This window comes from Pseudomonas sp. H2_D02 (assembly GCF_054677635.1).
Genome location: NZ_CP162816.1, coordinates 930,921 through 986,230, shown reverse-complemented (window position 1 = coordinate 986,230; position 55,310 = coordinate 930,921). Strand labels below are relative to the sequence as shown.

The following is a 55,310-nucleotide window of genomic DNA, read 5'->3' as shown; positions in this document are numbered from 1 at the left end:
GAGCATCGCCAGGTCTTGATCCATTTATTGGCATCGATCGGCGTGTCATCCAGGCGAAACTCGAACGGCGCCACGACGCGTACTTGGGCGGAATGTTCGTCATCCGCCGTCCAAGGCTGGAAACGCCATTCAACCAGCGCCCCTCGAACCGCTTCGGTAAACTCCGGATGGTCGCTGTGCAGGATCGTGATCTCATCCACACGACCATCGGTGTGTACGGTGAAACTGGCCTTGACCGCGCCCATGATCCCGGCCCGGTTCAGAGCTGTCGGATACTCCGGCTTGGGATTGTTCTCCGGCACCAGCACCCTTTCCCCCGCCCAACTCGCGCCAGCCAGACACAGCCACAACGTCACAGCGCACCACCTCATACCCGACCCCTTGTTTGAATGCCTGAACCGACAAACGTAAAGGGTAAGGGCGGTGTCTCGTGGATTGAATGGCGACGCTTCCCATTCGATTGAAGGACGTTTCCCTGTTTCTTGTCATGTAAAGCTGCCGGGAGATGCCACTGCGACGATTCCTACAGCGCCGTCAGTTTATGCGCACGCGACATGTTCACTTAAGAACATGGCCTATCGAAATTTCCGCTTTTTATGCGACAACGAGCGATGCTATTTTCGGTAACGAAACTGTAACATTCGCATCCGCCACCACAATAAAAACCTGGAGCTCTTGAATGTTTGCTTTCTTTCGACCTGCCGCACATCAGGCCGCCCTGCCTGAAGAAAAAATAGACAGCACTTACCGACGCCTGCGCTGGCAGATCTTCGCCGGGATTTTCATCGGCTATGCCGGTTATTACCTGCTGCGCAAGAACTTCTCCCTGGCGATGCCGTATCTCATCGACGAGGGCTACACCCGTGGCCAGCTTGGCTTGGCCATGTCGGCCATCGCCATCGCCTATGGCTTGTCGAAGTTCTTGATGGGCCTGGTGTCCGACCGCTCCAACCCGCGCTACTTCCTGCCGTTCGGCTTGCTGGTATCAGCCGGGGTGATGTTCATTTTCGGTTTCGCACCCTGGGCGACCTCCAGCGTGACGATCATGTTCATCCTGCTGTTCATCAACGGCTGGGCCCAAGGCATGGGCTGGCCGCCAAGCGGGCGGACCATGGTGCACTGGTGGTCGCAGAAGGAACGCGGTGGCGTGGTTTCGGTGTGGAACGTGGCGCACAACGTGGGCGGCGGCCTGATCGGCCCGCTGTTCCTGCTGGGCATGGCCTGGTTCAACGACTGGCACGCGGCTTTCTATGTACCCGCTACCGTAGCGCTCGCCGTTGCGGTGTTTGCCTTCGCAACCATGCGCGATACCCCACAATCGGTTGGCCTGCCACCGATCGAGAAATACAAGAACGACTACCCGGAAGGTTACGACGCCAGTCACGAGAACGAATTCAGCGCCAAGGAAATCTTCGTCAAGTACGTGCTGCGCAACAAGATGCTCTGGTACATCGCCATGGCCAACGTCTTCGTCTACCTGCTGCGCTACGGCGTGCTGGACTGGGCGCCGACCTACCTCAAGGAAGCCAAGGGCTTCACCGTGGACAAAAGCTCCTGGGCCTACTTCTTCTATGAGTGGGCCGGCATCCCGGGCACGCTGTTGTGTGGCTGGATGTCCGACAAGATCTTCCGCGGCAACCGTGGCTTGACCGGCATGGTGTTCATGGCCCTGGTGACCGTGGCAACCCTGGTGTACTGGCTGAACCCGGCCGGCAACCCGACCGTCGACATGATCGCCCTGGTTTCCATCGGCTTCCTGATCTACGGCCCGGTGATGCTGATCGGTTTGCAGGCATTGGAACTGGCGCCGAAAAAAGCCGCGGGTACCGCTGCGGGCTTCACCGGCCTGTTCGGGTATTTGGGTGGTTCAGTCGCGGCCAGTGCGGCCATGGGCTACACCGTGGACCACTTTGGTTGGAACGGCGGCTTTGTGCTGCTGATCGGCGCCTGCCTGCTGGCGATGGCGTTCCTCGCGCCAACCCTGTGGCACAAGCAGATCGCCAGTCAGAGCCGCGAAGCGGTCGCCTGATCCAGCGCTGATCGACAGCGCTTGAGCCGCGCCTCCAGGTTCCGGTCTGGCATGGCGTGGCTGCGCAGGGCGTGGATGGTCTGCTCGACATAATCGCGAGTCGTGCCATAACGCCCGCAAGCGCTTTCAAACACCTGGCTCAGCACATGGTCCGGCAGGTTGCCGGCATAGCTGGGCAGGTGTCGCTCCAGCACGAAGCCCAAGGCTTGTACCCGATTGCCATCCTCGAGACGGCACGTCAGCCAGTGCGGACGATAGGACGGGACCGGCATCTCGCGCTGCCACAACGCGAACAGCGAATCCTCGAGGTTCTCCTCCGGCAACCGGTAGGCGAATCCGCTGCAGGACCCGCCGCGATCCAACCCAAACACCAACCCTGGCAATTCCGGGGTGCCCCGGTGTTCGTGGGACCATAGATACAAGCCGCGATGATAACCATGGACCCGGCCACGCATCCGCTCCACCGCCGTGCATTCCGGACGCCAGATCAACGAACCGTAGGCGAACAGCCAGACCGGGCCGCCCTGGTGAAGGCTCATGGTCGATCGCATCGAGGCGAGCAATTGTTCACGGGTCAATTGGGCACCCAGCTCGAGCCGGGGCGGGTACAGGGCGCAGGTTATGGCGGATTCGATAGCGGTCATGGCCGGTAGCGGATGGCTCCTCGCGGAAAATAGAGCGTCATGGCGTTGACGTTTGTGAGGATCAAGGCAAGTTAAATGCCATTACGTCCGCATATACGTTATCGGTATCTGGCCCGCCAGCTAAATACCGAAACGCAATATGGGAAGTTATATCGATGGGTAACGTGGCATCCGCTTTGGTGGCGAGGGGATTTATCCCCGCTGGGCTGAGCAGCAGCCCCAAACAAGGCACTGAGTGGGCCAGGAAGATTGAGTTCACTGCATTAGGGCTGCTGCGCAGCCCAACGGGGATAAATCCCCTCGCCACAAAAAGCTCAACTGAGCCTGGGCTGATAAGTACAGCTCAAGCCCGCGGCGCATACGCGAACACATCGGCGCGCATCTGATGAGCGTCCATGCCGGCTTCCACCAGCGCATCGAGCGTGGCGTAGATCATGGCCGGCGAGCCGCTGGCGTAGACGTAGACACCGGAGAGATCGCTGATGTCCTCGCACACTGCCTCGTGGAGCATGCCGCAGCGCCCCTCCCAACCACAAAGATCGCTGACGACTTTGTGCAGATACAGGTTTGGCAGCTTCTTCCACTCGTCCCAGTGTTCGATTTCATAGAAATCTTCCGGCCGCCGCACACCCCAATACAGATGCACCGGGTGCTTGAAGCCTTGGGCGCGGCAGTGCTCGATCAGGCTGTGCATCTGCGCCATTCCGGTGCCGGCGGCAATCAAAACCAGCGGGCCATCCGGGAGTTCGGACAAATGGGTGTCGCCGAATGGCATCTCGATACGCACATTGGGGTTGCGCTGCAGTTGCTCCAAAAGCGTTTGCGCACTGTTTTCGCGCACCAGCACATGCAATTGCAGGTCGCGCCCCGAGTGCGGCGCCGAGGCCAGGGAGAACGCCGACTTCTCACCGTTCTCCCGCTCGATCATCAAGTATTGCCCGGCGTGATAGCGCGGAGGCTTACCCGCCGGCGCACGCAAGCGCACCCGCCAGACATCGCCACCAACATCGGCGCACTCGATCACCTGGCATGCGAGAGTGCGCACCGGCAGCTCACCCGGCGACAGCACGCCATCCCACAGCAGCACGCAGTCCTCCAGAGGTTCGGCGATGCAGGTAAAGACCTCACCGTGGTCACGCACTTCACCGGCCTGCTCCACGCGACCTTCCACCAACAACGCGCCACAAACGTGACAGTTGCCGTTGCGGCAGCTCTGTGGGCATTCGTAGCCCAGGCGCCGCGCGCCATCGAGTATCCGCTCGGCCGACTCTATCTCCAGCACCGCACCGGAAGGCTGCAAGGTTACACGCATCAATCTATTCCTAACTGATTCCAGATGGCATCGATCCGTTGGGTAACGGCTTCATCCTTGACGATAACCCGGCCCCATTCGCGTGTGGTTTCACCGGGCCATTTATGCGTGGCATCGAGGCCCATCTTCGACCCCAGGCCAGACACCGGCGAGGCGAAGTCGAGGTAGTCGATCGGCGTGTTCTCGATCATCACCGTGTCGCGCTTGGGGTCCATGCGCGTGGTGATGGCCCAGATCACGTCATTCCAGTCCCGTGCGTTGATATCGTCGTCAGTGACAATAACGAACTTGGTGTACATGAATTGTCGTAAAAACGACCAGACGCCCAACATGACCCGCTTGGCGTGCCCCGGATACGACTTCTTCATGGTCACCACGGCCATGCGGTACGAGCAACCTTCGGGCGGCAGGTAGAAATCGGTGATTTCCGGGAATTGCTTTTGCAGGATCGGCACGAACACTTCGTTCAGCGCGACACCGAGAATCGCCGGCTCGTCAGGCGGACGACCGGTGTAGGTGCTGTGGTAGATCGGCTTGATGCGATGGGTGATGCGCTCGACGGTGAACACCGGGAAGCTGTCCACCTCGTTGTAGTAACCGGTGTGGTCGCCGTACGGCCCTTCATCGGCCATTTCGCCGGGGTGGATCACGCCTTCAAGGATGATCTCGGCAGTGGCCGGCACTTGCAGGTCATTGCCGCGGCATTTCACCAATTCGGTACGGTTGCCGCGCAGCAGGCCGGCAAACGCATATTCGGAAAGGCTATCGGGCACCGGCGTGACCGCGCCGAGGATCGTGGCGGGGTCCGCGCCCAGGGCGACGGACACCGGGAATGGCTGGCCAGGGTGTTTTTCACACCACTCACGGTAATCCAGCGCGCCGCCCCGATGGCTCAGCCAGCGCATGATGACCTTGTTACGGCCGATCACCTGCTGGCGATAGATGCCCAGGTTCTGGCGGTCTTTGTTCGGGCCTTTGGTGACGGTCAGGCCCCAGGTAATCAGCGGCCCTACGTCGCCTGGCCAGCAGGTCTGCACGGGCAGCATGGCCAGGTCGACATCGTCGTCCTCGATCACCACTTCCTGGCAGATCGCGTCCTTGACGACCTTCGGCGCCATGGAAATGATCTTGCGGAAAATCGGCAGTTTGGACCAGGCGTCCTTCAGGCCCTTCGGCGGCTCGGGTTCCTTGAGGAACGCCAGCAGCTTGCCGATTTCGCGCAGCTCGCTGACGGCTTCCGCGCCCATGCCCAAGGCCACGCGCTCCGGCGTGCCAAACAGGTTGCCCAGCACCGGAATGTCATAACCCGTCGGGTTTTCAAACAGCAACGCCGGGCCTTTGGCCCGAAGCGTGCGGTCGCAGATTTCCGTCATCTCCAGCACTGGAGAGACAGGAACCTGAATGCGTTTCAACTCGCCGCGCTGTTCAAGCTGCTGCACGAAATCCCGAAGATCCTTGAATTTCATTGAGATGCCACCCCGAAAATAGGCGTACATCCTACCTGCTCTAACGCCCAAACAGCAGCCCGTGCGTGCGCGGCGGCGATCAATTGCCGGTTGCCCCCAGCAACACCGGGGCAAACAGCGGGCTCAGCCGGGCACTACCGAGATCAGACAGATGGTCCTCGTCCTTGTACTGCGAGTAACCGTTGACCTCAATGCTGCAGACCTGCCCCGCACACATCAACGGGGTCGGGTCAATGACATGCACACCGGGATCGGCGCTACTCATTGAGTCAAACAAGGCACTGAGGAAATGTTGACGGGCCAAGTGCTCCTCAAGTGGGCGACCCAACCCTTCAGCTGAACGCCCAGCCCGCGCCAGGCTCGTCAATCTGCTGATAGCGCCCTTGCGCTGCAGCGGCACTTCCTTGAACAACCAAACCTGTACGCCCGCCGCCCTCAACATCGCGACCCGAGCCTTGAGCGCCGCAGCCATACGCGCCTCGGCTTCGGCCGTATTGTCGGAGGCGTTGAGCAATACCTTCTTGTCGCCGTCCTCACGGCCGTATACGTACAGACTCCAATTGGAAGCCAGCACCACATCCTTGATCTGCAGGTGACGAACCTGTTCCATGGTCTTTTCGTTGAAGTCCCTGCAGCGCTGGCGCAGGTCATCGCTGACGATTGGCGGACAGGCGCTCATGCTGTAAAGCCAAACCGGGCGCCCCTCACGCGTGGCATTGTCTTCAATCGCCGGCAACAGCGCAGCGGCGTGGCTATCGCCCCAAAACAGTTGGGTCGCCAGCGCCTCTTTGCGTTCGCCAACCAGGCAGGCCTTGTCCAGGTTCTTGTCAGAAGTCACGAGCATGCATTCCATCTGCCCAGCCTTCCAATCCCGCGCTTGCGCATACGCCAACGCCTTGCCGGTAAGGCGCTGGGGAAAGCCATCCGCTGAACGCACCACCGAACCTGTCACCGCCAGGGCGACCATGGCCAACAAACCGCCCACCAACACCGGCTTGCGCCCGGGCAACACGCGTTTTTCACGAAACGGAAGCTCTACGAAGCGCCAGCTCAACCAGGCAAGACCCAACGCCAACAGGATCCAGCCCACGGCTTCCAAATGCCCGATACCGTCGATGGAAACGGCATTGGCGTAGACGTAGACCGGCCAATGCCACAAGTAAAGGGAATAGGAAATCAAGCCAATCCAGACGAGCACCCTGGTACCGAGCAGTCGGGCGACCCAGCTCGAACCCTGCCCCCCAGACCATATCAGCGCAGTGGCGCCGAGGACCGGCAGTAAAGCAGCCCAACCTGGAAACGTCGTGGCCCTGTCAAAAGTGAACACCGCCGCCAGCACCGCTGCCAACCCGGCCACGCCCGCCAAGTGACAGACCCACGGCTTCGTGATGTGTCTCGGCTTTGGCAATACCGCAAGCATCGCACCGCACAACAGCTCCCAAGCGCGTGTCGGCAACGAGAAGAAAGCGACATCAGGTTTGCGGTCGATATAAGCGACGTTGAGCCCGAAGGAAATCAGCAATACGGCAAACAGCATCCAGCGCCAATGACGAACATGGCGCATCAACAACACCATCAGCAACGGGAAGAAAATGTAGTACTGCTCTTCGACGGCCAAGGACCAGGTATGAAGCAGCGGTTTCAGATCCGACGCTGGCTCGAAGTAACCGTCCTCACGCATGAACAAGATGTTCGAAATGAACAGCGACTGGTAACGAACCGTTCGGCCAAGCTCCGAAAAATCCTTGGCGGTCAGCAACAACCAGCCCAAGGCTAACGTCACCAACAGCACCAGGCTCAAGGCTGGGAGGATGCGGCGCGCACGTCGAGCCCAGAAGTCGACGAAACTGAAGCGCTGCGCACTGATCTCGCGAAACAGGATACCGGTGATCAAGAATCCGGAGATGACAAAGAAAACATCGACCCCGACAAAGCCGCCACTGAACGTGCTGAAGCCGAAGTGAAACAGTACCACCGGAATAACGGCCAGGGCCCTCAAGCCATCGATGTCACGGCGATTGCCAAACGTGTGCATAACGCTCCTTGTCGTTTGAAGTACAGACGTCAACAGCAAGGACACTGCTGGTCTTGGAAAGTTGTCCATTTTGATACATTCAGCCGAAAAAAAGGGCGCCCTGTGTGGGGCGCCCTTTTATGCGTAGCTTCGTGTTACTTGCGCTTCATCGACAGGAAGAACTCATCGTTGGTCTTGGTCGTTTTCAGCTTGTCGACCAGGAACTCGATGGCAGCGACTTCATCCATTGGATGCAGCAGCTTGCGCAGGATCCACATGCGCTGCAACTCGTCATCGGCGGTCAGCAATTCTTCGCGACGGGTGCCGGAACGGTTGATGTTGATGGCCGGGAATACACGCTTCTCGGCGATGCGACGGTCCAGGGGCAGTTCCATGTTGCCGGTACCCTTGAACTCTTCGTAGATCACTTCGTCCATCTTCGAGCCGGTCTCGACCAGCGCGGTGGCAATGATAGTCAGCGAACCGCCCTCCTCGATGTTCCGTGCGGCGCCGAAGAAACGCTTCGGTTTCTCCAGGGCATGGGCATCGACACCACCGGTCAGCACCTTGCCGGAGCTCGGGATCACGGTGTTGTAGGCACGGGCCAGGCGGGTGATGGAGTCCAGCAGGATCACCACGTCTTTCTTGTGCTCGACCAGGCGCTTGGCCTTCTCGATCACCATTTCGGCAACCTGCACGTGACGGGTCGGCGGCTCGTCGAACGTCGAGGCGACCACTTCGCCGCGCACGGTGCGCTGCATCTCGGTCACTTCTTCCGGGCGTTCGTCGATCAGCAGTACGATCAGGTGAACTTCAGGATTGTTACGGGCGATGTTGGCCGCGATGTTCTGCAGCATGATCGTCTTGCCCGCTTTCGGCGGTGCCACGATCAAGCCACGCTGGCCTTTGCCGATGGGTGCGCACAGGTCGATGACACGACCGGTGAGGTCTTCGGTGGAACCGTTGCCGGCTTCCATCTTCATGCGCACGGTCGGGAACAGCGGGGTCAGGTTCTCGAAGAGAATCTTGTTCTTCGCGTTTTCCGGACGGTCGAAGTTGATCGTGTCGACCTTGAGCAGCGCGAAGTAACGCTCGCCTTCCTTCGGAGGGCGGATCTTGCCAACGATGGTGTCACCGGTGCGCAAGTTGAAGCGACGGATCTGGCTCGGCGAGACGTAGATATCGTCTGGGCCGGCGAGATAGGAAGCGTCTGCGGAGCGAAGGAAGCCGAAGCCGTCCTGGAGAATCTCCAGCACGCCATCACCGGAGATTTCCTCGCCGCTTTTCGCGTGCTTCTTGAGCAGGGAGAAAATCACGTCCTGCTTGCGCGAACGGGCCATATTTTCTATGCCCATCTGTTCGGCCAATTCGAGCAGTTCGGTAATCGGCTTTTGCTTGAGTTCAGTCAGATTCATATAGGAATGACGTAATCATTTATGGAGGGGGGAAATTAAGCTTTTGGCTTAATGAGGCCGCGCCGCGGAGAAGGCGACAGGATCGCGTACTTGTTCGAAAGGAGAGCGTCGGCGACGGCTTGCAGGGGGCAATGGAGAAACCAGTGCGGGGCCGAATGTAACACCTCGATTTGCGAGCGTCTAGCCCCGAATAACGAAAAAGCCCCGCGATTTGCGGGGCTTTTGGCAGGACATTCGACGCTTAGATGTTGGCGTCGAGGAATGCCGCCAGTTGCGACTTCGACAGCGCGCCGACCTTGGTGGCCTCGACGTTGCCGTTCTTGAACAGCATCAGGGTCGGGATACCGCGCACGCCGTGCTTGGCCGGGGTTTCCTGGTTTTCGTCGATGTTCAGCTTGGCAACGGTCAGCTTGCCCTTGTAGGTCTCGGCAATTTCGTCCAGGACCGGAGCGATCATTTTGCAAGGACCGCACCACTCAGCCCAATAGTCGACCAGCACTGCGCCTTCGGCCTTGAGTACGTCAGCTTCGAAGCTAGCGTCGCTAACGTGTTTGATCAGATCGCTGCTCATGGAAATCTCCGGGGTAATCAGCAAAAAAACGTGGCCCATCATAGCTGCCCTTCCCAGGTTCAGGAAGCCGCAGTTGATTGAGTCTCGCTATGACGAACGATGGCTTTGGATATCGCCGAGGTCATGGGGCAGCGGGCGTGACAAAGGAAATACCGGTACGCAGCGCAGCGTTACGTACATGTTCCTGCATGGCTTTTTGCGCCGAGGCCGAGGCTCGGCGGGCCAATGCACGAAGGATCTTGCGGTGTTCCTGCCAAGTCTCCATCGCCCGCTCCGCCCTGATGAACGGTAGCTTCTGGCTTTCCAGGAAGATGTCGGCGCTGGCGGTGAGGATGCTCAGCATGGCCTGGTTGCCGCTGGCCAGCAGGATGCGTCGATGAAACTCGAAATCCAGCTGGGCGGCCGCGTCGAAGTCCCCGGCCTTCAGTTCCCGGCGCATGGCCTCGACGTTGTCGTCCAACGCATCGAGTTCATCGGCGCTCAAGGTCACGGCAGCCAATCCCGCCGCGAAACCCTCGAGGGCATAGCGTAATTGAAAGATATCCACAGGCGAGGCCTGGGCCGCGAAGGGCCAACCCGGTGTCGAGTCGCTGCGCGGTTCTTGCGCGGCCGATTGCACGAATACTCCCCGGCCCGGCTGCACGCTGATCATCCCCAGGGCACTCAACGATGAAAGCGCCTCGCGCAGGGACGCCCGGCTCACACCCAGTTGAACCGCCAGATCACGCTGCGAGGGCAGCGCGTCCCCCGGGCCGAAGCCCTCGTCGGCGATCAGTTTACGGATGGCTTGCAATGCCACTTCAGGAACGGCACGAGCGATGGAATTCATGATTTTTTCAGACAAACCGGGCCAGTGAGCGACTAGTTGTAATGCTATTCGCCGTGCCCGGCAAGTCGTGCCCCAGCAGGGTTCGGTGGCAAATGCCAACGCCCGATAAAGGTGCGAAACGCGGCCCAACTGTTCAGACCAGTAAGACCGCATCCCACCAGCAAAACCGTGGCTTTGACCCGATAAAACCCGCCTTGGCATGGCCTGTGCTCTGTCCGATCGCAGAAACCACACCATCGACTGCGGAGATTCACCATGATCCAGCGTTGCAGCGTCCTGCTCACTGCCCTGTTTGCCAGCCTGATGCTTTGCCAGGTGCCCGCCCACGCCGATGGCCTGGAGGATGTGGTCAAGCGCGGCACGCTCAAGGTTGCTGTGCCACAGGATTTCCCGCCGTTCGGTTCGGTCGGTCCGGACATGAAGCCGCGCGGCCTGGACATCGACACGGCGAAGCTGCTGGCCGACCAGCTCAAGGTCAAGCTGGAACTGACACCGGTCAACAGCACCAACCGCATCCCTTTCCTGACCACCGGCAAGGTTGACCTGGTGATTTCCAGCCTGGGCAAGAACCCCGAGCGCGAAAAGGTCATCGATTTTTCCAGCGCCTACGCGCCGTTCTACCTGGCGGTGTTCGGTCCGCCTGATGCCGCCATCAACACCCTGGACGACCTCAAGGGCAAGACCATCAGCGTCACCCGTGGCGCCATCGAAGACATCGAGCTAACCAAGGTCGCCCCCGAAGGCGTCACCATCAAGCGCTTCGAAGACAACAATTCGACGATTGCCGCTTACCTGGCCGGCCAGGTGGACCTGATCGCCAGCGGCAACGTGGTGATGGTCGCCATCAGCGAACGCAACCCCAAGCGCGTCCCCGCGTTGAAAGTGAAACTCAAGGACTCGCCGGTCTACGTCGGCGTGAACAAGAACGAGCCGGCATTGCTCGACAAGGTCAACCAGATCCTCGCCACCGCCAAGACCGATGGCAGCCTGGAAAAGAATTCGCAGACCTGGCTCAAGCAGCCGCTGCCGGCCGATCTCTGACCGTCGCTTGAGAGGCTGAGCATGGCTTATCAGTTCGATTTCCTGCCGGTGGTGCAAAACACCGAGCTGCTGTTGCGCGGTGCGCTGTTCACCCTCGAGCTGACGGCCATTGGCGCGTTGCTCGGGGTCGGCGTTGGCATCGTCGGGGCCGTGGTCCGGGCCTGGAATATCCGTCCGTTCGCGGCGATCTTTGGCGTGTACGTGGAGTTGATCCGCAACACGCCGTTCCTGGTGCAGTTGTTTTTCATCTTCTTCGGCCTGCCGTCCCTGGGCTTGCAGATTTCCGAGTGGCAGGCGGCGGTGCTGGCGATGGTGATCAACCTGGGTGCGTATTCCACCGAGATCATCCGCGCCGGCATCCAGGCGATCCCGCGAGGGCAACTGGAAGCAGCAGCGGCGTTGGCAATGAGCCGCTTCGAAGCGTTCCGCCACGTGGTGCTGTTGCCAGCGCTGGGCAAGGTCTGGCCGGCCCTGAGCAGCCAGATCATCATCGTGATGCTCGGCTCGGCGGTCTGTTCGCAGATCGCCACCGAAGAGCTGAGCTTTGCGGCCAACTTCATCCAGTCGCGCAACTTCCGCGCCTTTGAAACCTACGCACTGACGACGCTGATCTATCTGTGCATGGCGCTGTTGATCCGCCAGTTCCTGAATTGGATCGGGCGTCGCTATATCGCCAGGAGCAGCCAATGAGCGATTTCACCTTCTGGGACGTGGTGCGCAACCTGCTCACCGGCTTGCAATGGACCCTGGCGCTGTCGCTGGTGGCGTTTATCGGTGGCGGCGTGATCGGCCTGCTGGTGATGGTCCTGCGCATTTCAAAAAGCGCCCTGCCCCGCAACATCGCCCGCACCTATATCGAGCTGTTCCAAGGCACCCCACTGTTGATGCAGCTGTTCCTGGTGTTCTTCGGCGTAGCGCTGGCCGGGGTGGAGATTTCTCCCTGGATGGCCGCGGCGATTGCCCTGACGCTGTTTACCAGCGCCTATCTGGCGGAGATCTGGCGCGGTTGCGTCGATTCGATTGCCCATGGCCAGTGGGAAGCCTCCGCGAGCTTGGCCCTCAACCCATTGGAGCAATTGCGCTACGTGATCCTGCCCCAGGCCCTGCGCATTGCCGTGGCGCCGACGGTGGGGTTTTCCGTGCAAGTGGTCAAGGGCACGGCCGTGACGTCGATCATCGGCTTTACCGAACTGACCAAGACCGGCGGCATGCTCGCCAACGCTACCTTCGAACCCTTCATGGTGTATGGCCTGGTCGCCCTCGGCTACTTCCTGCTCTGCTACCCCCTGTCCCTCAGTGCGCGCTACCTGGAAAGGAGACTGCATGCCTCTGCTTAGAATCACCGCCCTGCATAAATACTATGGCGATCACCACGTGCTCAAAGGTATCGACCTGAGCGTCGAGGAAGGCCAGGTGGTGGCGATCATCGGCCGCAGCGGCTCGGGCAAATCCACCCTGCTGCGCACCCTCAACGGCCTGGAATCGATCAACGATGGCGTGATCGAAGTCGACGGCGAATACCTCGATGCCGCCCGCGCCGACCTGCGTAGCCTGCGCCAGAAAGTCGGAATGGTATTCCAGCAGTTCAACCTGTTCCCGCACCTGACAGTCGGCGAGAACGTGATGCTGGCGCCGCAAGTTGTGCAAAAAGTGCCCAAGGCCAAGGCGGCCGAACTGGCGCGGCAGATGCTGGAACGAGTCGGGCTCGGCGAGAAATTCGATGCTTTCCCTGACCGCTTGTCCGGTGGCCAGCAGCAACGGGTAGCAATTGCCCGCGCCCTGGCGATGTCGCCGAAAGTGTTGCTGTGCGATGAAATCACCTCGGCGCTGGACCCGGAACTGGTTAACGAAGTGCTCAGCGTGGTGCGTCAACTGGCCAAGGAAGGCATGACGCTGATCATGGTCACCCATGAAATGCGCTTTGCCCGGGAGGTCGGCGACAAGCTGGTGTTCATGCACCAGGGCAAGGTGCACGAGGTGGGCGATCCCAAGGTGTTGTTTGCCGACCCGCAGACGGCGGAACTGGCGAATTTTATCGGGACGGTCGAGCCCGCCTGATTTTTACTGCCAAGGCACACTCTGTGGCGAGGGGATGTATCCCCGCTGGGCTGCGCAGCAGCCCTAAAGCTGTGAACTCAACCTTCCTGGCACACCGAGTCGCCTGGTTTGGGGGCCGCTTCGCAGCCCAGCGGGGCGGTGCGACGTTTCGCTAAATCCCCTCGCCACGAAGGCGCGTTGCAGCCTGCTCTGGCTCAAGGGTTTGGTTCAGGCGCGTTGGCGTAAGCGGTCGATCGTGGCAGGATGGCAAGGTTATCGACCGAGACTTTTTGACCATGCCGCCATCCCAAGCCAAGAATCTGTCCCTGATCGCTGCCATTGACCTGGGCTCCAACAGCTTCCACATGGTCGTCGCCAAGGCCCAGAACGGGGAAATCCGCATTCTTGAGCGGCTCGGCGAGAAGGTCCAACTGGCCGCCGGCATCGACGAAGAGCGCAAGCTCAGCGAAGAATCGATGCAACGCGGGCTCGATTGCCTGAAGCGCTTTGCCCAACTGATCAACGGCATGCCCCTGGGGGCGGTGCGGATCGTCGGCACCAACGCCCTGCGCGAGGCGCGCAACCGTGGCGAGTTCATTCACCGCGCCGAAGAGATCCTCGGCCATCCGGTGGAAGTCATCTCCGGCCGTGAAGAAGCGCGCCTGATCTACCTCGGTGTTTCCCACACCCTGGCCGACACCCCCGGCAAGCGCCTGGTGGCGGACATCGGAGGCGGCAGTACCGAGTTCATCATCGGCCAGCGCTTCGAACCGCTGCTGCGCGAAAGCCTGCAAATGGGCTGTGTCAGCTACACCCAGCGTTATTTCCGCGACGGCAAGATCACCCCGGCCCGCTACGCCCAGGCGTACACGGCGGCGCGCCTGGAAATCATGAGCATCGAACATGCCCTGCATCGCCTGACCTGGGATGAGGCCATCGGCTCCTCGGGAACCATCCGCGCCATCGGCCTGGCACTCAAGGCTGGCGGCCACGGCAGCGGTGAAGTCAACGCCGAAGGCCTGGCCTGGCTCAAGCGCAAGGTGTTCAAGCTCGGCGAATCGGACAAGATCGACTTCGACGGCATCAAGCCTGATCGCCGGGCGATTTTCCCGGCGGGCCTGGCGATCCTCGAGGCGATTTTCGACGCCCTCGAACTGCAACGCATGGATCACTGCGAAGGCGCCCTGCGCGAAGGCGTGCTGTATGACCTGCTGGGTCGTCATCATCACGAAGACGTCCGCGAGCGCACCCTGGGCTCGCTCATGGAGCGTTATCACGTCGACCAGGAACAAGCCGTACGGGTCGAGCGCAAGGCGCTGCATGCCTTCGACCAGGTGGCCGACGATTGGGACCTGAACGACGGTGTCTGGCGTGAACTGCTGGGCTGGGCGGCCAAGGTCCATGAAGTGGGCCTGGACATTGCCCACTATCATTATCACAAGCACGGCGCCTACCTGATCGAGCACTCGGACCTGGCGGGCTTCTCCCGCGAAGACCAGCAAATGCTCGCGCTACTGGTACGCGGCCATCGACGCAATATTCCCAAGGATAAATTCGCCGAGTTCGGCGACGACGGCATCAAGCTGATTCGCCTGTGCGTGCTACTGCGCTTTGCGATCCTGTTCCACCACATCCGTGGCACCCAGGAAATGCCGCAAGTGGCCCTGCGTGCCGACGGCGATCAGTTGGATGTGATGTTTCCTGACGGTTGGTTGGAAGAGAACCAACTGACCCAGGCCGACTTCGCCCAGGAAGCCGAATGGCTGACTCGGGTGGGGATTTTGCTGAACATTCACTGAGTCCAGCGACAACACAGATATCTGTTTGGTCCGGGGACATGGTGGACACATGTTCGGAGACATGGTGGACAGTTAACGAAGCCGTTTACCTGATATTACGGATCGGACGTTCATGTCAATTTGTGCAACACGATGCCTACCCCAATAGACATCGTGCTTGCCGTCCTCCAAGGTCCTGCGCAAGCCCACACGCTCACCTGTAAAGGCCCGGCCCAGCTTTAACTCCCAGCCGCGCCAGTTGAGTTCTCCGTTAGCCTGGACGGTCCGAACTTCGTCATCGTCGCCGTATTCCAGTTCCGGTAACGCCTCTTGATAGCACAGCTCGCTCTGTCGGTACCGGGAGGCCGGAACGTTGTGATTCAGCGCTTGGTGAGGGCGTTGGTGGTTATAGACTTCCCGCCAGTGGTCAAAGGTTTGCTGAGCTGCGTCGAGGTCAATCAGTGTTCTGTCGGTGAGTAGTTCCGCCTTTAGGCTTCGATGAAAACGTTCGAGCTTACCCTGGGTTTGGGGGTGATAAGGCCGCGAGTGCGACACCTCGATACCTTGGCGCATCAGCCATAGCTCAAGGCCTGTGTAGGCATCTCCCTCGTGTCCCCAAGGTGGCCCATTGTCCATTGTCATGCGACGGGGCAGCCCGTAACGCCGAAAAGCACTGACCAAGTGGCCTTGCACCGTTTCCCTTTTTTCGTTTGCGCAGGCGGCAATTATCAGCGAAAAACGCGAATGATCATCCAGCAAGGTCAATGGATGACAACGCCCTGCACGCATGCCGACATGGCCTTTGAAGTCCATTTGCCAGAGATCGTTTGGTTGAGGATGCTCGAACCGAATGAAAGGTTTAATCAGAGATGCAGCGGGATCAATTCGATCGTTGCGCTTGAGGATGGCGTGCACGGTGCTGGGCGCCGAGCATGACATGGCCTTTTTCTTCAAAGTACCGCTTGATCTTCCGGGCCCCCCAGGCAGTGTGTTCCAGGTTCAACTCCAGAATCTGTTTTTCAGGAGTGGCAGTAGTTTTTCCAGGTGAGGACAGCGGCCGTCGGGACTGGTCAATCAAGCCGGCAGCGCCTTTTTCCTCGAAACGTTTGAGCCACTTGTAGCCAGTCGTTCGGCTAATGCTGTAACGGCGACAAAGTTCTTTTATGTTCGCCCCATCTTGGCGGGCTAAGGAGACGAACTCAGTACGAAGCTGCAAGGCAGACACCTCTTTCCAGGACACACGACATCTCCAGATGATCAATGTGTCGTATTAAAAAGTGTCCACTATGTCCCCGAACAGGTGTTAACCATGTCCCCGGACCAAACAATATCTTGTGGCGAGGGGATTTATCCCCGTTGGGCTGCGCAGCAGCCCCAAAGCCTGGCACCGCGGTGCATCAGCTTCATTGGGTTCAATCTTCCAAGGGCTGCTGCGCAGCCCAGCGGGGATAAATCCCCTCGCCACAGCAAGCTGCCTCGCCACAAAAGCGAAGCCTGCCCCCCAACCGTCGAGCTTTTATCGCACCGCCAACACCGGGTTGCTCAAGCGCTCCAGCAAGGTCGCCTGGGCGCTGCGCGGGTTCTGGTTGCCGGTCGGGGTGTTGCGGATATAGCGGCCATCCGACTGCAAGCTCCAGCTGTGGGTGTTGTCGGTGAGGTAGCTCTCCAGCTCCTTCTTGACTCGCAAAATCAGCTTCTTGCCTTCCACCGGGAAGCAGGTCTCGACGCGCTTGTCGAGGTTGCGCTCCATCCAGTCGGCGCTGGACAGGAACATCTGCTCCTCGCCACCGTTGAGGAAGTAGAACACCCGCGTGTGCTCCAGGAAGCGCCCGATGATCGAGCGGACGTGGATGTTGTGGGAGACCCCGGGGATGCCCGGTCGCAGGCAGCACATGCCGCGCACCACCAGGTCGATACGCACGCCCGACTGGCTGGCCTTGTACAACGCACGGATGATCTTCGGATCGGTCAGTGAGTTGAACTTGGCGATGATGTGCGCAGGCTTGCCGTCCAGGGCGAATTGCGTCTCCCGGGTGATCATGTCGAGCATGCCCTTTTTCAGGGTGAACGGCGCATGCAACAGCTTCTTCATGCGCAACGTCTTGCCCATGCCGATCAACTGGCTGAACAACTTGCCGACGTCTTCACACAGGGCGTCGTCGGAAGTGAGCAGGCTGTAGTCGGTGTAGAGACGGGCGTTGGCGGCGTGATAGTTGCCGGTGCCCAAGTGGGCGTACCGCACGATCTCGCCGGCCTCACGGCGCAGGATCAGCATCATCTTGGCGTGGGTCTTGAATCCGACCACGCCGTAGATCACCACTGCGCCGGCCGCTTGCAGGCGGCTGGCCAATTGCAGGTTGGATTCCTCATCGAAGCGTGCGCGCAGCTCGATCACCGCCGTGACTTCCTTGCCGTTTCGCGCCGCGTCCACCAGTGCATCGACGATTTCCGAGTTGGCGCCGCTGCGGTACAGGGTCTGGCGCACCGCCAACACATGGGGGTCCTTGGCAGCCTGGCGCAGCAAGTCGACCACAGGCGTGAACGACTCGAAGGGGTGCAGCAGCAAGATGTCCTGCTTGCTGACCACGCTGAAAATGTTCTCGCTGTTCTGCAGCAGTTTCGGGATCTGCGGGGTGAACGGCGTGTATTGCAGCTCCGGATGGCTGTCCAGGCCGGTAATGCTGAACAGACGTGTCAAGTTCACCGGGCCATTGACCTGGTACAACTCGGTCTCATGCAGGTTGAATTGCTTGAGCAGGTAGTCGGACAGGTGTTTCGGGCACGTATCGGCCACTTCCAGGCGTACCGCATCGCCATAGCGACGGGAGAACAACTCGCCGCGCAGGGCGCGCGCCAGGTCTTCGACGTCCTCGGTGTCCACCGACAGGTCGGCGTTTCGGGTCAGGCGGAACTGGTAGCAGCCCTTCACTTTCATGCCCTGGAACAGGTCATCGGCGTGGGCGTGGATCATCGACGACAGGAACACATAGTTGTCGCCCGGGCCGCCGACGTCTTCGGGCACACGGATGATCCGCGGCAACAGGCGTGGCGCTGGAATGATCGCCAGGCCGGAATCGCGGCCAAAGGCGTCGATGCCTTCCAGCTCGACGATGAAGTTCAGGCTCTTGTTCACCAGCAGCGGGAACGGGTGCGTCGGGTCGAGGCCGATCGGGGTGATGATCGGCGCGATCTCGTCGCGGAAATAGCGGCGCACCCAGGTCTTGAGCTTGGTGGTCCAATAGCGGCGACGGATGAAGCGCACCTGGTGCTTTTCCAGCTCAGGCAACAGGATGTCGTTGAGAATCGCGTATTGGCGATCCACATGGCCGTGGACCAGCTCGCTGATGCGCGCCAGGGCCTGGTGCGGTTGCAGGCCGTCGGCACCGGCCTGCTCGCGGGCGAAGGTGATCTGCTTTTTCAGGCCGGCGACGCGAATTTCGAAGAACTCGTCCAGGTTGCTGGAGAAAATCAGCAGGAATTTCAGCCGCTCCAGCAGCGGATAGGACTCGTCCAGCGCCTGCTCCAGCACGCGGATGTTGAATTGCAGTTGCGACAGCTCGCGGTGGATGTACAGGCTGCTGTCATCTAGGTTGGGGATCGCAATCGCTGGCGCTGGAGGCACCTCAGGCACGACCGGTGGAGCCGGCTCCAGCTCTGGCGGCGTTTCGGCGACCTGCTCGACCACGGGCTGAGCGTCTTTTACGGCAACTTCTGTGAGTCCTTCGGTATTCATCGCAAGTTCCTGGGAGGCTATTTCTGCTCTCGAAGCAATTGGGCGGCGCGCACGGCAAAGTAAGTCAGAATGCCATCAGCGCCCGCGCGTTTGAAAGCGGTCAGGGATTCGAGAATCACCCCTTCGTTCAACCAGCCGTTCTGTATCGCGGCCATGTGCATCGCGTATTCGCCGCTGACCTGATAAACAAAGGTCGGCACTTTGAACTCATCCTTGACCCGATAAAGAATGTCGAGATAAGGCATCCCCGGCTTGACCATGACCATGTCTGCCCCTTCTGACAAGTCGGCGGCCACTTCGTGCAGGGCTTCATGGCTGTTGGCCGGGTCCATCTGATAGGAGGCCTTGTTGGCCTTGCCCAGGTTCAGGGCCGAGCCGACGGCATCGCGGAAAGGACCGTAGTAGGCGCTGGCGTACTTGGCCGAGTAGGCCATGATGCGCACATTCACATACCCGGCCACTTCCAGGGCTTCGCGGATTGCCTGGATGCGGCCGTCCATCATGTCGGACGGCGCCACCACCTGCGCGCCGGCCTCGGCGTGGGACAGCGCTTGCCTGACCAGCGCATCGACGGTGACGTCGTTCTGCACGTAGCCATCTTCATCGAGAATGCCGTCCTGGCCGTGGGTGGTAAAGGGGTCCAGAGCAACGTCAGTGATCACGCCCAGCTCGGGGAAACGCTCGCGCAGGGCACGGGTCGCGCGTTGGGCGATGCCCTCCGGGTTCCAGGCTTCGGCGGCGTCCAGGGACTTGAGTTCAGCTGGCGTGACCGGAAACAGCGCCAACGCCGGAATTCCCAGCTCGACCCACTCGGCCGCCGCTTCGAGCAGCAGGTCGATGGTCAAGCGTTCCACGCCGGGCATCGAAGCCACCGCTTCACGACGATTCTCCCCGTCCAGCACGAACACTGGCAGGATCAGGTCGTTGGTCGTCAGGACGTTTTCACGCACCAGCCGACGAGAGAATTCATCGCGACGGTTGCGACGCAGACGGGTAGCGGGAAACAGACGATTGGCAGGGGTAAAGCTCACGGCAGACTCCTGAGCCCGCAGACGGGCGAGCGTGACAGTTATAAGCGGCCATTATGACGAACGTATGACAGTTGTGCGTAGGCGTGACCTGTAGTCGCAGTCATTGTCTTCTGTAGGAAATGTTAACGTCGAGACACATTTCGATACTTTCCTGAATGTGCCTGAAGGGTTAGGCTGCGCGTTCATTTCGCCAGCACCCAGACAATGCTCCAACAATTTCTGCATGACTTCGGCTACTTTGCCCTCTTTATCGGGACGTTCTTCGAAGGCGAAACCATCCTCGTGCTCGCAGGTTTCCTGGCGTTCCGTGGCTACATGGACATCAACCTGGTGGTGGTCGTGGCGTTTTGCGGCAGCTACGCGGGCGATCAGCTGTGGTATTTCCTCGGGCGCAAGCACGGACGCAAGCTATTGGCGCGCAAGCCGCGCTGGCAGTTGATGGGCGATCGGGCGCTGGAGCACATCCGCAAGCATCCGGACATCTGGGTGCTGAGCTTTCGCTTCGTCTACGGCCTGCGCACGGTGATGCCGGTGGCCATCGGCCTGTCGGGCTATCCGCCTGGCCGCTACTTGCTGCTCAACGGTATCGGCGCGGCGATCTGGGCCACGGCGCTGGCCGCCGCCGCGTACCACTTCGGCGCGGTGCTCGAAGGCATGCTGGGCAGCATCAAGAAATACGAATTGTGGGTGCTCGGTGCCCTGCTGTTGCTGGGCTTGGGCTTGTGGCTGCGTCGGCGCATCAAGAATGCGCGACTGGCCAGGAAGGTCCTTGAAGCCGAGCGCCAGGAACAGAGCCGGTCCGGCACACCTACGACGCCAAACGAGTAAACCGGCTGCGGCAGCAATACAGCCCGATACCGCTGAGCAGGCAATAGCAGGACACCCCCACCCAGGCCAGCGGACTGCCCGGCCAAAGCCCGGTCATCGGTGCCAGCCACACCAGTGGCAGGCTCGAAGCCAGCCGCAGCAGTTCCAGCTTCAGCGCCCAAGGGCGATTCTCCAGGGCCACGCCCAACACGAACAGACCGAACGCCACCGCGCCCCCACCCAGTATCAGGGCGGCGGCCGGCAGGCGGTGTTCAAGGTTCATCAAATAGCTGCCCAAGGCAATGTAGACGCAGAACTGCAGCGCCACATATCCCTGCTGGCGGCTTTCCAGCGGCACCTCGAACTTGCGGAACTGGCCCAGGTCCGGCTTGTTCAGCGGATACTTGGCCGCGACATCCGCCGGCCGCCAACCGGTGGGCATGAACCAGATCCGCAGCTTGTCCCGCCAGCGCCCGGCCCGCCGCGCATCAGCCCACAATTGCGCATAAAACTGCAGGTTGGCCCACAACGGATTCCAGCTCGCCAGCGGCGTGGTCACGCCAAAGATCACCGGTTCCCGATCATCCTCTTCCTGGAAGCTGCCAAACAGACGGTCCCAAATAATGAACACCCCGCCGTAGTTGCGATCCATGTAGAGAGGGTTCTGTGCATGGTGGGCACGATGATTCGACGGCGTGACGAAGAACCACTCCAGCCAGCCGAGCTTGGGAATGTGCTGGGTGTGGACCCAGAACTGGTACAGCAGATTCAGCGCCGCGACGCTGATGAACATCACCAGCGGCACGCCCAGGACCGCCAGCGGCAGATAGAAAATCCAGCTCAGCAGGAAACCGGTGCTGGTCTGTCGCAGCGCGGTGGAGAGGTTGTAGTCCTCGCTCTGGTGATGCACCGAATGAGCCGCCCAGAGAATATTGCGCTCGTGCCCCATGCGGTGCAGCCAGTAATAACAGAAGTCGTAGAACACGAAGGCGAACACCCAGGTCCAGGCTTTATCGGCAGGCAGCTCGATAATTGCCAAGTGTTCCAACGCAAAAGCGTACGTCACCAGTCCAACGCCTTTGGTCAGCAGCCCCGTCGTGGTCGACAGCACCCCGGTACTCAAGCTGTTGATCGCATCCGCCAGGCGATAGTGGCTCACGCCACGCCAGTGATCGGCGAGCAATTCGACGGCAATCAGCACGAAGAAAAACGGCACGGCATACAGGATGAAGTTCATGACGCGACCTGGGCAGGCAAGGCGGGAGAAGTCGGCAGATTAGGTGTAGCCGCCAGATCCCCCTATGGCAACGAGTGACAAATTAGTAGACATTTAACGCCATGAATCTGGAGAAAAGCCCATGAGCAAAAAAGTTGCAGTGATCCTTTCCGGCTGTGGCGTGTATGACGGCGCAGAGATCCACGAAAGCGTGATCACGCTGTTGCGTCTGGACCAGCGCGGCGCGCAGGTTCAATGCTTTGCGCCAAACATTGCCCAATTGCATGTCATCAACCATCTGACCGGCGAAGAAATGCCCGAAAGCCGCAACGTGCTGGTGGAATCCGCGCGCATCGCCCGAGGCGATGTGAAAGACCTGCGCGAGGCCAAGGCCGAGGACTTTGACGCGCTGATCGTGCCCGGCGGTTTCGGATCGGCAAAAAACCTGTCCAATTTCGCTGTCGAGGGTGCCGGCTGCACTGTCCAGCCGGAAGTCCTGGCGTTGACCGAAGCTTTTGCCGAGGCTGGGAAACCGGTAGGACTGATGTGCATTTCCCCCGCCCTGGCGGCGAAGATCTATGGCCCGGGAGTGAACTGCACCATCGGCACAGATGCCGACACGGCCGCTGCCGTGACCAAGATGGGCGGAAATCACGAGGAATGCCTGGTCACCGATATCGTCGAGGACACCGCGCGCAAACTGGTCAGCACACCCGCCTACATGCTGGCCAGGAACATAAGTGAAGCGGCGTCGGGCATCAACAAGCTGGTGGACCGGGTGTTGGAGTTGACGCACGAGAACGATGCCTGACTTGCCTACCCCTTTCCCACAGGGGATCCACAAGAATCAGGACAAGCGAGCCAACCGCGTCAGGATCCGATCCAGCGCATTGGCAAACCCTTGCTTGTCCCGCTCGCTGTACGCCGCCGGCCCGCCGCCCACATGACCCTGCTCACGCAAGTCGGTGAACAAATTGCGCACCGCCAGTCGATCGCCCATGTTCTGCGCGTCGAACTCCTTGCCCCTGGGGTCCAGGGCAGCGACGCCTTTCTTCACCAGGCGATCGGCCAGTGGCACATCGCTGCAAATGACCAACTCGCCGGGCACGGCATGCTCCACCAGGTAATCATCCGCCGCATCAGGACCGCTCGGCACCACGATCAGCTTCACCAGGGCCAGGCCCGGTTTGATCTGCGGTTGCCCGGCCACCAGCACCACCTCGAACTGGCGCTTCAAGGCGAACTTGACCACCAGCTCCTTCGCCGCCTTGGGGCAGGCGTCTGCATCGATCCATACGCGCATCGAGTGGTTTCCTCTATCTAAAAAGCATCGCGAGCAAGCTCGCTCTCACAGTGACAGCCTACATCCTGTGGGAGCGAGCTTGCTCGCGATTATGAGCGCAGCGAATGCGGCCGTTCAGGAAACCTGGACCCGACGTTTCTCCACCATCCAACTGCGCCCGTACAACACAACGATCGCGGTAATCGCCACAGCCTGGGCCGCCAGCGAATAAGCATCGGCATGAATGCCCAGCCAATCGAAGTCGAAGAACGCCACCGGCCGTGTGCCAAAGATGCCGGCTTCCTGCAATGCCTTCACGCCATGACCGGCGAATACCACCGACAGCGCACACAGCAACGCAGCGTTGATGCTGAAGAACAGCGCCAGCGGCAGTTTCGCCGAGCCGCGCAAGATCACCCAGGCCAACCCCACCAGCAACACCAGGGCCGACGCGCCGCCGGCCAGCACCGCGTTGTGCCCGGCGGGACCGGCCTGCAGCCATAGGGTCTCGTAGAACAGGATCACTTCGAACAGTTCGCGGTAGACCGAGAAAAACGCCAGGATCGCAAAACCGAAACGGCCACCACCGCCCACCAGGCTGCTCTTGATGTAATCCTGCCAGGCCGCTGCGTGACGTCGGTCGTGCATCCATACACCCAGCCACAGCACCATCACGCTGGCGAACAGCGCTGTCGCGCCCTCGAGCAATTCCCGCTGCGCGCCGCTGACATCAATCACATACGCGGCCACTCCCCACGTCGCCAGACCGGCAAGCAAAGCCAATCCCCAGCCGATGTTGACGCTGCGCACCGCCGATTGCTGGCCGGTGTTGCGCAAGAACGCCAGGATCGCCGCCAGGACCAGGATCGCTTCCAGGCCTTCGCGCAGCAGAATCAGCAAGCCGGAGATATAGCTCAACGACCAACTCAAGCCATCGCCACCCAACAGGCCGGCGGATTCCTTCAATTTCGCCTTGGCCGCGTCCAGGCGTTGTTCGGCCTGCGCCACCGGTAGGCCGTCCTGCAGGGACTGACGGAACGCCATCAGGGCCTTTTCGGTGTCCTTGCGCACATTGGGGTCGACGTTATCGAGCGAGCTTTCCACCAGCTCGAAACCTTCCAGGTAGGCCGCTACCGAGAGGTCATAGGCTTGGTCATGATCGCCCGCACGGTACGCCGCGATGCTTTTATCCAATGTGGTGGCGGTGTAGTCGAGCAACTGCCCCGGCCCACGCTGCACTTGTGGCGGTTGGGCGCGTTGGGCACGGAACGTCGCCGCCGCGCCAGGACCTTGGGCAGCCAGGACTTCAGCCGGGGTCTGGCGAGCGAGATCGGCGAGGTTGTACGTCAGCTCGCCTTTAGCCGCGGCCGGATCAGCGCTGAAACTGGCAATGTAAGTGGCCAGGTCCCAGCGTTGCCGATCATCGAGTTGATCGGCGAACGCTGGCATGTCGGTGCCTTCAACGCCCATGCCCAAGGTGTTGTAGATCGCATAAAGACTGAGCCGATCAAGACGCTGGCCGTCACGCAGGTTCGACGGCGGCGGCTCCAGGCCGACGCCGGCCGGACCGTCACCGGCGCCGCTGTCCCCATGACAGACCGAGCAATTCTGCGCATACAGCGGCGCGCCGCGTGTCGGGTCCGGCGTAATGATCGGCGCCTGGCTGACTTCGTACGCTACCGCGAGCCTTGCGCCCAATTGCCGCGCCATGCGAGCCACGTCGCCGCCCTCCTGGCGCTCGGTAATCGCCTTGCGCAAGGTATCGATACCTTGGGCCAACTCAGCTTTTTCCGGCTTGGCTGGCAATTCGGCGATCAAGCCTTCCAAGACCCCGGTGAACTCCAATTGCTCGCGGTATTCGGAATCGTCTATGACCTTCCCCGCCTCGACAGTCGCCGGGTAATCCGCCCCGATGTAATCCAGCAGATGCAGCGCCTTGGGAGCGCCTTCGACGGTATCGGCCAGCAAGTCGGCGCTGCACAGCGCCAACAACGGCAGCGCTAGCCAGGCCAGGAAACGAAACGGGGCAGTCATGAATGACTCTCGATTGGAAATAAGAAGTAACACATTGTTCACTTCCAATGCGCTTGGCTCAAGTGCCTATGTGTTCAAGCAACGCTTTTTCATCGGATATTCACGCTTTGGAGGTGACATCACAAAAACATCATTTAGGGATTAAAAAGCCACTACTCCGACCGAAGCGCTGTTTATAATGCGCCGCCTTCTTATCAACAGACGGCATAAGCGCTCCTCGCTCCGAGGAACCGACGGCGCCCCCAAGGCCTGTCCGTGGATCGCCTCAGCCCGACCCGCACACCCAGGCTGCTATTCAGGGAAGAAATGTTCATGGCATCCCGTGCCGTTTTTTCGGTCGCCCTTGGTGCGATCACCTTGCTGTCCGGCTGTTCAGCCTTCCGCAACTACGACAGTGAGCTGGCCCAGACCAATCAGCAACTGGCCTCCGGCAACGTCGACGCCGCATTGACCCTGTTGGAAAAGAACAACGCCAGCCAGGACAAAGACCTGCTCTATTTCTTCGAAAAGGGTGAACTGTTGCGGGCCAAGGGTGATCTGTCCGGCAGCCAGACAGCCTGGACCAGCGCCGACCAACAGGTCGGACAATGGGAAGACGCGGTCAAGCTCGACACCGCCAAGTACCTCGCGCAGTTCGGCAGCTTCCTGGTCAACGACAAGGTCCGGCGCTACGAGGGCTATGACTACGAAAAGGTCATGCTCACTACGCAGATGGCCCTGAACCTGCTGGCCGTGAATGATTTCGACGGCGCGCGGACGCAAATCAAGAAGACCCACGAGCGCGAAGCGGTGATTGCCGACCTGCGCGACAAGGAATACCTCAAGCGCGAGGAAGACGCCGAGAAGCAAGGGGTCAAGACCGAATACAAGGACCTCAAGGGTTATCCGGTCGCCAGCCTGGACGCGCCGGAAGTGGTCAGCCTGAAGAACAGCTACCAGAGCGCGTTCAGCCACTACTTGGCGGGCTTCGTCTATGAAGCCTTGGGCGAGAAAGACCTGGCTGCGCCGGGTTATCGCAAAGCCGCCGAGCTGCGTCCCAACACCCCGCTGCTGGAGCAGGCCCTGCTCAATCTGGACAAGCCTGCCGCCAAGGGCGACGACAGCGATATCCTGATCGTGGTGCAGAGCGGCCTCGCGCCCTCCCGGGATTCGATCCGCATCCCGCTGCCCTTGCCCATCAGTGGCAACGTGGTGATCACGCCGCTGTCGTTCCCGCTGATCAAGCCGGACACCTCCACCGCGACCTTCGCCCAGATCGGCGTCGACGGCCGTCAACTGGACCTGACCCAGCTCAACAGCACCACCGCGATGTCCCGCCGCGCCCTGCGTGATGACATGCCGGGGATCATCCTGCGCACAACCGTGCGGGCGGTGACCCGTGGCGTGGCGCAGAAACAGATCAACGAAACCAATCCCTTGGCCGGCCTGGCCGTGGGCATTACCTCGGCCGTACTCGAAGGGGCCGACACCCGGACCTGGCGCACCTTGCCGGACTACACCCAAGTGGTGCGGCTGCGCCTGAAGAAAGGTGAGCACCAGGTCACCTTGCCAAGCGCAGTAGGCGGCTCGGTGGTGAAGGTCAAGGTCGATCAGCGTTACCAGGTCATCACCCTGCGAGCGGTGGGCAACCAGGTTTTCGCCGGCGGCCTGGCGGCCCAGGTCATCCCGAGCGCCAATCCCACCGCCATCGCCCTCAAGCAACCCTAAGAACGGAGTCTTGTTCACATGCGTTTAAAACTGATCGCCGTCGGCGCCCTGGCCTTGCTGGCCGGCTGCGCCACCCCACCGCCACCGGAGCCGGGCAGCGCCGCCAGCAAGGTCGTGGCGATGGGCAAGACCAAGAACATCGTGGTCGGCGCCATGCGCGTCGCCCGGGAAAACGGCTACCTGACCGTCAACGTGCAGTTGAGCAATACCAGCTTCAATAACAAGAACATGTACTACCGCTTTGCCTGGCTGGGGCCGGAAGGTTTTCCGATCGCAGAAGAGGAAAGCTGGAAAAGCCTGACGCTGTACGGCGAACAGACCCGCTTCCTGCCGGCCATCGCCCCAACGCCCAAGGCCGTGGATTTCCGCTTGGAAATCAATACCCCTTGAGATGCGAAAAACTGTGGGAGCGAGCTTGCTCGCGATAGCGTTCGTTCAGCCTGAATGGTTCGACTGGTACTGCGCCATCGCGAGCAAGCTCGCTCCCACAAAAGTTTGAGTGACGCCTTATCCTTTATTCAGTTTCGAGAGCCCACACATGTTCCTACGCATCTCCTCCCTCGCCCTCGCCGCCCTGCTCGTCAGCGGCTGCGCCAACAACTCGCCGGTACTGGGCAACAAGAACATCAGTTATGGCGACACCAAGGCCGTGGAAACCGTCACCAATGAATTCGGCTCCACCGACCTGCAGATGATCGCCGAATCGATGACCCGCTCCCTCGCCCAATCCGGCGTCCTGCAGGGTCGCCCGGTGGTTCAGGTCTATGACGTAAAGAACAAGACCAGCGAATACATCGATACCCGGGAAATCACCACCAGCATCAAGACCCAGCTGATGAAGACCGGCGCGGCGCGTTTTGCCAGTGACAACAACGCCATGGACAGCCAGGTCGACCAGCTCAAGTTGCAGAACCAGAGCGGCTTGTACAAAAAGAGCACCGTGGCCAAGACCGGCAACATGATCGCGGCCAAATACCGCATCGAGGGCTCCATCAGCTCCATCGTCAAGCGCAGCGAAGACTACAAGGACGTCTTCTACAAATTCAGCCTGCAACTGATCGACGTCGAAAGCGGCCTGGCCGAATGGATGGACGAAAAAGAAATCCGCAAGACCACGGAGCGATAAGCCATGCGCACATGGATCGGCATGATGGCCCTGGCTTGCGCATTCACTGCGCAAGCGGCCCCAAGAGTCGCGGTGACTGACCTCGCCTATCAGGAGCGTGTGGAGGAGTACATCCACACGGTTTCGGCCCAGAACAATTTCCAGGCGAACGGATACGCCGCCAGCGCCTCGTCGAGCTACGACGAAATGGAGGCCACCAGCAGCTACATCGAACAGGGCGAGCTGCGCAAGTTCACCGGTGATATCAAGGGCGAGATCCTGCGCAGCGGGATGTTCCAGTTGGTGCAGGGCACGCCATATACCGCATCGTCGAAGGGCGACGTCTACGACGTGATCAAGCGGATCAAGGCGGGGAACTTCAAGGGCGCCGACTACGTGCTGTTCGGCACCGTGTCGGACATCGATTTCACCCGCGACATCAACGAGCTGGGCACTGCCGACAGCTACTCGGCGGTGCTTGCCCTGACGTTGGTGGCGGATTTCAGCCTGATCAATACCAAGACCTTTGAAATCACCTCGGCCTTTACCGCCATGGGCGAAGGCCAGGACACCAAGCTGATGAACCACCGGGACGTGCACATCAGCCTCAATCGTCCACGGGTCGTGCGCGAAGTTTCCAAGGCGCTGGGGGAAGACGTGGCGCAGCAGTTGAGCGAACAGCTCGGCGGCCCGATCCGTGAACAGGCCGGCGAACCTGTGCAGCGCAACAGCCTGCCGCGGGATACCGCGCCGGTGATCCTGCGCTGATCAACATCGTTGGGGGTGCTTTTTGTGGCGAGGGGATTCATCCCCGTTGGGGTGCGAAGCAGCCCCAGACATTCTGCGAGCGCTGCGCACTCGAACGGGGATGAATCCCCTCGCCACAGAAGCGTTCTGATACAGGCTTTGACTACACCGCAGCCTTGCGAATCGTCGCCAGCAAACCCGCCGCGCCAATGAACAGCCCGGCAAAGGTCCGGTTCATCCGCCGTTGCTGCTTAGGGGTACGCAACAGACGCAGCACCCTGGACGCCAGCCCGGTGTAGCCGGCCATGACAATCAGGTCGACGCAAACCATTGTCACGCCCAGGATCAGGTACTGCTTGACCAAGGGGGCGTGGGGATCGATGAATTGCGGCAACACGGCGAGCATGAACACCAGGGCCTTGGGGTTGCTGATGTTCACCAGGAAACCGCGGAACACCAGTGCCAGGGGCTTGCCGATGGGCCGAACGGCTGCATCGTCGCTGAGATCACCGGGGATCGCCCGCCATTGCTTGATACCCAGGTAGACCAGATAGGCCACGCCGAACCATTTGATGGCGTAAAACGCGGTGGCCGAAGCGGTGAGGATCGCGCCGACGCCTGCCGCGACGATCGCGATTTGCAACGCCAGGCCCAATTGCAGGCCCAAGGCATTCCAGTAGCCACGCCAGAAGCCGTACTGCAGGCCACTGGACATCGAGGCAATGGCCCCGGCGCCCGGCGAAAGACTGATAACCCAACAAGCGGCGAAGAACGCCAGCCACGTTTCTAGCAACATTGCACACCTCAGCTCGGATCCGTCGAAACGAATAAGCTAATGCGCCGCCGTTGGGATAACCACCGATTTTTTCGTGCACCAGCAAATAAGGCTATTCGACGAACCCGCCAACCGGAAACGCTTCGCTGCCGCGCCAACGGCGGACCGAGCGCTGGAAGAACAACGTATTGGGCACTTGCACCATTGAGCTTCCGGTCCCGAGCTCCTCGGGTTCGATCAACGTTGTGTAGAGCAGATTGATCGCCACCACCCGGCCCTTGATGCCTGGCTTGTCGGTGGCTTCCACCAGCTCGACCACGTCACCGAGGCGGAACGGCCCGACGGTGTAGATCAGAATGGCGCACAGCAGGTTCGACAACACGCTCCAGATGGCGAAGAAGGCCACCGCCGCCACGGCAACGAACCCCGACAGGGCCGTCCACAGAACCGTGGCCGAAACGCCCAGGCGCTCCAGTGCCACCAGCACGGCGCTGCCCATGATCAACCAGCGCAGCACACCGCGCAGGATGATGACCAACTGGGGCGGCAGCGGGTAGCGCTCACCCAGGCCCGTGAGCGCACGCGCCACGAAACGCTGGGCCACGTAACCTACCAGCAAGATCAGCAGGACTTGCACACCGAGCCAGATCGGCTCGATCCACATGACAGGTATGGGCAAGGACAACGCTTCCATCAGGACAGCGCCTCCAGCTCCGCTTGCAAGTTTTCCAGCAACTCCAGGGCCTGCATCCACGCCTCCTCAAGCTCCGCTTCCCGAACCTTCAGCCTGGCCTGCTCAGCCAGCAAGTCACGCAGCTCATCTTTGCGCGCTGCCTCGTAGAGACCACTGTCACCCAGGCTGGTTTCGATTTTCTGAAGTTTTTCATGGAGCTTGCCCAACTCGGCCTCGAGCTTGTCGGCCTCGCGCTTGTGTGGCGCCAGTTGCTGACGCAACGCCGCGGCGGCCTGACGCTGGGCTTTCTTGTCGGTCTTGTCCGGATTGACCGGCGTGGTGCTGACCGGTGCGTTGCGCTGGCGATAGTCCACCAGCCAGCGCGCATAGTCTTCAAGGTCACCGTCGAACTCTTCGACTTTACCGTCCGCGACCAGGAAGAAGTTGTCAGTGGTGCTCTTGAGCAAATGCCGGTCGTGGGACACCACCAGTACCGCACCGCTGAACTCCTGCAACGCCATGGTCAGCGCCAGGCGCATTTCCAGGTCCAGGTGGTTGGTCGGTTCGTCGAGCAGCAGCAGGTTCGGCCGGCCCCAGGCGATCAACGCCAGCGCCAGGCGAGCCTTTTCACCACCGGAGAAGTTCAGCACCGGTTCGTCGATACGCGCCCCGCGGAAATCAAAACCGCCGAGGAAATCCTTCAGCGTCTGCTCGCGCTCGGTCGGGGCCAGGCGCTGCAGGTGTAGCAATGGGCTGGCCTTGGCGTCGAGGGAATCCAACTGATGCTGGGCGAAATAGCCGACCACGGTGTTTTCACCGCGTGTCAGGCGCCCGGCCAAGGGCTCAAGCTCGCCTGACAGATTCTTGATCAAGGTCGATTTACCGGCACCGTTAGGCCCCAGCAGACCGATCCGCGCGCCGGGCGTCAGTTGCAACTTGACCTTCTCCAGCACGGTTTTGTCGCCATAGCCCAGTCGCGCATCGGACAGGTCGATCAGTGGGCTGGAAATCTTCGACGACTCGCGGAAGACAAAATCGAATGGCGAATCGACATGGGCCGCCGACAGCTCTTCCATCCGCTCCAGCGCCTTGATCCGGCTCTGCGCCTGGCGGGCTTTGGTGGCCTGGGCCTTGAAGCGAGCGATGTAGCTTTCCATGTGCGCGCGCTGCGCCTGCTGCTTCTCGTAGGCTTGTTGTTGCTGCGCCAGGCGCTCGGCCCGAGCCCGCTCGAAGGCACTGTAGCCGCCGCGATACAAGGTGAGCTTGCGCTGGTCGACATGGGCGACGTGATCGACCACGGCGTCGAGGAAATCTCGGTCGTGGGAGATCAGCAGCAGCGTGCCGGGATAGCCCTTGAGCCAGTCTTCGAGCCAGATAATGGCGTCGAGATCCAAGTGGTTGGTCGGTTCGTCGAGCAACAGCAAGTCCGACGGGCACATCAGGGCTTGCGCCAGGTTCAGGCGCATCCGCCAGCCGCCGGAGAAATCCCCGACCTGACGGTCCATCTGTTCGTTGGTGAAGCCCAGGCCGGCCAGCAATTTACGAGCGCGGGCGTCGGCGGTGTAACCGTCGGCACTGTCGAGCTCGGCGTGCAGGCGGGCTTGGGCGCCCCCATCATGCGCGGCTTCGGCTGCGGCCAGGTCACGCTGGACTTGACGCAGGCGCACGTCACCGTCAAGCACGTAATCCACCGCCAGGCGTTCGAGGGTATCGACCTCCTGGCGCATGTGGGCGATGCGCCAATCGGCCGGCAGGAAGCAATCGCCGGAGTCCGGGTGCAGCTCGCCACGCAGCAAGGCGAACAGGCTCGATTTGCCGGCGCCGTTGGCACCGATGAGGCCGGCTTTGTGGCCGGCGTGCAGGGTCAGCTCGGCGTCTTCTAGCAGACGTTGCGGGCCACGCTGTAAAGTCAGGTTCTGAAGTCGAATCATAATGGCGGCGGAGTCTACCAGCTTCGCTCGCAACTGGCGCGAGTAGCACGATGTCCTCTGATCTGTGGAGCTTTTCCCTCGACCTCTACGCCAAGCCTGGCGTGGAGCCCGCATGCCTGGCGCTACAGGCAGCCGGCGCAAATGTCTGCCTGCTGCTCTGCGGGCTATGGCTGGAACAGCGTGGCGTGACGTTCGATGAACAGCGGCTGGAGCAACTTCGGAACCTGGCGGAACCGTGGGATGAACAGGTTGTACAGCCATTGCGGGCGCTGCGCATTCAATGGAAAGAGGCTGCCCTGGAGGATGCAAGGCTCAATGGCCTGCGCGAGCAGATCAAGCGACTGGAGCTGGAAGCCGAGCGGCAACTACTCGAGCAATTGGAGACAGTGACCAAGGACTGGCCGAAGGAACGACAAGCGGGCGCGGGTCAATGGTTGCAAAGCGTGGCGGGAAACGCCGGCCGCCTTCACCACGACGCGCTGCATCAGCTGCGCGTCGCGGTGTCCGACACTTAGGAAGCGCGGGGTGGAGTGCTGCCCGATGCCGCGGTAACGCTCGGATTCACAGCCGGTGCTCGGCGTGCTGGCCGTTGGCGCGGGAGTCGCCGTAGGCGCAGGCGCTGGCGCTGGCGCGGCAGGCTTGGCAACCGGAGCAGTCGCTGGTTTTGCAGCGGCAGGCTTTTTCACGGCAGGCTTGGTCGCTGCTGGTTTTGTGGTGGGTTTGGCAGCGGCCGGCTTGGCCGTTACTGGTTTGGCCGCCGCAGGTTTCACTGCTGCTGGTTTGGCTGCTGCTGGTTTCGCAGCAGGTTTCGCCGCAACCTTGGCAGGCGCTTTGGCTGCAGCTGGCTTGGCGGCCGATTTCGCTGCAGGCTTGGTCGCTGGTTTGGCCGCAGCGGTTTTTGCCGCAGTTGACTTGGCTGCTGCAGGCTTCGCAGCAACTGGTTTGGCAACGGCTTTAGTGGCAGGTTTGGCAGCGGCGGTCTTCGTCGCGACGGGCTTGGCAGCAGCGGTTTTGGCGGCTGGCTTGGCGGCGACTTTTGCAGCGGGTTTGGCGACAGCAGGTTTCGCAGCCGTGGCTTTCGCAGCAGGCTTGGCCGCCGTCTTGACGGCCGGCTTGCTCGCCGCTGGTTTTACTGCACTGGCAGCAACCGGTTTTTTAACAGCAGGTTTGGCAGCTGGCTTGCTGGCAGCTTTTGCCCCAGCCTTGGCGGCTGGCTTGACGGGCGCCTTGGCTGGCGTTTTTGCAGCGGCAGGTTTAGCCACGGGTTTCTTGGCCGATACAGCGGCAGGCTTCGCAGCACGAAGGCTCAGTGCCTTGCCTACGGCTTCCTGGACGCGACCGACACCCTGGGCCAGTTTCAGGCTTTCCTGTGCGTCACGCTTGAGCTGCAGGATGTAGGCGCGGGTTTCGGACTGACGATCCTTCAGGGAGTCGAGCAGGTCTTCAAGTTCTTTCACGGCGTCTTTTGCCTTGGCTTGTGCCTTGGCCTTGCCAGCGGTTGCCGCGTCTTGCAGTTTGGTGCGCGACTTGTGCAGTTTTTCCTGCGCCTTGCCGCGTTGTTTTTCCAGCTTGGCGAGCAGTTTTTCAGCATCAGCCAGAGCTTGGGAGCAGGCATTTTCCAGATGCTCGAGCAAGCTGCCCGACAGTTGTTGGAGCAAGTGCAACGGAGTGTTTACAGGCTTCTTGGTGGCCGACATGGTTTACCTCCTGACTGACGTGAGTGCGGCTCATACTAGACCTCTGCTGCAACCGCCGCTAGGGCATGTTGACACTACACATGGCGTTGCGTTGCAAGTCGCAAAAAATCTTCTGCGGCATTGCCACGGCCATGCACTTGCACAGATATCGACACTGGCATAATCCCTCGAATCGAGGCCGGAGTAAGCACACATGTCGCGTCACCTTTTTCTACTCTTTTGCTTGGTCTTCCCTATGGCGCAGGCCGCGGAGAAAACCAACGCAAACGATGCCCACGACTTGGCCTACAGCCTCGGCGCGAGCCTTGGCGAACGCTTGCGCCAAGACGTGCCCGACTTGCAGATACACGCCTTGGTCGAAGGCCTGCAACAGGCCTATCTCGGTAAGCCGCTGGCCCTGAAGGACGAGCGCATCGAACAGATCCTGGCCGAACACCAGGCGCAACTGACCGCGCAATCGGCATCACCCGAGACCCAAGTGGCGTTGAAGACCGAGCAGAAATTTCTCAACGATGAAAAAAGCCGGCCGGGTGTGCAACAACTGCCGGATGGGATCCTGCTGACCGAACTCAAGCCCGGCAACGGCAGCAAAGCCGGCCCTCACGGCAAGGTCCAGGTGCTGTATGTCGGTCGGTTGCCGGACGGCACGGTATTCGACTCCAACCATCAAGCGCAGTGGTTCAACCTCGATAGCGTGATCGACGGCTGGCGCAGTGCGTTGCCGCAGATGCCGGTGGGTGCGAAATGGCGGTTGGTGATTCCGTCGGCGCTGGCCTACGGTGCCGAAGGTGCAGGGGATGTGATTCCGCCTTTCACGCCACTGGTGTTTGAAATCGAATTGCTCGGCGCGACGACCTGAAGCAAAAAAAAACGGTGCGCAATGCGCACCGTTTTTCGTTTACCGCGAATCCCTCAAGCCTGGACCGCAGCCTCTTCCTTATGGGCGTTGTGCAACACTTCGATCAGGCAGTCTTCCAGCTCGAAACGCTCGTGGAGCAAGCCACCCAGCTCCTTGAATTTTTCCGCCACGCATTTGCCTTCGTCGCAGAGATCATTGAAGGCCAGCAATTTTTCGGTGATGACGTCGATGCGCGGATAAATCGTGTCGGCCAACTCCAGGCCACGCTTGTCGTTGAAGGCCTTGGCCTCGCCCGTCAGTTGTTCGTATATCTCGAAATGACCGGCAGACACATAGTCGACCAGCACACCGCAGAAATCCTGCAAGGGTTTGCGGCTTTCGCTCAGGGCTTCAGGCTTGGCGCCGAGAGCATCATAGGCCCGAACCAGTTCGTGACGCTCCTGCAACCAGCGGTCGATCAGCAGATGCACCCCACCCCAGCGTTCCTGAGCATTCTGACAACTTTCGAGCATGGTGATTTCTTCCCTTCTGAGTCATGCCCCTCGCAGCCTGAAACACACCTGGATGACCAGGAACACGCCAGGTACAACATGATCGAGTGGCACAATTCCAATGATACGTGCGGGCCAGATTATGCCCGCACGACAACCGCTTCAAGGTACGCAGGAGATAAAGTTCATACAAGTGTTTAATCCAGCACCCTGACCAACTGCGACGTCTGGTCGCTGAAAGGGCGGACCAGGGCATCCCAGGCCAGGCGCAACAGCAGGTAGGCCATCGAAATGGCCAGGACAAGAAAAAACAGCAGGCTCCACTCGGGCAGGCTCAGATCGAATAACGTCCAAGTGACACTTGTGCAGTCGATAGCGCCCTCAAGCACATGGCTCATCGCATGCCACCACGAATCCGCTCCCTTCAACCGGGCAACGCAGTCAGGCAAACCCTCAACCGAAGCGCTCTGCACCAAGACCTGACGCCACGCCAGCATCAACCCTGCGGACGCGAATACCACCCCTGCGGTGGCATAGACAACACTGCCCTTTCGGCCAGGACCGTGCACGCAAGCCCCAAGGCAATTCACCAGGAAAATCGTCAGGCATAACCGCTGCAAAATGCACAAGCTGCACGGGGTCAGGCCGACCGCATATTCCAGGTAACTGGCGATACCCAGAGCCAGGGCTGCGGCAATGGAAGCCATGAGAAACAAGAAGCGTGAGCTGGCCAAAGACATGGCGGTTCCGTAACAGAAGAGACAAGCTGTTACGGTAGAGGAAAGCCGTCGGGCCTTTCAAGGCAGGCCCGTGCGGACACTTCACCAAAGGTGTAGGGAATTCCCGACAGACACAACGGGACTTGGCGCAGTTAGCTGTAGGACTTTACCGAAGGCAGCACAATACCGTCGCTACAGCGACTAGATTGCTGCTTAAACGACCTGCGCCGGAACTGGCAGGGGTGCTGCAAGCAAACGCTCGTCCAACAACCCCAACCCCTCCTGGAAGAGCTGGTTGCTACGCTCCGCATCCCCCAGTTGCGCCAGCAACCGCGCAAGCTCGGCGCAAGCCTCGGGGTTGCGCTGGGCCCGCAAGCTGCTTTCAAGATAATCCCGGGCCTTGCCCCACAAACTGTTTTGCAGGCACAGGCGCCCCAGCGTCAACAGCAGGCTTGGGTCCGTCGGATGGTCCTTGAGCCAGCCCTCTGCCGCCTGCAATTGACGGGTTGGATCCGCACCGCGAACCAAGCCGTACAGGCGTGCCAGGTGACTGTCGTACTGGCGCTTGAGGGCGGTGCGCAACACGTCTTCCGCTTCTACTTGGGCGCCCAGCTGCCGGAGCTGTTCGGCATAGGCCAACACCAGTGCCGGCTCCTGGCGTTGTGCGGAACTCAATTGTTGCCAGGCGCGGTTGAGCGACTGCAAGCCGACGCTGCCATCGGCTTCGCGGTGTGCCGCCAGGGTGAGGTTTTCGCCCCAGGCACGACGCTCCAGCTCGGCCAGTTCGGCGGCGGGCAGCACCTTGTCCTTGCGCAGCTCAGGCAACAGCCTGATCACCGCCGACCAGTCACCGCGCTGTTGGTGCAAACGCTGCAACTGACGCAGGACCTGCACGTTATGCGGATGGCGATCATGCATGGCTTGCAGCGTATCCAGAGCACCGTCGGTGTCGCCCCGGTCCGTCTGCAACTGAGCGTGTGTCAGCGCGATGGCCAGTTCCGCCTGGGGCTGACGCTCCAGGGCTCGCTCCAGCAAACTGTCGCTTTGCTCATAAAGACCTTGTTCGTTGGCCGCACGGGCGGCACCGAGGTAATACAACAAGGGTTGGCGCTCGGCTTCGGCCGCACGGTGCAGGTGCCGCTGGGCGCTGGCCCAGCGACCTTCAGCCAGGTCCAACTGGCCGTGCTCGATGGCGACTTGCACGCGACGACTGCGGTTGCGGCGCGACCACGGATTGACCACGCCAGTGGACGTGGTGACCAGCCCGATCAAGGCGCTCACGCCCCGCCATACCAGCCAGAGCACAGCCAGCAATGCGAGGGTGACCCAGAGACCGGCTTCGTAACGAAAGTTCTTGTACGCCACGAGCACGTAACCCGAATGCTCGGCAATCGCCACGCCCAGCACGGCGGCGACAGCGATGACCACGAACAGAATCACGTAGAGGCGTTTCATGGCGTGGTCTCCTGCCCGCCAGCCTTGGGCATCGGCTTGACGGAATCTTCGGCATTCACGTTGCGACGTTCAAGGTAGGCCTGGACCGCGCTCAACGTGCCGGTCAGGTCCGGCGTGACTACAGTGACCGGCGACTTGCTCAGCTCGACGACGCGCTCGAGCATGATCCTGCTTTGCGGGTTGTCCTGGTTGAAGTTGTTCTTGAGCACATCCCGCGCTTCGGCCAACGCCTGGGTGTAGACCGGCGCCTGGCCGTTGAGAGCGGCCCATTGCGCCTGCTCCAGCGCCAGGCTCAAGGCCAGGCGCACCTGCATCAAGCTCTGCCCGGCCAGGAGTGGGCGAACGTTTTCATCGGCATTGAAATCGATGCGGATGTAGCGGGAGATCTGATCCCACCACTGCGCCCAACGGCTGGCACCATCGCCATCGGCGGTCAGGCCCAACAGGGATTCACCGCGATCCTTGTACTCGGGCGCCACTTCTGAAAGCTGCAGTACCTGGTCGCGCAAGGCACCCAACTGGAGGAACAGGCCGGTGCGATCCGGTTGTTCGGTGCTGCGCAGCGCGGCGAGAGTCCTGGCCAGTTGCTCGCGTGCGGCGAACGATCCCGGATCGTTTTGCTCGCGCAGGATTTCATCCGCGCCCTGCACCAATGCCTGGGCGCTGCTGATGTCTTGCAGGGCGGAAAGGCGCAGGCTGGCGAGGCGCAACAAGTGTTCGGCTTCAGCCAGGCGCCAATCCTTGCGGCTGGCACCGAGCACGGTTTCCAGGCGCTGGTTCAAGCGCTGCTGATCGCCCTGCAACTGCGCGACCTGGCGGCGCCGCTCTTCCAATTCTTCAGCCGGGGGCAACTGCTCCAGGCGCTCACTCAGGCGTTGCTCATTGAGCTTGAGGCTCTGGGCCTGGTCATTGAGCGTCTGGACCTGGGCAGACTGCTGCTGGGTGTTGGCTTGCAAGTGGCGCACTTGCCACACGCCCCAGCCACCCACCGCCACGCCGGCGGCGCCCAACAACAGCGCGACAATCGCCAGTCCGTTGCCGCGACGCGGCGCAATCGGCGCCTTGGCGTCGAGCGGAGCATCGAGCGCTGGCTGATCTTGATCTTTTGGCAAGGCTGTTTCGCTCACGTGTCCATCCTTTGCATTAGAAAACGGCACGGATTGTTCCCGTAACGCCGCCAGCAAAGCCGCGGCGCTGGCGCCACGGCAATCCACAACTGTCCGAGCCCCGGCGGCACGCGCCATCTCGGCGACCCTGGGGCTTGGCACGAACAACGGTAGCCGCGCCAGGGCGGGCCACGCTTCACCGGCCAACCGGTGCAGATGCTCGAAGCTCTGCCCACTGCTGACCACCAGGGCGTTCAAGCGTTCCGCTTCAACCTTCGCCGGCAAAGCGTCCTGGCCATATTGCGGCAGGCCGCGCCGGTACAGCTCCAGGTAATCGACACTAGCACCTTGCTCGCGCAAACGCTCTGCCAGCAAACCGCGCCCGCCTTCACCGCGCACGATCAAGACGCGTGGGTCAGGTCGGTCGATAGCCTGTCGCAACGCCGCAAGCTCAAGCAAGGCCTCGCTGTCGTCGCCATTATCGGGATAAGACACGCCAAGGCCGGCGTCGGCAAGAATCTGGCCGGTCGCAGCCCCCACGCTGAACCATGGTTGGTCCGGGGGGTGTGGCCAATATTGGCGCAGCAGTTCCACGCACAACCGTGCAGCGGGTTTGCTGACCACGATCACGGCACAATATTGATCCAAGGCCTGGAGGGTCGCCTGCCCTGGCGCTGAAAGGGGAATCGGCTCGATATCCAGCAATGGCAGGCTGCTGCTGTAGACACCGGCATCCGCCAGGACAGCCGCCAGCGCGCGCGACTCGTCCGCTGGACGGGTAAGCAGCAGGCGCCAACCTGTCACGCGGGGCCTGCCTCGCCGTAGACTTTTTTGAGGATGTCGTCAGCGCCTTGGCTCAGCAGGTCTTCGGCGACCCGCACACCCAGCGCCTCGGCATCGCGCCACGGTGCCCGGGCTTCAGCGCTGAGCAGCGTGCCGCCGCTCGGATCGCCGACCAGGCCACGCAACCAGACTTGCTCGCCCTCGAGCACGGCATAGCAGGCGATCGGCACTTGGCAGCCGCCATTCAGATGTTTGTTGAGAGCACGTTCGGCGAACACACGGATGGCGGTGTCTTCGTGGTGCAAAGGCGCCAGCAAGGCATGGATTTCGTCATCGGCGCTGCGGCACTCGATCCCTACCGCACCCTGCCCGCCAGCCGGCAGGCTGTCGTCGACACTGATGGCCGAGGTGATGCGGTCCTCGAAACCCAAGCGGATCAAACCAGCGGCGGCGAGGATGATCGCGTCGTACTCGCCGGCATCGAGCTTCGCCAGGCGGGTGTTGACGTTGCCGCGCAGGAAACGGATCTGCAGATCGGGACGACGGGTCAGCAACTGAGCCTGGCGACGCAGGCTGGAAGTACCCACCACACTCCCGGCGGGCAGTGCATCAAGGCTGGCATAGGTATTGGAGACGAACGCATCGCGCGGGTCTTCCCGTTCGCAGATACAGAAAAGACCCAGGCCCAGGGGGAAATCCATGGGCACGTCCTTCATCGAATGCACGGCGATATCGGCTTCGTTGTCCAGCAAGGCCGTTTCCAGTTCCTTGACGAACAGGCCCTTTCCCCCGATCTTCGACAGTGGCGAATCCAGCAGCTTGTCCCCGCGGCTGACCATCGGCACCAGCGTCACGATCAAACCGGGATGGGCCGCTTCAAGGCGGGCTTTGACGTATTCGGCCTGCCAGAGGGCCAAGGCGCTTTTACGGGTGGCGATGCGGATCTCGCGAGGGGACATGGATCAATCCGTACTTAAAAGATACGGCAGATAATAACAGCTCAGCCAAATCCGCTTTGATTTGAATCACGACCCCGAGGCCTCCCTGGCCGCCAATCCTGGAAACAGAACCCATCGAGGCGTCGTGCTAAAGCTGCTGCATCATCTTGCGCACACCCGCGACATGCCGCCGGCTGACAATCAGCGCATCGCCGTTAAGCCCTTTGAGGTACAACTGGAAATGCCCATGGGGCGTGCGCTGCAACCGCTCGATGCGTTCACGCGCCACCAACGCGTTGCGGTGAATGCGCACGAACCGCTCGCCGAACTCGTCCTCAAGGGCCTTGAGTGGCTCGTCCAGCAGCACTTCGCCGCTTTCGTGGCGCAACGTCACGTATTTATGATCCGCAATGAAATAGACCACCTGGTTCAACGGGATCAGTTCGATCCCCTTGCGCGTCCGCGCACTGATATGGCTGCGAGGACCGCTGCCACTTTCGGCAGCCGGACGGGTAAGCGCCGCCAGTTGCGTGCGGTTCGGCCGCTCTGCCTTGCGCAGCGCCTCTTCCAGCGCCTCGACGGAAACAGGCTTGATCAGGTAGCCCACGGCGCCTGCCTGCAACACCTCGGGGGGAAAGTCGTCCCGAGTGGTGCAGAACACCACCGCGGGCGGGGACTCGCGCTCGCACAGCTTCGCCGCGACCTGCAAGCCGTCCAGGCCAGGCATGCGAATGTCGAGCAGCACGATATCCGGCTTGTGGCTGTCGATAAGGGCCAATGCCTCTTCGCCATTGGTGGCGCTCGGCTCCAGGACACTGTAACCCTCGAGTTCACCGAGCAATCGGCTCAGGCGCTCGCGGGCCAGTGGTTCGTCGTCAACGATCAGGACATTCATATTGCGCTGGATTCCTGCGTGAGTCTCGCACAAGGATAGCGTAGACAGGGGAAGTGACATCCGTCACCGCGATCCACGCTAAGACTCGTCCGAGGGCCAAAAAGTGCCGCGAGGCGGTTGCCTATCTTTACCAGCGCTTGCCGACCGATGCTCGAGGCCTGTTGTCGCACAGCGTCGCCACAGGGTTTGTTAACAATCGATTTGACCAATATGCACACCCCCTTGCTTGGTGCATCCGATGCGTCCAGGTGAAAAAGCAAAGCCTTACCGTCCACTGTAGACGGTTGCCGCGACGATATTGCTCAATCGAAAAATATCGTTGCGCGAAAAACCCTTTGGATCCGTTGGCGTTCGCTGCGAAAAACCTGGCGACCACTGCCAGCGCCAGCCCCGGCAACCCTGCTATCATCCGCCACAGCCTTCAACCGCTACTTTTTTCCAGCCGATCACGAGCGAATTCATGAGCACTGACAAGACCAATCAGTCCTGGGGCGGCCGCTTCAGTGAACCCGTCGACGCCTTCGTCGCCCGCTTCACCGCCTCCGTCAACTTCGACCAGCGCCTGTATCGCCACGACATCATGGGCTCGATCGCCCACGCCACCATGCTGGCCAAGGTCGGCGTGCTGACCGATGCCGAGCGCGACAGCATCATCGATGGCCTGAAGACCATCCAGGGCGAGATCGAGTCCGGCCAGTTCGACTGGCGTGTCGATCTGGAAGACGTGCACATGAACATCGAGGCGCGCCTGACCGATCGCATCGGCGTGACCGGCAAGAAGCTGCACACCGGCCGCAGCCGCAACGACCAGGTCGCCACCGACATCCGCTTGTGGCTGCGCGATGAAATCGACCTGATCCTGGCCGAGATCACCCGCCTGCAAAAAGGCCTGCTGGAACAAGCCGAGCGCGAGGCCGAGAGCATCATGCCCGGCTTCACGCACCTGCAAACCGCGCAACCTGTAACGTTTGGGCATCACATGCTGGCCTGGTTCGAGATGCTCAGCCGCGACTACGAGCGCCTGGTCGATTGCCGCAAGCGCACCAACCGCATGCCCCTGGGCAGCGCCGCGCTGGCCGGCACCACCTACCCGATCGACCGAGAGTACACCGCGCAACTGCTGGGCTTCGATGCCGTCGGCGGGAACTCGCTGGATAACGTCTCGGACCGCGATTTCGCCATCGAATTCTGCGCCGCCGCGAGCATTGCCATGATGCACCTGTCGCGCTTCTCCGAAGAACTGGTGCTGTGGACCAGTGCGCAATTCCAATTCATCGATCTGCCCGACCGCTTCTGCACCGGCAGCTCGATCATGCCGCAAAAGAAAAACCCTGACGTACCGGAACTGGTACGGGGCAAGAGCGGCCGGGTATTCGGTGCGCTGATGGGCCTGTTGACCCTGATGAAAGGCCAGCCACTGGCCTATAACAAGGATAACCAGGAAGACAAGGAACCGCTGTTCGACGCGGCCGACACCTTGCGCGATTCGCTGCGGGCTTTCGCCGACATGATCCCGGCCATCAGGCCCAAGCATGCGGTCATGCGCGAAGCGGCCCTGCGCGGCTTCTCCACCGCTACCGACCTGGCCGACTACCTCGTGCGCCGTGGCTTGCCGTTCCGTGATTGCCACGAAATCGTTGGCCATGCGGTGAAGTACGGCGTGGACACTGGAAAGGACCTGGCGGAAATGAGCCTGGACGAACTGCGCCAGTTCAGCGACCAGATCGAGCAGGACGTGTTTGCGGTGCTGACCCTGGAAGGTTCGGTCAATGCCCGTGACCACGTTGGCGGAACGGCGCCGGCGCAGGTCAAGGCAGCCGTGGTGCGAGGCCAGGCTCTGCTCGCCAGCCGCTAACAGCTCAAAGCCAAAAGCATCGCGAGCAAGCTCGCTCCCACAGTAGATCTTCGGTAGACGCATAATTGCGAACATTGGAGATCCAACTGTGGGAGCGAGCTTGCTCGCGATAGCGCCCTTCAGAGCAGCAAAAGTATCACTTCTTGGCGGAGATCCTTGCCAAAAACGCCGGCATCTCTGCCTCCCTGTCCGCCGCTATCCGCTGCACGTGCGGGTTCTGCCCCATCCGTTCCATCAAGGCTTTCGCCTTTGGCATATCGGCCAGCAGGTCGATATCGAAGACTTTCTTGCCCACCTGCAAGACCAGCGACAGGCTGTAGTAGAAGTACAAGTCGGCAACGCTCAGGGTCTCACCCGCCACGTACGGCGCGAATTTTCCGTGCCGGCCGAGGGAAGCGAACCCCAGCAGCAATTCACCCTTGGCCTTCTCCTTGACCGCATCCGGCACCGGCATGCCGAAAAAAGCCTCGGCGTAGCAGACACGTCCAGGCAACTCGATGTACAGCTCGATTTCCCGGCACAAGGCCAACACCTGGGCCCGCTCGAACGGATCGGCGGGCAACAAGGCCTTGCCTGGCTGGGTTTGCTCGAGGTATTCGAGGATCACGCTGGTTTCGTTGATAAATCCCTGCTCGGTCTTCAGCACCGGCACTTTGCCGCGAGGGCTGATGGCCAGCGCTTCGGGAGTCTGGGCCCCCACGAACGGGACCTCTTCGAAGGGCAGCCCCTTCTCCAGCAGCGCCAGCTTGACCATGTTGTAATAATTGCTGACACAAAAACCATAAAGCTTAAGCATTCCATAGCCTCCAGGCCGTACGGGGTTGGCAGCCTTGGGTTATAGCCCGCCGACGCATTTCGCGCCAGGCGCATCACACCGGTGAATGCAGGTAAACTGGCGTCCTTTCCCCAAGGAGCCTGCCATGAGCGAGCCGACTGACATCGACAACGACGAAGAAGAATTCGTCGAGAACACGCTGATCCAGGCCATCGAGAACCAGATCGAAAGCGACAACCCGCCAGCGGCCAAGGCCACGTTCAACAAGCTGACCCTGGTGGGTTATGAACGCGAAGAAATCCTTAACCTGATGGCCCACGTGCTGGCGGTGGAAATCGATGCGATCCTGGAAGAAGACCGCCCGTTCAATACCGAGTGGTACGAAGCCGCGTTGCGCGCCCTGCCCGAGCTGCCGCCGGAAAAGAACTGAATCGACAAGCACAGCTGCTCTTTGTGGCGAGGGGATTTATCCCCGCTGGACTGCGCAGCAGGCCCAAAATGGTAATGAATCCATTTTTTAGGGCCGCTTCGCGCCCCAGCGGGGATAAATCCCCTCGCCACAAGGGACTTGCCTGGACTCGCTACAAAAAACAAAAAAAGCATGACACTGACACTGGACAGCTCGGCCAAGTGCGCTCACCTTAGTGACGCTGTCGTCCAAATTCCTAGAAAGTCTGGAGTCCTTATGTCGCTTACCCCTGAGCTGGTTGCCGAACTGGAAATCCTTGCACTCTTCAACCTGGACAGTTCCCAGGAAGGCCTGAAAATTCATCAGACCGCTGCCCCCAAAGCTATCGCCGCTGCCCAACGGCTGTTTGAAAAAGACTTGATAGACCAACCCGATGGCGGCTACCTGACCAGCCTGGGGCGTGATGCCGCGCAAAATGTGCAGACTGTCCTGACAATACTCCGCGCCGAAGAAACCGCCTGATCTCTCCCCGCCCACGGAAATCCCCTTCCTCGGGATTTCCGCAGGCGTACAGGCTTCTTGTGTAAAAATCCTGATTTCAAAATCATTTCCAGCTCAAGAATTCCAAGAGACGGGCGCTAACCTGCCATCACCTGTGTTGTTCCCCACGTTCGACGCCGCGAGCCGGTTTGAGCTGACATGACCCGCAATCACGAAATACGCCCCGATCTGGACGAGGGAATCGACCGCAAGGTCCTGAGCCAGTTGCGCGCGCGTTTTCTCAAGCTCAACTCCGTACGCATGGAGCGTGCCCTGGAAGGTCTGTCGACCCGCCAGCAAGGCGTGCTGACGCTGCTTCCCCTGTTTTTTCACGTCAACCATCCGCTGCTGCCCGGCTACGTCTCGGGGAGCACGCCCGCCGGGTTATCCAATTACGAACCCGACGCCAACGTCCTCGCCGAAGCCCAACGCCTGACCCGGTCGTTTTCCTACAAGCCGCGCCATGGCAGCAACCCACCACGGCCGATCCTTGGCCTGTTCCTGATGGGCAGCCTCGGCACCCTGGCCCAGGCCGACCAGAGCGATATGGACGTGTGGGTGTGCCACGGGCCGGACCTGAGCGACGATGAACTGGCCGAGCTGCGCAAGAAATGCCAGTTGCTGGAAATCTGGGCTGCGACCCAGGGCGCTGAAGCGCACTTTTTTCTCATCGACCCGGCGCGATTCGTCCGGGGCGAACGGGACAATCAGCTCAGCTCCGATGACTGTGGCACCACGCAACACTATTTGTTGTTGGACGAGTTCTACCGCACCGCGATCTGGCTGGCCGGGCGTACGCCGATCTGGTGGCTGGTGCCGGTCTACGAAGAAGAAAACTATGAGCAATACACCCATACGCTGATATCCAAGCGTTTCATTCGTGCAGACGAAACCCTGGACTTGGGACACCTGGCCTACATCCCGCCGGGAGAATTCATCGGCGCCGGGCTCTGGCAGTTGTTCAAGGGCATCGAATCTCCCTACAAGTCCGTGCTCAAGCTCCTGCTCACCGAGGTCTACGCCAGCGAACACCCAACGGTGCGCTGCCTGAGCCTGCGCTTCAAGCAGGCCGTATTCGCCAACCGCCTGGACTTGGACGAGCTGGATCCATACATGGTGGTTTATCGCCGGATCGAGGAATACCTCAACGCCCGTGGCGAACCCGAGCGCCTTGAGCTGATCCGGCGTGCGCTGTACCTCAAGGTCAATCGCAAGCTCACCGGCCCGGTTCGCAGCAGCGGCTGGCAGCGCAACCTGCTGGAACGCCTGGCCCGTGAGTGGGGCTGGGATCAACGTCAACTCGCCCTGCTGGACAGCCGCAGCCAATGGAAGGTGCGCCAGGTCAGCAATGAGCGGCGCGCGCTGGTCGGCGAGCTGACCTACAGCTATCGCTTCCTGACCCAGTTCGCCCGCACCGAAAAGACCGTCAGCCTGATCAACAAGCGCGACCTGAATGTCCTCGGTCGTCGGTTGTACGCGGCCTTCGAGCGCAAGGCCGACAAGGTCGAATTCATCAATCCTGGAATCGCCCCGGACCTGGCCGAAGACACCCTGACCCTGGTCCAGTCGCCGAACAAGAAAGAACCGGGGCAGAACCAGTGGGGCTTGTACAACGGCAGCCTGAACGCCCTGGAATGGGAAAACTTCGCCCCCATCAAGCGCAGCCGCGAATTGCTTGAATTGCTCACCTGGTGCCATCGCAACGGCGTGATCGACAGCAGCACGCGCCTGGCGCTGCACCCCGGCGAAAGCGACCTGAGCGAGTTTGAACTGTTCAACCTGCTGGGCAGCCTGCAACAGGCCATCGCCCTGCCCCTGACCACAGTCGACGAAGAGCAGTTGCTGCATGCCAGCGTCCCCAGCGAAGTGCTGATCCTGGTGAACGTCGGCGTCGACCCGCTCAAGCATCATCGCGACCTGAACATCCTGATGACCACCGAGCGCACCGATTCCCTGAGCTATGCCGGGGTGCGGGAGAACCTGGTGCTGACCCTCGACCAGGTCACGCTCAATAGCTGGAATGAAGTGCTGGTCACCCGCTTCGACGGCGAGCATGCGTTGCTCGACTGTTTGCGCGATTACCTCAACGATCTGCCGGCGACACGGCACCAGCCACGCTTGCAGGTCCGCTGTTTCTGCCACAACCGCGCGCAGTTCATCGCGCGACGGGTCGAGGAAGTTATCGAGACGGCCCAGACCTTGCTGCTGAGCAGACTCAACTATCGCTACCTGCTTCAGGTCCAGCAGCACTACCACGTGCTGGAATTGGTGCCGGGCCAGGTCAACCACGTGGCGCTCGGCAGCCTGTCGGCGCTGATGGATTATCTGGGCGAAGAATTGACGGCCTATAGCCCGCTGCACTTGGACGCGATGGCGCTGGAAGATCACGACGTAGCGCTGATCCTGCCCATGGGCCAGCCCGAGTGCATCCAGGTGTTCTACCGGGTCTATGAAGAAGAAGCCGAGCTGTACGTGCTCGATGAGTTCAATGCGTTGTGGCAGCAACGCTTGCCATTCCACGATGAACAAAGCCTGCTGGTGCCGCTGCAGCGATTCCTGCAATCGGTACTTTACCGCCGCGATGCCTTGTTACCGATGGACGGGGCGCAGCCCCTGCCCTTGGAAATTCTCTATTACCAACTCTTGCCTTCTGGCAGCGGACGGGCCCGGCGTGTCGAATCACGGCAATCGCCGCAAACGCCGGTCAACAAGTCGTTCTATGACGTACAGGCGATCATCGGCAAAGCCGCGCACGGCCAGGTGCACGTCACCCTCTATTGCGATCAGCGCGAATTTTCGGAGCTGGAACATGGCGACCAATTGTTCCGCGTGGTCGCCAGGGAAATTGTCGGCCAGCGCCGCGAGGCCGAGCGCTATCGCTGCTACATCACCGACCTGGACCTCTCGGGCCTGGTGGGTGACAGCGCTTGCTCAAGCAATTTGTTCCTGCGCTACAAGGCGGACCTGGAACGCGCGCTGAACGAGGCGCTGAACCAGGTCTGAGACGGGGTCAGAACGCGCAGTCGCCGCCATTGACCGGCTGCGACTCGACTTCCAGCAAGGTCAGTTTCAGCGTCTTGCCGCCCGGGGCCGGCCAGTCGATGTGCTGCCCGACCTTCAAGCCCAGCAAGGCGCTGCCCACTGGCGCAAGAATCGAAATCCGCCCCTCGTCCGCATTGGCGTCCTGTGGATAGACCAACGTCAGGTGATAATCCTTGCCGCTGCTTTCCTCGCGGCAGTGCACCCGCGAATTCATGGTCACGACATCGGCAGGCACTTCATCGTGTCCCACCAGGGTTTCGGCGCGATCCAGTTCGGTTTGCAAGGCGACCACGCCTGGCAGCGTTTCATCCAGGCTGTCGATCAAGCGCTCCAGACGCTGTACGTCCAGGCGAGTCAGGGTGATGGAAGGTGCGGTCATGGTCCAGGCAGACTCCTTTCTTCTGCACGAAAAAAGCAAAACCCCGCCACATAAAGACGGGGTTTTCACGCGCCTCGATGAGGTGAGGCGTTGCTGGACACTACCACAGCTCAAAAAATATACAACCCGAGGAAGGCTCGCCCTGCCCATGGGCAACACAGAACCCTTGTGGCGAGGGAGCTTGCTCCCGCTCGGCTGCGCAGCAGTCGCAGTTTTTTGGGGTCGCTTCGCCCGAGGCGTCGGACCGTCCCAGCGGGAGCAAGCTCCCTCGCCACAAAGCGCTCATCCATCCGTGAGTGGCTACTTCAGGGATCGGCGCTTGAGCGCCTCGGCACAAATCACCCGCCGACGCTCATCGTCGGCCGAGCGCCATTCGCGGATATCCTCCACATGCCGGAAACAGCCGAGGCAGACCTTGTGCTCATTGAGCTTGCACACGCTGGTGCACGGCGACGGCACGGCCGGGCTGACATTGCTGTAGAGCGGCTTGGGCGGCCGCGCCGGGACGGTCTGGCTCACGAAATCACAAGCCTTCGAAATCGAATTCGACGCCGGCCTGTTGCTTGACGATGCGTTCAAGCATCTCGCCCAGTTGCTCTTCGCTCTTGTCACACATCCAGCGCTCGCTTTCCTCGTCGTAGTCGAAGTGGAAGCCGCCGGACACCGCCGCCAGCCACAACTGTCGCAACGGTTCCTGGCGGCTGAAAATCAGCTGGGTACCGTTTTCGAACTTGACCGTCAGCACGCTCGGCGGACATTTCAAGGTCGATGTCCAGGTCGCTTTCTTCGAAGATATCCTCCAGCGTTTGCTGGGTCGCATCGACCAGATCGTGGAAACGGGCTTCAGTCAAACTCATTGCGGCAACCTCGAAAATGTCTGCTCATGCTCAAGCGCCGCAAGATACGGACGCGCCCGGCTGAATGCAAAGGATAACGACCAAGGGCCCGTGGGTGCTGAACATTGTTCACCAAATGGGCGCCGCTGGAGCCCAAGGCCCGCCGGACGGGCGCCCCGTTGCATAGGCAAGCTGTCGGGTGGCCGGTATACTCCGGCGCAATTAACGCATTTTCAAGGATTTCGCCATGAAGCGCCTGATCTCTTCCCTTGCTGCGCTCGTCGCGGTTGCCTGCCTTGTGACAGCCTGTGGTCAAAAAGGTCCGCTGTACCTGCCTGATGACAGCAAGTCTCCCGAAGAACAAGCAGAGCAGGCCAAGTCGTCGCAATCCAAATCCCACACGCACGACACCCAGACCACCTACTAAGGGAACGCCATGGACGCTTTTAACTACCGTGGCGGGGAGCTGTTCGCGGAAGGGGTTGCCCTGTCTGCGATCGCCGAGCGTTTCGGCACGCCGACCTACGTCTATTCCCGTGCCCACATCGAAGCCCAGTACCGGACCTTCGCCGATGCCCTCGACGGCATGCCGCACCTGGTGTGCTTCGCTGTAAAAGCCAACTCGAACCTGGGCGTGCTCAACGTCCTGGCACGCCTGGGCGCCGGCTTCGACATCGTGTCCGGTGGCGAGCTGGAGCGTGTGCTGGCCGCTGGCGGCAGCGCTGACAAGATCGTGTTCTCCGGCGTTGGCAAGACCCGCGAAGACATGCGTCGCGCCCTGGAAGTCGGCGTGCACTGCTTCAATATCGAATCCACCGATGAGCTGGAACGCCTGCAAGTCGTCGCCGCCGAACTGGGCGTTCGTGCGCCGGTTTCCCTGCGCGTGAACCCGGACGTCGACGCCGGCACCCATCCGTACATTTCCACCGGCCTGAAGGAAAACAAGTTCGGCATCGCCATTGCCGACGCCGAGGACGTGTACGTGCGCGCCGCCCAACTGCCGAACCTGGAAGTGCTGGGCGTCGATTGCCACATCGGCTCGCAACTGACCACCCTCGAACCCTTCATCGACGCCCTCGACCGCCTGCTGGCACTGGTCGATCGCCTCGGCGACTGCGGCATCTACCTGCGTCATATCGACCTGGGTGGTGGTGTCGGCGTGCGCTATCGCGATGAAGAGCCGCCGCTGGTGGCCGACTACATCAAGACCGTGCGCGAACGCCTCGACGGCCGCGACCTGGCGTTGATGTTCGAGCCGGGCCGCTACATCGTCGCCAACGCCGGCGTGCTGCTGACCCAGGTCGAGTACCTCAAGCACACCGAACACAAGGATTTCGCCATCGTCGATGCGGCCATGAACGACCTGATCCGCCCGGCGCTGTACCAGGCCTGGATGGACGTCACCGCCGTGCGCCCACGTGACAGCGAAGCCCGCAGCTACGACATCGTCGGGCCGATCTGCGAAACCGGTGACTTCCTAGCCAAGGGTCGTGAGCTGGCGCTGGAAGAAGGCGACCTGCTGGCCGTGCATTCGGCGGGTGCCTACGGGTTTGTCATGAGTTCCAACTACAACACCCGTGGCCGCTGCGCCGAGGTGCTGGTGGACGGTGATCAGGCATTCGAAGTACGCCGCCGCGAGACGGTAGCCGAGCTGTTTGCCGGCGAAAGCCTGCTGCCGGAGTAATACCATGCTGCTGCGTTTTACCAAGATGCACGGCCTGGGCAATGACTTCATGGTCCTCGACCTGGTCAGCCAGCACGCGCACATCCTGCCCAAGCACGCCAAGCAATGGGGTGATCGGCACACCGGGATCGGTTTCGATCAGTTGCTGATCGTCGAGGCGCCCAACAACCCGGACGTGGATTTCCGCTACCGGATCTTCAACGCCGACGGTTCGGAAGTGGAACAGTGCGGCAACGGCGCGCGCTGCTTTGCCCGGTTCGTGCTGGACAAGCGCCTGACCGCCAAGCGACAGATTCGCGTCGAGACCAAGAGCGGCATCATCGAACTCGATGTGCGCAGCGACGGCCAGATCGGCGTCAACATGGGTGCTCCACGCCTGGTGCCGGCGGACATTCCGTTCCAGGCAGAGGCCCAGGCCCTGAACTACACCGTTGATGTCGACGGCACGCCAGTGGAACTGGCGGCGGTGTCCATGGGCAATCCCCATGCTGTGCTGCGCGTGGACGACATCAACAGCGCCCCCGTGCACGCGCTGGGGCCGAAGATCGAAAACCATCCGCGCTTTCCGGCGCGGGTAAACGTGGGTTTCCTGCAGGTCATCGACCGCCACCGCGCCCAACTGCGCGTCTGGGAACGCGGCGCCGGGGAAACCCAGGCCTGCGGCACCGGCGCCTGCGCTGCGGCCGTCGCGGCGATCAGCCAAGGGTGGATGGATTCGCCCCTGTTGATCGACCTGCCCGGCGGGCGCCTGTCCATCGAGTGGGCAGGCCCTGGCGAACCGGTCATGATGACCGGCCCGGCCGTACGCGTATACGAAGGACAAGTTCGTCTTTGAGTGAGCCAAACCCATGACCGACAAGCCAAAGGTTCCAGCCCCGCAATCCGACGAAACCCCGAGCCTTCCGGACTCAGCGGCGGTGACCGCGTACCTGGAGGCGCATCCGGACTTCTTCGTCGAGCATGAAGACCTGCTTGCCACGATGCGGATCCCCCACCGGCGCGGCGATACCGTGTCGCTGGTCGAGCACCAGATGAAGATCCTGCGCGAGCGCAACATCGAGATGCGCCATCGCCTTTCGCACCTGATGGACGTCGCCCGGGACAACGATCGGCTCTTCGACAAGACCCGGCGGCTGATTCTTGCACTGATGGATGCCAGCACCCTGGAAGACGTGGTGATGAGCGTCGAGGACAGCCTGCGGCAGGATTTCCAGGTGCCCTTCGTCAGCCTGATCCTGTTTGGCGACAACGCCATGCCGGTGGGCCGTTGGGTCACCCACGCCGACGCGCAGACAGCCATCGGCGGCCTGCTCACGGAGAACAAAAGTGTCAGCGGCAGCCTGCGCGAGCACGAGCTGGACTTCCTGTTCGGTGAGGAGCAGCGCAAGCAGATCGGTTCCACTGCTGTCGTGGCCATCGCCCACCAGGGCGTCCACGGCGTATTGGCCATCGCCAGCCGCGATCCGCAGCACTACAAGAGTTCGGTGGGCACGCTGTTCCTGAGCTACATCGCCGAAGTCACCGGTCGGGTGCTGCCAAGGGTCGCCGGTTCGCTGCGCTCGGTACGCTGATGATGGAACGGCAGCTGGACGCCTACTGCGAACACCTGCGCAGTGAGCGCCAGGTGTCGCCTCACACCTTGTTGGCCTACCGCCGTGACCTGGAAAAAGTGCTCGGCTGGTGCCAGAAGCAGAACATCGACACCTGGTCGAGCCTCGACATCCAGCGCCTGCGCAGCCTCGTCGCCCGCCTGCACCAGCAGGGGCAATCCTCCCGCAGCCTGGCGCGACTGTTGTCGGCGGTGCGGGGCCTGTATCACTACCTGAACCGCGAAGGCCTGTGCGATCACGACCCGGCCACCGGCCTGGCACCGCCCAAAGGCGAACGCCGCCTGCCAAAGACCCTCGACACCGACCGCGCCCTGCAATTGCTGGACGGCGCCGTCGAGGATGACTTCATGGCGCGACGGGACCAGGCGATCCTCGAACTCTTCTACTCCTCCGGCTTGCGGCTTTCCGAGCTGACGGGGCTGAACCTGGATCAACTGGACTTGGCCGACGGCATGGTCCAGGTGCTCGGCAAGGGCAGCAAGACCCGCCTGCTACCCATCGGCCGCAAAGCCCGCGAAGCCTTGGAGTTGTGGTTGCCGCTGCGAGCACTGGCCAATCCGGTCGACGACGCGGTGTTCATCAGCCAGCAGGGCCGACGCCTGGGCCCGCGGACCATCCAACTGCGGGTCAAGGCCAGCCGGCGAACGTGAGCTGGGGCAGAACCTGCACCCGCATATGCTCAGGCATTCCTTCGCCAGTCATCTGCTGGAATCCTCCCAGGACCTGCGCGCCGTCCAGGAGCTGCTCGGCCACTCGGACATCAAGACCACCCAGATCTATACCCACCTGGATTTCCAGCACCTGGCGACGGTCTATGACAGTGCCCACCCCAGGGCCAAACGCATCAAGGGCGACGAATCATGACCATCGAGCTCATTACTTTCGACCTGGACGACACGCTGTGGGACACCGCGCCGGTGATCGCCAGCGCCGAAGCCGTCCTACGCCAATGGCTGACCGACAACGCGCCCGACCTGGGCGATTTCCCGGTGGAGCGCCTGTGGGCGATCCGCGCGCAAGTGCTCAGCGAAGAACCCACCCTCAAGCACCGCATCAGCGCACTGCGCCGACGCGTGCTGTTCCGGGCGCTGCAAGACGCCGGTTATGACCAATGGCGAGCCTCGGAGTTGGCAGACCAGGGATTCGAGGCATTCCTCCATGCCCGGCATCAACTGGAGGTCTTTCCCGACGTCGAGCCGACCCTGGAAATCCTCGCCAACCAGTTCGCCCTTGGCGTCGTCACCAACGGCAATGCCGATGTGCGTCGCCTCGGGCTGGCCGACTACTTCAAGTTTGCCCTGTGCGCCGAAGACATCGGCATCGCCAAGCCTGACGCCCGGCTGTTCCACGAAGCCTTGCAACGCGGCGGTGCAACGGCGCAAACCGCCGTGCACATCGGCGATCACCCGGGCGACGATATCGCCGGCGCCCAACAGGCCGGCCTGCGCGCGGTGTGGTTCAACCCGACGGGCAAGGCCTGGGACGCCGAGCATGCGCCGGATGCGGAAATCCGCAGCCTGACCGAACTGCCGGGGTTGTTGGCTGCGTGGCATAGCCAGCGCTGAGCCCACTCCAGCCCCAAGCCAATCCGTGGCGAGGGAGCTTGCTCCCGCTCAGCTGCGCAGCAGCCGCTAACCAGACCACACGATCCGCCTGCAGAAACGCCAGGGGCCCGCTTCGCAGGCCAGCGGGAGCAAGCTCCCTCGCCACGGGTTTCCGGGTTGTGCCCTGGACTTTATCCGGCCCATGAAAAAGCCCGCAGCGACGGCGGGCTTTTTCAGCAAGCAAGGGCAGATACTCAGATAGGGCGGCTGCCGTACTTGTTGTCAGGCTTCTTGGGCGGATCAGCGACCACGTTGGCCTCCACTTCCTGCACCTTTCCGCCCCGGGCCAGGAATTCCTCCATGGCCTTGGCGAGCGCATCACGCTCCTTGTTCTTGGCCTCTACGCTCGGCAACTCGTCGACCGATACCGCTGCCTTGGCCTTGCCTTTGGCAGTCGGGACCGGAACATCGGCACCGTCGTCGTCAGCGACGTCTTCAGCCGCCGCTTCCAGGCCTTCTTCGGCCTCGTCTTCATCACCTACTTCGAGGTCGTCGTTTTCCAGATCATCGTCGCTCATGTTCTACCTCATGACTTGCGAAAAGCAGATTAGTTATAGCCCAGCTTCGCCATCTGTCGAAGGCTGCCAGAAAAAATTCAAGATCCGCCGGCAATCAGCGGTCATGCCCCTTCACCGTGCAAGGTGGCGAGGACTTTACGAGCACCGCCATGATCACGGTGTTCGCCCAAATAGACACCTTGCCAGGTACCCAATGCCAACCGCCCCGCCGTTACCGGAAGGCTGAGTTGACACCCCAGCACACTGGCCTTGAAGTGCGCCGGGAGGTCGTCCAGGCCTTCGTCGTTGTGCTCATAGTCGGCGGTTCCTTGTGGGATCAGCCGATTGAAAAATCGTTCGAAGTCTCGACGTACCGCCGGATCGGCGTTCTCGTTGATGGTCAACGAGGCCGAGGTGTGCTGCAGCCACAGATGCAACAGACCGACACGACAGGCCTTGAGTTCAGGCAAGCCGGCGAGCAACTCGTCTGTCACCAGATGAAAGCCCCGGGGCCTTGCCCGCAGGGTTATCAACGTCTGCTGCCACATACAGATCTCCGCACGTTCGGCGCGCATTCTAGCGCGCTCTGGGAAAAAACAAAGGGCCTAATATTCTTGCCCCCATGTAAGCCTTTGGCGGTAGAAAAACCCACGTCGCATACACAACAAAAGGCGTCGGAAAAACCAGCACGCCCTGTGAGCAATGACAAATTCCAGACAAAAAAATGCCCGGCGAACCGGGCATTTTTTTTATGCGCTGCTTACAGGTTGTAACCGCGCTCGTTGTGCTGGGCCAGGTCCAGGCCCACGGCTTCTTCTTCCTCGGAGACGCGCAGACCCATGACGGCGTCCAGTACCTTGAGGATGATGAAGGTGACGATCGCGGTGTAGACCACGGTGAACGCCACGCCCTTGAATTGAATCCACACTTGCGCGCCGATATCGGTCACGGTGCCGAAG

51 protein-coding genes and 6 pseudogenes (2 of these 57 cut by a window edge) are annotated in these 55,310 nt (G+C 61.1%); 24 read left to right on the top strand and 33 right to left on the bottom strand.

Annotation, left to right across the window (positions count from 1 at the left end):
• Window positions 1-371, bottom strand: partial view of an energy transducer TonB gene (locus AB4N42_RS04425; RefSeq protein WP_198797514.1) — the 5' portion only. The gene continues 235 nt to the left of window position 1, outside the view; only the first 371 of its 606 coding nucleotides appear in the window; its start codon is at window positions 369-371; its stop codon lies beyond the left edge, outside the window.
• A 308-nt stretch (window positions 372-679) separates the two neighbouring features.
• Here AB4N42_RS04425 and glpT point away from each other — a divergent pair, with 308 nt between their 5' ends.
• Entirely contained in the window at window positions 680-2,029 is a 1,350-nt protein-coding gene (gene glpT / locus AB4N42_RS04420) for a glycerol-3-phosphate transporter (protein ID WP_030138135.1), read from the top strand.
• On the opposite strand, the gene AB4N42_RS04415 is transcribed toward glpT, so the two are convergent.
• The 7 genes from AB4N42_RS04415 to AB4N42_RS04385 form a co-directional block, all read right to left on the bottom strand.
• Window positions 2,005-2,673: a gamma-glutamylcyclotransferase gene (locus AB4N42_RS04415; RefSeq protein ID WP_217862117.1), complete on the bottom strand. Its 669-nt coding sequence runs from the start codon at window positions 2,671-2,673 to the stop codon at window positions 2,005-2,007. The genes glpT and AB4N42_RS04415 overlap by 25 nt on opposite strands.
• Window positions 2,674-3,016: 343 nt before the next feature.
• The gene (locus AB4N42_RS04410; protein ID WP_217860601.1) at window positions 3,017-3,985 is read right to left on the bottom strand and encodes a CDP-6-deoxy-delta-3,4-glucoseen reductase; all 969 of its coding nucleotides are present in this window, start codon (window positions 3,983-3,985) and stop codon (window positions 3,017-3,019) included.
• The gene (gene ubiD, locus AB4N42_RS04405; protein ID WP_460115907.1) at window positions 3,985-5,451 is read right to left on the bottom strand and encodes a 4-hydroxy-3-polyprenylbenzoate decarboxylase; all 1,467 of its coding nucleotides are present in this window, start codon (window positions 5,449-5,451) and stop codon (window positions 3,985-3,987) included. Before ubiD ends, AB4N42_RS04410 begins: the two co-directional genes overlap by 1 nt.
• Window positions 5,452-5,530: 79 nt before the next feature.
• Window positions 5,531-7,486 (bottom strand): acyltransferase family protein, encoded by a 1,956-nt coding sequence (locus tag AB4N42_RS04400; RefSeq protein WP_460115906.1) that lies wholly within the window; start codon window positions 7,484-7,486, stop codon window positions 5,531-5,533.
• 134 nt (window positions 7,487-7,620) lie between these two features.
• Entirely contained in the window at window positions 7,621-8,880 is a 1,260-nt protein-coding gene (gene rho, locus AB4N42_RS04395; protein WP_003206716.1) for a transcription termination factor Rho, read from the bottom strand.
• A 241-nt stretch (window positions 8,881-9,121) separates the two neighbouring features.
• Window positions 9,122-9,451, bottom strand: a complete 330-nt coding sequence (trxA, locus tag AB4N42_RS04390; RefSeq protein WP_003206727.1) for a thioredoxin TrxA — start codon at window positions 9,449-9,451, stop codon at window positions 9,122-9,124.
• Between the two features lie 121 nt (window positions 9,452-9,572).
• Complete coding sequence (locus AB4N42_RS04385; RefSeq protein WP_323154107.1) at window positions 9,573-10,280, bottom strand: FadR/GntR family transcriptional regulator; 708 nt, start codon at window positions 10,278-10,280, stop codon at window positions 9,573-9,575.
• Window positions 10,281-10,535: 255 nt separating this feature from the next.
• Here AB4N42_RS04385 and AB4N42_RS04380 point away from each other — a divergent pair, with 255 nt between their 5' ends.
• The 5 genes from AB4N42_RS04380 (at window position 10,536) to ppx (ending at window position 15,157) form a co-directional block, all read left to right on the top strand.
• Entirely contained in the window at window positions 10,536-11,321 is a 786-nt protein-coding gene (locus tag AB4N42_RS04380; protein WP_198797518.1) for a transporter substrate-binding domain-containing protein, read from the top strand.
• A 21-nt stretch (window positions 11,322-11,342) separates the two neighbouring features.
• Window positions 11,343-12,011, top strand: a complete 669-nt coding sequence (locus AB4N42_RS04375) for an amino acid ABC transporter permease (RefSeq protein WP_030138142.1) — start codon at window positions 11,343-11,345, stop codon at window positions 12,009-12,011.
• Entirely contained in the window at window positions 12,008-12,658 is a 651-nt protein-coding gene (locus tag AB4N42_RS04370; RefSeq protein WP_198797519.1) for an amino acid ABC transporter permease, read from the top strand. The genes AB4N42_RS04375 and AB4N42_RS04370 overlap by 4 nt, the downstream gene beginning before the upstream one ends.
• Window positions 12,645-13,379 (top strand): amino acid ABC transporter ATP-binding protein, encoded by a 735-nt coding sequence (locus AB4N42_RS04365; RefSeq protein WP_030138144.1) that lies wholly within the window; start codon window positions 12,645-12,647, stop codon window positions 13,377-13,379. Before AB4N42_RS04370 ends, AB4N42_RS04365 begins: the two co-directional genes overlap by 14 nt.
• A 275-nt stretch (window positions 13,380-13,654) precedes the next feature.
• Window positions 13,655-15,157 (top strand): exopolyphosphatase, encoded by a 1,503-nt coding sequence (gene ppx / locus AB4N42_RS04360; RefSeq protein WP_030138145.1) that lies wholly within the window; start codon window positions 13,655-13,657, stop codon window positions 15,155-15,157.
• Window positions 15,158-15,268: 111 nt separating this feature from the next.
• Here the strand turns inward: ppx and AB4N42_RS04355 are convergent.
• From AB4N42_RS04355 to hemB, 3 genes and pseudogenes are all read right to left on the bottom strand, one after another.
• A pseudogene (locus AB4N42_RS04355) lies at window positions 15,269-16,376 on the bottom strand (IS481 family transposase); the annotation flags it as partial.
• Window positions 16,377-16,652: 276 nt separating this feature from the next.
• Window positions 16,653-18,869, bottom strand: coding sequence for a polyphosphate kinase 1 (ppk1, locus tag AB4N42_RS04350; RefSeq protein ID WP_030138146.1), 2,217 nt, complete (start codon window positions 18,867-18,869; stop codon window positions 16,653-16,655).
• 17 nt (window positions 18,870-18,886) lie between these two features.
• Window positions 18,887-19,900: a porphobilinogen synthase gene (hemB, locus tag AB4N42_RS04345; protein WP_030138147.1), complete on the bottom strand. Its 1,014-nt coding sequence runs from the start codon at window positions 19,898-19,900 to the stop codon at window positions 18,887-18,889.
• 204 nt (window positions 19,901-20,104) lie between these two features.
• Between hemB and AB4N42_RS04340 the strand changes: the two genes are divergently transcribed.
• A complete protein-coding gene (locus AB4N42_RS04340) occupies window positions 20,105-20,728 on the top strand; it encodes a DedA family protein (protein WP_030138148.1) in 624 nt (207 codons plus the stop codon).
• On the opposite strand, the gene AB4N42_RS04335 is transcribed toward AB4N42_RS04340, so the two are convergent.
• Entirely contained in the window at window positions 20,709-21,944 is a 1,236-nt protein-coding gene (locus AB4N42_RS04335; RefSeq protein WP_030138149.1) for a sterol desaturase family protein, read from the bottom strand. The genes AB4N42_RS04340 and AB4N42_RS04335 overlap by 20 nt on opposite strands.
• Before the next feature lie 121 nt (window positions 21,945-22,065).
• Between AB4N42_RS04335 and elbB the strand changes: the two genes are divergently transcribed.
• Window positions 22,066-22,734: an isoprenoid biosynthesis glyoxalase ElbB gene (gene elbB / locus AB4N42_RS04330; protein ID WP_198797521.1), complete on the top strand. Its 669-nt coding sequence runs from the start codon at window positions 22,066-22,068 to the stop codon at window positions 22,732-22,734.
• Window positions 22,735-22,770: 36 nt separating this feature from the next.
• Here the strand turns inward: elbB and AB4N42_RS04325 are convergent, their stop codons facing one another.
• Both AB4N42_RS04325 and AB4N42_RS04320 read right to left on the bottom strand, forming a co-directional pair.
• Window positions 22,771-23,226: a YaiI/YqxD family protein gene (locus tag AB4N42_RS04325; protein WP_420765126.1), complete on the bottom strand. Its 456-nt coding sequence runs from the start codon at window positions 23,224-23,226 to the stop codon at window positions 22,771-22,773.
• A 114-nt stretch (window positions 23,227-23,340) separates the two neighbouring features.
• On the bottom strand, window positions 23,341-25,239 hold the full coding sequence (locus AB4N42_RS04320; RefSeq protein WP_217860605.1) for an FTR1 family protein: 1,899 nt from the start codon (window positions 25,237-25,239) through the stop codon (window positions 23,341-23,343).
• Window positions 25,240-25,551: 312 nt separating this feature from the next.
• Here AB4N42_RS04320 and AB4N42_RS04315 point away from each other — a divergent pair, with 312 nt between their 5' ends.
• The 4 genes from AB4N42_RS04315 to AB4N42_RS04300 all read left to right on the top strand — a co-directional run bounded on the left by AB4N42_RS04315 (window position 25,552) and on the right by AB4N42_RS04300 (window position 28,819).
• Window positions 25,552-26,946, top strand: coding sequence for a COG3014 family protein (locus AB4N42_RS04315; RefSeq protein WP_030138153.1), 1,395 nt, complete (start codon window positions 25,552-25,554; stop codon window positions 26,944-26,946).
• A gap of 18 nt (window positions 26,947-26,964) precedes the next feature.
• Window positions 26,965-27,336: a YcfL family protein gene (locus AB4N42_RS04310; protein ID WP_030138154.1), complete on the top strand. Its 372-nt coding sequence runs from the start codon at window positions 26,965-26,967 to the stop codon at window positions 27,334-27,336.
• 148 nt (window positions 27,337-27,484) lie between these two features.
• The gene (gene lpoB / locus AB4N42_RS04305; RefSeq protein WP_030138155.1) at window positions 27,485-28,072 is read left to right on the top strand and encodes a penicillin-binding protein activator LpoB; all 588 of its coding nucleotides are present in this window, start codon (window positions 27,485-27,487) and stop codon (window positions 28,070-28,072) included.
• A 3-nt stretch (window positions 28,073-28,075) separates the two neighbouring features.
• A complete protein-coding gene (locus AB4N42_RS04300; protein WP_198797525.1) occupies window positions 28,076-28,819 on the top strand; it encodes a penicillin-binding protein activator LpoB in 744 nt (247 codons plus the stop codon).
• Window positions 28,820-28,961: 142 nt separating this feature from the next.
• Here the strand turns inward: AB4N42_RS04300 and rhtB are convergent, their stop codons facing one another.
• The 3 genes from rhtB to AB4N42_RS04285 all read right to left on the bottom strand — a co-directional run bounded on the left by rhtB (window position 28,962) and on the right by AB4N42_RS04285 (window position 32,177).
• Complete coding sequence (gene rhtB / locus AB4N42_RS04295) at window positions 28,962-29,594, bottom strand: homoserine/homoserine lactone efflux protein (protein WP_030138157.1); 633 nt, start codon at window positions 29,592-29,594, stop codon at window positions 28,962-28,964.
• A 91-nt stretch (window positions 29,595-29,685) separates the two neighbouring features.
• Window positions 29,686-30,267 (bottom strand): mechanosensitive ion channel family protein, encoded by a 582-nt coding sequence (locus AB4N42_RS04290; protein WP_030138158.1) that lies wholly within the window; start codon window positions 30,265-30,267, stop codon window positions 29,686-29,688.
• On the bottom strand, window positions 30,267-32,177 hold the full coding sequence (locus AB4N42_RS04285; RefSeq protein WP_030138159.1) for an ATP-binding cassette domain-containing protein: 1,911 nt from the start codon (window positions 32,175-32,177) through the stop codon (window positions 30,267-30,269). The genes AB4N42_RS04290 and AB4N42_RS04285 overlap by 1 nt, the downstream gene beginning before the upstream one ends.
• A 50-nt stretch (window positions 32,178-32,227) precedes the next feature.
• Between AB4N42_RS04285 and AB4N42_RS04280 the strand changes: the two genes are divergently transcribed.
• Window positions 32,228-32,692 (top strand): TIGR02444 family protein, encoded by a 465-nt coding sequence (locus AB4N42_RS04280; protein ID WP_030138160.1) that lies wholly within the window; start codon window positions 32,228-32,230, stop codon window positions 32,690-32,692.
• On the opposite strand, the pseudogene AB4N42_RS04275 reads toward AB4N42_RS04280, so the two are convergent.
• Window positions 32,689-33,874 (bottom strand): annotated as a pseudogene (locus AB4N42_RS04275) (AlgP family protein). The gene AB4N42_RS04280 and the pseudogene AB4N42_RS04275 sit on opposite strands and share 4 nt — an antisense overlap.
• 193 nt (window positions 33,875-34,067) lie before the next feature.
• On the opposite strand from AB4N42_RS04275, the gene AB4N42_RS04270 reads away from it, so the two are divergent.
• Window positions 34,068-34,733, top strand: a complete 666-nt coding sequence (locus AB4N42_RS04270) for an FKBP-type peptidyl-prolyl cis-trans isomerase (protein ID WP_030138162.1) — start codon at window positions 34,068-34,070, stop codon at window positions 34,731-34,733.
• Window positions 34,734-34,786: 53 nt separating this feature from the next.
• Here AB4N42_RS04270 and AB4N42_RS04265 read toward each other — a convergent pair whose 3' ends face one another.
• From AB4N42_RS04265 to AB4N42_RS04230, 8 genes and pseudogenes are all read right to left on the bottom strand, one after another.
• Window positions 34,787-35,245, bottom strand: coding sequence for an Rsd/AlgQ family anti-sigma factor (locus tag AB4N42_RS04265; RefSeq protein ID WP_030138163.1), 459 nt, complete (start codon window positions 35,243-35,245; stop codon window positions 34,787-34,789).
• A gap of 176 nt (window positions 35,246-35,421) precedes the next feature.
• Entirely contained in the window at window positions 35,422-35,964 is a 543-nt protein-coding gene (locus AB4N42_RS04260) for a disulfide bond formation protein B (protein ID WP_030138164.1), read from the bottom strand.
• A 192-nt stretch (window positions 35,965-36,156) separates the two neighbouring features.
• Complete coding sequence (locus AB4N42_RS04255; RefSeq protein ID WP_030138165.1) at window positions 36,157-37,398, bottom strand: heme biosynthesis protein HemY; 1,242 nt, start codon at window positions 37,396-37,398, stop codon at window positions 36,157-36,159.
• Window positions 37,395-38,525, bottom strand: a complete 1,131-nt coding sequence (locus AB4N42_RS04250) for a uroporphyrinogen-III C-methyltransferase (protein WP_030138191.1) — start codon at window positions 38,523-38,525, stop codon at window positions 37,395-37,397. The genes AB4N42_RS04255 and AB4N42_RS04250 overlap by 4 nt, the downstream gene beginning before the upstream one ends.
• A gap of 36 nt (window positions 38,526-38,561) precedes the next feature.
• Window positions 38,562-39,308: pseudogene (locus tag AB4N42_RS04245) on the bottom strand (uroporphyrinogen-III synthase); the annotation flags it as partial.
• Window positions 39,305-40,246 carry a hydroxymethylbilane synthase gene (hemC, locus tag AB4N42_RS04240; RefSeq protein WP_198797531.1) on the bottom strand — a complete coding sequence of 314 codons (942 nt, stop codon included), beginning with the start codon at window positions 40,244-40,246 and terminating at the stop codon, window positions 39,305-39,307. The gene hemC and the pseudogene AB4N42_RS04245, both read right to left, overlap by 4 nt.
• A gap of 127 nt (window positions 40,247-40,373) precedes the next feature.
• Window positions 40,374-41,120: a LytR/AlgR family response regulator transcription factor gene (locus AB4N42_RS04235; RefSeq protein ID WP_030138167.1), complete on the bottom strand. Its 747-nt coding sequence runs from the start codon at window positions 41,118-41,120 to the stop codon at window positions 40,374-40,376.
• A pseudogene (locus AB4N42_RS04230) lies at window positions 41,117-41,266 on the bottom strand (sensor histidine kinase); the annotation flags it as partial. The gene AB4N42_RS04235 and the pseudogene AB4N42_RS04230, both read right to left, overlap by 4 nt.
• 314 nt (window positions 41,267-41,580) lie before the next feature.
• Here AB4N42_RS04230 and argH point away from each other — a divergent pair.
• Window positions 41,581-42,975, top strand: a complete 1,395-nt coding sequence (gene argH / locus AB4N42_RS04225) for an argininosuccinate lyase (protein ID WP_431147054.1) — start codon at window positions 41,581-41,583, stop codon at window positions 42,973-42,975.
• A gap of 136 nt (window positions 42,976-43,111) precedes the next feature.
• Here the strand turns inward: argH and AB4N42_RS04220 are convergent, their stop codons facing one another.
• Entirely contained in the window at window positions 43,112-43,771 is a 660-nt protein-coding gene (locus AB4N42_RS04220) for a glutathione S-transferase family protein (protein ID WP_407682926.1), read from the bottom strand.
• A 124-nt stretch (window positions 43,772-43,895) separates the two neighbouring features.
• Between AB4N42_RS04220 and AB4N42_RS04215 the strand changes: the two genes are divergently transcribed.
• The 3 genes from AB4N42_RS04215 to AB4N42_RS04205 all read left to right on the top strand — a co-directional run bounded on the left by AB4N42_RS04215 (window position 43,896) and on the right by AB4N42_RS04205 (window position 47,702).
• A complete protein-coding gene (locus tag AB4N42_RS04215; protein WP_323154101.1) occupies window positions 43,896-44,180 on the top strand; it encodes a hypothetical protein in 285 nt (94 codons plus the stop codon).
• A 255-nt stretch (window positions 44,181-44,435) separates the two neighbouring features.
• Window positions 44,436-44,681, top strand: a complete 246-nt coding sequence (locus AB4N42_RS04210; protein WP_030138169.1) for a TIGR02647 family protein — start codon at window positions 44,436-44,438, stop codon at window positions 44,679-44,681.
• 177 nt (window positions 44,682-44,858) lie between these two features.
• A complete protein-coding gene (locus AB4N42_RS04205) occupies window positions 44,859-47,702 on the top strand; it encodes a class I adenylate cyclase (protein WP_323154100.1) in 2,844 nt (947 codons plus the stop codon).
• Window positions 47,703-47,709: 7 nt separating this feature from the next.
• On the opposite strand, the gene rnk is transcribed toward AB4N42_RS04205, so the two are convergent.
• The 3 genes and pseudogenes from rnk to cyaY all read right to left on the bottom strand — a co-directional run bounded on the left by rnk (window position 47,710) and on the right by cyaY (window position 48,977).
• Complete coding sequence (gene rnk, locus AB4N42_RS04200) at window positions 47,710-48,120, bottom strand: nucleoside diphosphate kinase regulator (protein ID WP_030138171.1); 411 nt, start codon at window positions 48,118-48,120, stop codon at window positions 47,710-47,712.
• Window positions 48,121-48,420: 300 nt separating this feature from the next.
• Window positions 48,421-48,639, bottom strand: coding sequence for a DUF1289 domain-containing protein (locus AB4N42_RS04195; protein WP_198797536.1), 219 nt, complete (start codon window positions 48,637-48,639; stop codon window positions 48,421-48,423).
• Window positions 48,640-48,643: 4 nt separating this feature from the next.
• Window positions 48,644-48,977, bottom strand: a pseudogene (gene cyaY, locus AB4N42_RS04190) (iron donor protein CyaY).
• 226 nt (window positions 48,978-49,203) lie between these two features.
• On the opposite strand from cyaY, the gene lptM reads away from it, so the two are divergent.
• From lptM to AB4N42_RS04160, 6 genes and pseudogenes are all read left to right on the top strand, one after another.
• The gene (lptM, locus tag AB4N42_RS04185) at window positions 49,204-49,383 is read left to right on the top strand and encodes an LPS translocon maturation chaperone LptM (protein ID WP_030138174.1); all 180 of its coding nucleotides are present in this window, start codon (window positions 49,204-49,206) and stop codon (window positions 49,381-49,383) included.
• A gap of 9 nt (window positions 49,384-49,392) precedes the next feature.
• Entirely contained in the window at window positions 49,393-50,640 is a 1,248-nt protein-coding gene (gene lysA, locus AB4N42_RS04180; protein ID WP_030138175.1) for a diaminopimelate decarboxylase, read from the top strand.
• 4 nt (window positions 50,641-50,644) lie between these two features.
• Window positions 50,645-51,475, top strand: a complete 831-nt coding sequence (gene dapF / locus AB4N42_RS04175) for a diaminopimelate epimerase (protein WP_217860616.1) — start codon at window positions 50,645-50,647, stop codon at window positions 51,473-51,475.
• A gap of 13 nt (window positions 51,476-51,488) precedes the next feature.
• Window positions 51,489-52,211: a DUF484 family protein gene (locus AB4N42_RS04170; RefSeq protein ID WP_217860617.1), complete on the top strand. Its 723-nt coding sequence runs from the start codon at window positions 51,489-51,491 to the stop codon at window positions 52,209-52,211.
• Between the two features lie 2 nt (window positions 52,212-52,213).
• Window positions 52,214-53,114: pseudogene (gene xerC / locus AB4N42_RS04165) on the top strand (tyrosine recombinase XerC).
• Entirely contained in the window at window positions 53,111-53,815 is a 705-nt protein-coding gene (locus AB4N42_RS04160) for an HAD family hydrolase (protein WP_460115905.1), read from the top strand. Before xerC ends, AB4N42_RS04160 begins: the two are co-directional and overlap by 4 nt.
• A gap of 233 nt (window positions 53,816-54,048) precedes the next feature.
• Here the strand turns inward: AB4N42_RS04160 and sutA are convergent, their stop codons facing one another.
• The 3 genes from sutA to AB4N42_RS04145 form a co-directional block, all read right to left on the bottom strand.
• A complete protein-coding gene (gene sutA / locus AB4N42_RS04155) occupies window positions 54,049-54,372 on the bottom strand; it encodes a transcriptional regulator SutA (RefSeq protein WP_007941277.1) in 324 nt (107 codons plus the stop codon).
• A gap of 101 nt (window positions 54,373-54,473) precedes the next feature.
• Window positions 54,474-54,899 (bottom strand): secondary thiamine-phosphate synthase enzyme YjbQ, encoded by a 426-nt coding sequence (locus AB4N42_RS04150; RefSeq protein ID WP_030138180.1) that lies wholly within the window; start codon window positions 54,897-54,899, stop codon window positions 54,474-54,476.
• A 212-nt stretch (window positions 54,900-55,111) separates the two neighbouring features.
• Window positions 55,112-55,310: the 3' portion of an ammonium transporter gene (locus tag AB4N42_RS04145; protein WP_030138181.1), read on the bottom strand. 1,136 nt of this gene lie beyond the right edge of the window; only the last 199 of its 1,335 coding nucleotides appear in the window; its start codon lies off the right edge, out of view; it ends in the stop codon at window positions 55,112-55,114.

Excerpts from the sequence above, each read along its gene's own strand:
- glpT (WP_030138135.1), top strand. The coding sequence starts at position 680 with ATGTTTGCTTTCTTTCGACCTGCCGCACATCAGGCCGCCCTGCCTGAA.
- AB4N42_RS04415 (WP_217862117.1), bottom strand. The coding sequence starts at position 2,673 with ATGACCGCTATCGAATCCGCCATAACCTGCGCCCTGTACCCGCCCCGG.
- AB4N42_RS04410 (WP_217860601.1), bottom strand. The coding sequence starts at position 3,985 with ATGCGTGTAACCTTGCAGCCTTCCGGTGCGGTGCTGGAGATAGAGTCG.
- ubiD (WP_460115907.1), bottom strand. The coding sequence starts at position 5,451 with ATGAAATTCAAGGATCTTCGGGATTTCGTGCAGCAGCTTGAACAGCGC.
- AB4N42_RS04400 (WP_460115906.1), bottom strand. The coding sequence starts at position 7,486 with ATGCACACGTTTGGCAATCGCCGTGACATCGATGGCTTGAGGGCCCTG.
- rho (WP_003206716.1), bottom strand. The coding sequence starts at position 8,880 with ATGAATCTGACTGAACTCAAGCAAAAGCCGATTACCGAACTGCTCGAA.
- trxA (WP_003206727.1), bottom strand. The coding sequence starts at position 9,451 with ATGAGCAGCGATCTGATCAAACACGTTAGCGACGCTAGCTTCGAAGCT.
- AB4N42_RS04385 (WP_323154107.1), bottom strand. The coding sequence starts at position 10,280 with ATGAATTCCATCGCTCGTGCCGTTCCTGAAGTGGCATTGCAAGCCATC.
- AB4N42_RS04380 (WP_198797518.1), top strand. The coding sequence starts at position 10,536 with ATGATCCAGCGTTGCAGCGTCCTGCTCACTGCCCTGTTTGCCAGCCTG.
- AB4N42_RS04375 (WP_030138142.1), top strand. The coding sequence starts at position 11,343 with ATGGCTTATCAGTTCGATTTCCTGCCGGTGGTGCAAAACACCGAGCTG.
- AB4N42_RS04370 (WP_198797519.1), top strand. The coding sequence starts at position 12,008 with ATGAGCGATTTCACCTTCTGGGACGTGGTGCGCAACCTGCTCACCGGC.
- AB4N42_RS04365 (WP_030138144.1), top strand. The coding sequence starts at position 12,645 with ATGCCTCTGCTTAGAATCACCGCCCTGCATAAATACTATGGCGATCAC.
- ppx (WP_030138145.1), top strand. The coding sequence starts at position 13,655 with ATGCCGCCATCCCAAGCCAAGAATCTGTCCCTGATCGCTGCCATTGAC.
- ppk1 (WP_030138146.1), bottom strand. The coding sequence starts at position 18,869 with ATGAATACCGAAGGACTCACAGAAGTTGCCGTAAAAGACGCTCAGCCC.
- AB4N42_RS04340 (WP_030138148.1), top strand. The coding sequence starts at position 20,105 with ATGCTCCAACAATTTCTGCATGACTTCGGCTACTTTGCCCTCTTTATC.
- AB4N42_RS04335 (WP_030138149.1), bottom strand. The coding sequence starts at position 21,944 with ATGAACTTCATCCTGTATGCCGTGCCGTTTTTCTTCGTGCTGATTGCC.
- elbB (WP_198797521.1), top strand. The coding sequence starts at position 22,066 with ATGAGCAAAAAAGTTGCAGTGATCCTTTCCGGCTGTGGCGTGTATGAC.
- AB4N42_RS04325 (WP_420765126.1), bottom strand. The coding sequence starts at position 23,226 with ATGCGCGTATGGATCGATGCAGACGCCTGCCCCAAGGCGGCGAAGGAG.
- AB4N42_RS04320 (WP_217860605.1), bottom strand. The coding sequence starts at position 25,239 with ATGACTGCCCCGTTTCGTTTCCTGGCCTGGCTAGCGCTGCCGTTGTTG.
- AB4N42_RS04315 (WP_030138153.1), top strand. The coding sequence starts at position 25,552 with ATGGCATCCCGTGCCGTTTTTTCGGTCGCCCTTGGTGCGATCACCTTG.
- AB4N42_RS04310 (WP_030138154.1), top strand. The coding sequence starts at position 26,965 with ATGCGTTTAAAACTGATCGCCGTCGGCGCCCTGGCCTTGCTGGCCGGC.
- lpoB (WP_030138155.1), top strand. The coding sequence starts at position 27,485 with ATGTTCCTACGCATCTCCTCCCTCGCCCTCGCCGCCCTGCTCGTCAGC.
- AB4N42_RS04300 (WP_198797525.1), top strand. The coding sequence starts at position 28,076 with ATGCGCACATGGATCGGCATGATGGCCCTGGCTTGCGCATTCACTGCG.
- rhtB (WP_030138157.1), bottom strand. The coding sequence starts at position 29,594 with ATGTTGCTAGAAACGTGGCTGGCGTTCTTCGCCGCTTGTTGGGTTATC.
- AB4N42_RS04290 (WP_030138158.1), bottom strand. The coding sequence starts at position 30,267 with ATGGAAGCGTTGTCCTTGCCCATACCTGTCATGTGGATCGAGCCGATC.
- AB4N42_RS04285 (WP_030138159.1), bottom strand. The coding sequence starts at position 32,177 with ATGATTCGACTTCAGAACCTGACTTTACAGCGTGGCCCGCAACGTCTG.
- AB4N42_RS04280 (WP_030138160.1), top strand. The coding sequence starts at position 32,228 with ATGTCCTCTGATCTGTGGAGCTTTTCCCTCGACCTCTACGCCAAGCCT.
- AB4N42_RS04270 (WP_030138162.1), top strand. The coding sequence starts at position 34,068 with ATGTCGCGTCACCTTTTTCTACTCTTTTGCTTGGTCTTCCCTATGGCG.
- AB4N42_RS04265 (WP_030138163.1), bottom strand. The coding sequence starts at position 35,245 with ATGCTCGAAAGTTGTCAGAATGCTCAGGAACGCTGGGGTGGGGTGCAT.
- AB4N42_RS04260 (WP_030138164.1), bottom strand. The coding sequence starts at position 35,964 with ATGTCTTTGGCCAGCTCACGCTTCTTGTTTCTCATGGCTTCCATTGCC.
- AB4N42_RS04255 (WP_030138165.1), bottom strand. The coding sequence starts at position 37,398 with ATGAAACGCCTCTACGTGATTCTGTTCGTGGTCATCGCTGTCGCCGCC.
- hemC (WP_198797531.1), bottom strand. The coding sequence starts at position 40,246 with ATGTCCCCTCGCGAGATCCGCATCGCCACCCGTAAAAGCGCCTTGGCC.
- AB4N42_RS04235 (WP_030138167.1), bottom strand. The coding sequence starts at position 41,120 with ATGAATGTCCTGATCGTTGACGACGAACCACTGGCCCGCGAGCGCCTG.
- argH (WP_431147054.1), top strand. The coding sequence starts at position 41,581 with ATGAGCACTGACAAGACCAATCAGTCCTGGGGCGGCCGCTTCAGTGAA.
- AB4N42_RS04220 (WP_407682926.1), bottom strand. The coding sequence starts at position 43,771 with ATGCTTAAGCTTTATGGTTTTTGTGTCAGCAATTATTACAACATGGTC.
- AB4N42_RS04215 (WP_323154101.1), top strand. The coding sequence starts at position 43,896 with ATGAGCGAGCCGACTGACATCGACAACGACGAAGAAGAATTCGTCGAG.
- AB4N42_RS04210 (WP_030138169.1), top strand. The coding sequence starts at position 44,436 with ATGTCGCTTACCCCTGAGCTGGTTGCCGAACTGGAAATCCTTGCACTC.
- AB4N42_RS04205 (WP_323154100.1), top strand. The coding sequence starts at position 44,859 with ATGACCCGCAATCACGAAATACGCCCCGATCTGGACGAGGGAATCGAC.
- rnk (WP_030138171.1), bottom strand. The coding sequence starts at position 48,120 with ATGACCGCACCTTCCATCACCCTGACTCGCCTGGACGTACAGCGTCTG.
- lptM (WP_030138174.1), top strand. The coding sequence starts at position 49,204 with ATGAAGCGCCTGATCTCTTCCCTTGCTGCGCTCGTCGCGGTTGCCTGC.
- lysA (WP_030138175.1), top strand. The coding sequence starts at position 49,393 with ATGGACGCTTTTAACTACCGTGGCGGGGAGCTGTTCGCGGAAGGGGTT.
- dapF (WP_217860616.1), top strand. The coding sequence starts at position 50,645 with ATGCTGCTGCGTTTTACCAAGATGCACGGCCTGGGCAATGACTTCATG.
- AB4N42_RS04170 (WP_217860617.1), top strand. The coding sequence starts at position 51,489 with ATGACCGACAAGCCAAAGGTTCCAGCCCCGCAATCCGACGAAACCCCG.
- AB4N42_RS04160 (WP_460115905.1), top strand. The coding sequence starts at position 53,111 with ATGACCATCGAGCTCATTACTTTCGACCTGGACGACACGCTGTGGGAC.
- sutA (WP_007941277.1), bottom strand. The coding sequence starts at position 54,372 with ATGAGCGACGATGATCTGGAAAACGACGACCTCGAAGTAGGTGATGAA.
- AB4N42_RS04150 (WP_030138180.1), bottom strand. The coding sequence starts at position 54,899 with ATGTGGCAGCAGACGTTGATAACCCTGCGGGCAAGGCCCCGGGGCTTT.